Below are 57,671 nucleotides of genomic sequence, written 5' to 3' on the forward strand. Positions count from 1 at the left end.
AAGGGTTCTGCAATTTTCATGGCAGACCTTGTTCAGAGAATAGACCATCCTGTAAAGATGGATTTCATGAGTGTTTCTAGCTATGGAAGCAGCATGGAAACCTCTGGTGTGGTAAAGATCATAAAAGATGTAGATGAAGATGTGGAAGGAAAAGATATTGTTATTATTGAGGACATTATCGATTCTGGACTTACTTTAAATTACGTAAAGAAATTTCTTTTATCCAAAGGAGCTGCTTCGGTGAAAATATGCACTCTTTTAGATAAACCATACAGAAGAAAAGCAGAGGTTTTTGTTGATTACGTAGGATTTGAAATCCCAAATGAGTTTGTAGTAGGTTACGGGATTGATTATGCAGAGTTCTACAGAAATCTTCCGTATATTGGTAAGGTAACCCTGTTAGATTAGGACGGAGGAGATATGTCTTTTAAGCATAAGAAAAAATTTGGTCAGAATTTCCTCACTAATCAAGGTGAGGTCTTAAAACAGATAATGGAAGTATCAGGTGTAGAAGAAACAGATGTGATCTTAGAAATAGGTCCAGGTGAAGGAGCTCTTACTGAGCTGCTCTTAGAAGCATCTAGCAAGGTGAACTGTGTAGAGATAGACAGGGATCTAGAAAAAATACTAATTAAAAAATTTGATGAAAATCCAAAATTCAACCTTATTATGCAGGATGTCTTAACTGTAGACTTTGATAAGCAGATAGGGGAAAAGGTAAAAGTTGTGGCAAATATACCATATTACATTACCTCTCCTATTATAAATAAACTTATTGAAAACAGGAAATATGTAGATGAAATCTATATCATGGTACAAAAAGAGGTGGCAGAGAGAATCTGTGCCAAGTCAGGTAAGGAAAGAAGCACTCTCACCCTCGCGGTGGAATATTTCGGAGATGCAGAATATCTTTTCACAATTCCAAAGGAGTTCTTTCAACCGGTTCCAAAGGTGGACTCGGCATTTATGTCTATAAAGCTTAGAAAGGACAACTCTCGTATAGAGGAGATTCCAGAAGACACTTTCTTTAAATATGTAAAGGCGTCTTTTTCAAACAAGAGGAAGAACCTGATAAACAACATCTCTACTCTGGGTATTCCCAAGGATATAGTTAGAGAAAAACTAGAACAAGCTGAGATCGACGGTAAAAGAAGAGCTGAAACCCTTTCCATCGATGAGTTTATGAATTTGATCAAAGTATTTGAAAAATAAGCAAGTGGTCCCCTTAGGGATCGCTTGTTATTTTAGGTATAAAAAGGAGTGTCTCTATGCAGAGTTATGAGTTTTTTGTAGACAGCGAAAAAAAACACATTGATTTTATAAATAAGATTATTGAAGCCTACGAGGGTATAGGGGTTGTAAGAACTCTAGATGCTTCCCTAGGGCTTATAAAAATAATTTGTACAGACGATTTTAAAGAGTTTGTGAGACAAGTTTTAGAAGACTTAAACAGCCGTGGGATAACTGCTAAAATAACTGAAGAGGGCCCTTGGAAAGGTGAACTCTAAGCTGAATCAGGCAGCGACTCTCCACAGAGTATACTACAACGAAACAGACCAGATGGGCAGAGTGTACCACGGAAATTTTGTCAACTGGATGGAAAAAGGCAGGACAGAGTGGCTTAGAAGCAAAGGAATATCATATAAAGAACTTGAAAATATAGGGGTGTTTCTACCTGTTAAGGATATAGGTATTGAATATTTTTTGCCTGTAGAGTATGATGATGTGGTGAAGATAAGTGCCGTGGCAGACTGTATTACAAAAATAAAAGTAGAGTTTAATTATGTAATAACTGATGAATCTGGAGAAAAGCTTTATGCCAGAGGTAAATCTACAAATATATTCACAGGAAAAGACGGAAAACCAAAAAGAATAGATAACGAGTTTCTAAGTATAATTTGGGAGGAAAAATAATGGAAAAATTAGAAAAGCTTCTTTATTACGTGGTATCACAGATGGTAAAAACTGAAACTGATATAAGAATTACATATGAACTTCTCGACGATACCGTTACTTTCAGAGTGAGTGTAGCTGACGGAGAGCTTGGAAAAGTAATAGGAAAGAACGGACTTACTGCAAATGCCATAAGAGGTGTAATGCAGGCTGCAGGAGTAAAAGATAAATTAAACGTAAATGTAGAATTTTTAGATTAAATTATCAGGGGGATATAGATGTCAGATCTTTTGAATGTTGCTAAAATTTCTGGAACTCACCATCTAAAAGGAGCTGTAAAAGTAGTTTCTCACATGGATGATATCGAGCTTCTCACAGGAAATAAAGTAATTGTCGAAAGTCCAGCTGGATTAAAAAAGGTGCTTACAGTGACCTCTGCTGGATTTATGATGGGAAACAAAGCGGTTTTAGAGTTTGAAGAGATAACAAATAAAGTAGATGCTGCAGCTCTTGCAGGATCAATGGTTTTAATAAAAAGAGACCTTATCGGTATAGGAGAAGATGAATATTTAGCCAGTGACGTTATCGGCATGGAAGTTATGGAATTAGGTGGAGAAAGCCTAGGGAAGGTAACTGATATTTTTGAAACTCCTGCTCACGAAATATATGTGGTAAATGAGGGGTCAGAAGAGATAATGATACCTGGTATAGAGGAATTTATAGAAAATATTGATTTTGAAAACAGAAAAATAACGGTAAAACTTATTGAGGGAATGAAACCAGAAAAGGAGTAAAATCATTGAAAATTAATATACTGACCCTTTTTCCTGAGATGTTTAATGGCTTCAAAAGTGAAAGTATCATAAGAAGAGCTATCGAGGGTGAATTTCTGAAAATAAATGTTATAGATATAAGGTCTTTCTGTCATGATAAGCATAAACAGGCTGATGACCTTCCATTTGGCGGCGGGGCAGGAATGGTTTTAAAACCTGAGCCTCTTTTTAGAGCCCTTGAAAATACAACTGGAAAAGTAATATATACGTCTCCTCAGGGAAAACAATTTGACCAGAAGATGGCAATAAACCTTTCTGAAGAAGAAGAGATCACAATAATTGCAGGGCATTATGAGGGAATAGATGAAAGAGTTGTAGAGGAAAAGGTAGACTTTGAAATTTCCATAGGAGACTTTGTCTTAACAGGGGGAGAACTTCCTGCAATGGTTATAGCTGATGCCATAGCAAGGCTTATTCCAGGGGTCATAAAAAAAGACTCCTATGAGAATGACTCTTTTTATAACGGACTGCTAGACCATCCTCATTATACAAGGCCTGCAGAGTATATGGGAAAAGCTGTACCTGAGGTACTCCTTTCTGGACATCATAAAAATATTGACGAGTGGAGACTAAAACAAAGCCTCAAAAGAACTTTACAGAGAAGACCGGATATTTTAGAAAGCAGAGAGTTTACAAAACTTGAAAAAAAACTAATGAAAGAGATAAAAGAGGAACTTTGTAAAAAATAAAAGTTTTATTCACTTTTAAATGTTGAAATATTTTAGGAGGAAAGTTATGATTTATAAATTAGGAGATCTTTCGCCATCAATTGGAGAAAATAACTTTATTGCTGAGAACGCCACAGTTATAGCTGATGTCAGAACAGGTAACAATGTGAGCATTTGGTTTAATGCAGTTTTAAGGGGAGATCTAGCCCCTATAATCATCGGTGACGACAGCAATGTCCAGGATAATGTTACCCTTCACGTAGATCATGATACTCCTGTAGAAATTGGAAACGGAGTTACAATAGGGCACAACGCCATTATTCACGGGTGTAAGATAGAAGACAACTGTGTTATCGGTATGGGAGCTACTCTTTTAAATAAAGTTGTTATTCCGAAAAACTGCCTTGTAGCAGCAGGATCCGTTGTTGGTCCTAAGCTAAAGATAGAGGAAGGGGACCTTGTAGTGGGTAATCCAGCAAGAATAGCTAGAAAACTTTCCAAGGAGAATATAGCTTATCTTTCAAAAACTAAAAATATATACATTGAAGATATCGAGGTTTACCTAACACAGCTTGAAAAAATCAAGTAAGGAGAGAAAATGAGAGAGAATATATATTTAGGACTGGTTCACTATCCAGTTTACAATAAAAAATCAGACGTTGTATGCACTTCTGTTACAAATTTTGATATACATGATATCTCAAGGACGTGCAAGACTTATGATGTAAAAGGTTATCATATAATTGTTCCTTTAGATGCTCAAAAAGAACTTACAAACAGAATATTAGGATACTGGCAGGAAGGCTTTGGTGCCAATCACAACAAGGACAGAGAAGAAGCTTTTTCCTCTACATGCGTAAGTGAATCTATAGAAAAGACCATTGAACTAATAGAAAAAGAAGAGGGTAAAAAACCTCTGATAATAACAACATCTGCTAAAATTTATCCAAACTCCATCTCATACAAAGATCTTTCTGAAAAGATCATGGATGATGACAATGTGTACCTTCTGCTTTTTGGTACAGGATGGGGTCTGACCGAAGAAGTTATGAATTCGTCTAAATATATTTTAGAACCCATCAGAGGAAATACAAAATATAACCATCTTTCAGTAAGATCGGCTGTTTCAATTATTTTAGACAGGCTGCTGGGAGAAAATTAAAACACAGGAGCCCTATATGGCTCCTTTTTTCTAATGAAAGGGTATGATGTAATGTGTATAAAAATAAAGTCAAAATAAAGCCCCGTAGAAATATTTTTGAATCTATCGGAGTAAAAAATATTGATATAACAGAGATAGTGGTATATGAAAGAGAAAAAAAAATTGAGTTAAACTGCCTGGTGTCAACTACTGCAAGTTTAAGAGAACTAGATATTCTTGAGAATTCTTTAGCTGACAAATTCGGTCAGGAAGCAGACTTTCACTTTGAACTAGAATTTTTAAATAAAGAGATCACCAGGGATGACTTAAAAGAGATCATAGAGAGAATCATACGTGAGATAAAAAGAAAAAATGCAATATCCAGATCTTTTTTATATCTTTACAGAATAAGCATACAAAATGAGCATATCGACATTGAGCTCAAGAATGAAACTGCTGTGGACATTCTTCTAGAGTCTAGCATTCATGAAAAACTAAATCACAGACTGAAGAGATACGGCATTAGAAATTTTGAGGTAAGACTTGTATCGGGAGATTTTACCAAAGAACTAAAGGAAGTAGACAATTCCATAATAAATATTGAAAAAGAACTTGAGAAAAAAATATCGTCTGAAGAAGCTAAAGTAACCTCTGTCAAAAAAGCTGCACCTGTAACTACATCAAAAAGTGGTGACGTGGTTATAGGTAAAATTATAAAGGGAAAAACCATATCCTTTGAAGCCTTTTCAGAGATATATGATGGTGAAAGCTGTGTTCTTGAAGGACAGTTATTTTCAATTGAAAAAAGAGACCTTAAAAGTGGAAAAGTTCTTGTGACATTCAATATTACAAACCTTGAAAACTCAGTCTCATGTAAAAAATTCATGGAGAAAGCAGAGTCTGAAAAACTTTCTATTAAAGAAAATATCTGGGTAAAGTTAAACGGGAAAAAGCAGCGGGATAAATATTCAAACGATGAAGAAATACTAATGGTTGGTTCTATAAACATTATCGATTCAAAAACAACTGAAAGAGAGGACAGAGCAGCAGAAAAAATGGTAGAACTGCATACTCACACAAAAATGAGTGATATGGTAGGTTCTATAGATGCTAAAAATCTTGTAAAAAGAGCCTTAAAATATGGCCATAAAGCGTTGGCAGTAACAGATTATGGAGGTGTTCATTCCTTTCCTTTTGTATATAAGGCGGCCAAAGGCAGTGACCTTAAGGTTATCTTTGGATGTGATGCCTATATGGTGGACGACTCTCGTCCAATGGTTGAAAATCCTAAGGATGTTCTCATACAAGATGAAACATATGTTGTATATGACCTTGAAACTATGGGGCTTAACTCCCATGAAAATGAGATAATAGAAATCGGTGCCATAAAATTAAAGGGTACAAGAATAGTTGATAAATACTCTCAGCTTATAAATCCTGGAAAAAGTATCCCGAGTAAGATACAGGAACTTACGGGAATAACAGATGATATGGTAAAAGATGAACCCTCTATAGAGGAAGTTTTACCTGGGTTTTTGGAATTTGCAGGGGATGCGACTTTAGTCGCACATAATGCAAGGTTTGACATAGGTTTTTTAACAAGAGATGTAAAAAAATATACCAATATCAAAGATTACAAACCATCTGTCATAGATACCCTTCAGTGGGCCAGAGACCTTTTACCTGACCTCAGAGGGTATGGACTGAAGTCTGTCACAAAGAAGTTGGGAGTAGCCCTTGAAAACCATCATAGAGCCGTTGACGACTCTCAGGCTACTGCACATATGTTTGCTATTTTTCTTGAAAAGTTTATAGAAGAAGGAGCAGTCAAACTAAATGAACTAGACAAAGTCTTTCCTGTAAACATAAAAAAACAAGATACCAGCAATGTTATGCTTTTAGTAAAAAATAATACAGGACTTAAAAACTTATATAAGCTGGTATCAGAGGCTCATATTAATTACTATGGAAGTAAAAAGCCCAGAATCCCAAGATCCATCATAGAGGAAAATCGTGAAGGGATAATTATAGGGGCGGCTATGAGTATGCATTTTGGAAATGAGGGAGAATTGGCCTCAGCATATTTCAGATATAATTTAGATTGTATTGACGAAAAAATAAATTTTTATGATTATATCGAGCTTCAGCCTAGGGAAACCTACACCGAACTTTATGAAAAAGAAGGTACTGGGACTATAAGTTCCTTTGACAATATAGAAAAAGCAAATAAGTCTTTATATAAACTTGCAAAATCAAAGGGGAAAAAAGTAATAGCAACATCAAATGTTCATTACTTAGATGAAGAAGATCACAGAGTCAGAAGTATACTCCTCTATGGAAGCGGTAGTGTTTTCCGTGAAAAGCAATATAACTCAGACAATAAATTTTATTTTAGGAGCACCAACGAGATGCTTAGAGAATTTTCTTATCTCGGTGAAGATGTTGCAAGGGAGATAGTTATAGAATCTACCAATGCTATTGCAGATGAGGTAGAAAAAATTCAACCTGTGCCAAGTGGTTTTTTCCCTCCAAAGATAGATAACGCAGAAGAGATAGTAAAAGAGATGACTTATAATAAGGCATATAAAATATACGGAAATCCTCTTCCTGAAATAGTTGCTCAGAGATTAGAAAGGGAACTTAAGGCTATTGTAGGAAACGGCTTCTCTGTACTATATTTGTCTGCCCAGAAACTTGTAAAGGAATCTCTAGATAACGGTTATCTGGTGGGTTCAAGAGGATCTGTAGGTTCTTCTCTTGTAGCTTTCATGATGGATATAACTGAAGTTAATGCTCTATACCCGCACTATATCTGTGTCGACGAAAACTGCAGATACTCTGAATTTATGGACAAAGAGGGAGCCGGGGTGGATCTTCCTGATAAAATCTGTCCTAAATGTGGAAAAGAACTCAAAAAAGAAGGCCATGCTATACCTTTCGAGGTATTTATGGGATTCAACGGAGATAAAGTCCCTGATATAGACTTAAATTTCTCAGGTGAATACCAGTCAGAAATTCACAGGTACTGTGAAAGACTTTTTGGTAAGGAAAATGTATTCAAGGCAGGAACGATTTCAACTCTTGCTGAAAAAAATGCCTATGGTTATGTAAAAAAATATTTTGAAGAACACAATATATCGGTTAGAAATGCTGAGATAATAAGACTTGCAAAAAAATGTGAAGGAGCAAAAAAAACCACCGGACAACATCCGGGGGGGATGATAGTAGTTCCTCAGGGACATTCTATATATGAGTTCTGCCCGGTACAAAAACCCGCTAACGATGCGAAAAATGAATCTATAACAACTCATTTTGATTATCACGTAATGGATGAACAGCTTGTTAAACTAGATATACTAGGTCATGATGATCCCACCACGATAAAACTTTTACAGGAATATACAGGGGTAGATATTTATGACGTTCCATTGGCAGATCCAGAAACATTAAAAATATTTTCAGGAACTGAATCTCTTGGGGTTACCCCAGATCAGATCAACTCAGTTATCGGTACATATGGAGTTCCAGAATTTGGTACTCAGTTTGTAAGACAGATGCTTGTAGACACAATGCCTACTACATTTGCCGAGCTTGTAAGAATATCAGGACTTTCTCACGGTACAGATGTTTGGCTTAACAATGCCCAGGAATTTGTACGTAAGGGAGAAGCTACTCTTTCTGAAATTATATCAGTTAGAGACGATATTATGAATTACCTTATAGATTCAGGTATAGAAAAAGGAACGGCTTTTAAAATAATGGAGTTTGTACGTAAAGGTCGTCCAAGTAAAGAAGCTGATGCCTGGAAGGATTACTCAAAACTTATGAAGGAGCATAACGTTCCTGACTGGTATATAGAATCCTGCAGAAGAATTAAGTACATGTTCCCTAAGGGACATGCCGTTGCTTATGTTACAATGGCAATGAGGATTGCATACTTCAAGGTTCATCATCCTCTAGCATTTTATGCAGCTTACCTTTCTAGAAAAGCAGATGATTTTGACTCAGAATTTATGCTTTCATTGAACAGTGTCAAAGAAAAAATAGACGAGCTTTCAAAGGAAATGAAGTTAGATGTAAGGCAAAAATCACAACTTGCTGTAAGTGAAATAATCCTTGAGATGCATGCCAGAGGATTTGAATTTTTAGGAATTGACATTTATAAGTCAGATGGATTTAAGTTCACTATAGAGGATGACAAAATAAGAATTCCTTTAGTGGCTCTAAATGGTTTAGGTGGAGCTGTGGTGGAAAATGTCATAAAAGAAAGAGAGATAGGAAAATTCCTTTCCTATGAAGATCTTAAGAGAAGGACAAAAGCTTCGCAGACAGTTATAGAAAAATTAAAAATTGTTAATGCTATCGACGGTTTAAGCGACACAAATCAAAAATCTCTTTTCTAAAAAATAATACGAGGCTCTCTGAATTTTTTCAGGGGGCTTTTTTTATATAGCTCATTAAATTCACTAAGCTAATGATTAAAATTAATGCTCTCAATTAATTTTTATAAAATTATTTATTTTTGACACAACCAAAGCAAATTATAGTAAAATATATATTAACAACTTAAAATTTTGTTTAACTTTCCAAAGTAATGAAAAAATTATTACTCTGGATTTATTACATGATTTTAAACTTCTAATACAGTTTTCATAACTATACATCAAATTAAAAGTTATTTTACTTGGAATTTAAAAGGAGTGATCATCTTTGAGAAAAAAAATAATAGTTTCCATCACCTTAAGCAGTTTCATTGTTTTTTTCTTACTTTTTTTGTTTATCAGTGAAAATATAAAAAAAGATTACAATAAGTTCGAACAGAAACGTTCTAAAGAACGTTATATGATTATTAAAAATGAGTTTAAAAGCTTATCGAATAATTTGAAAATTTTAAGTTCAGACTGGGGAGAATGGGACGACACATTCGAATTTGTAAAAAATAAAAATGAAGATTATATAAAATCTAATCTAAGTCCATTAAGTATTTCAACATTGGGAATAAACTACTTGTACATAACCGATATAACTGGAAAAAATGTTTATAGTGTGGGATCTGACAATGAAATCCAGAGAAAAATAATACCATCAGAAAAATTGAGAATTCAGTAAATGAAATAATAGAAAATAAAGACTTAAGCAAAAGGCTTGAAATTACAGGAAAAGATGAAATTTCATTACTTAAAAAGAATATAAATATTTTTTTAGATACCATTGAGAATATGAATAATAAATTGGTGGGCAAGGCTAGTTACGATATAATGACAGGAATCTTCAACAGGCATACTGGTATGGAGAAATTAGAGTTAATAACTGAAAAATCAAAATTTGAAAATAAATCTCTCACAGGTTGCTTTATAGATGTAGATGGGTTGAAATTTGTAAACGGTAATTTTTCTCACAATGACGGAGATGATCTTATCAAAAAGATAGCCTCTGTTCTAAAAAACTTCTCAAGAGATGAAGACCTTTTATTTCGCTTAGGTGGAGATGAATTTTTTATGGCTTTTTTAGGAATTGATCATTCAGATGTAGAGAAAATATTTTTAAGAATAACCAACTATTTAGAAGAATACAATAAAAAAAGTAAAAAGCCTTATGATCTTAAAATAAGTTATGGAATCATAGACTATGACTCTAACAAAACTGTAGATGAGTTTATTTTTTCGGCTGATGAAAAAATGTATCGGCACAAGTCAGGAAAAAAAGCTTTTAGAAATTAACTCTCTTTAAAGTATAGTTTTTATAGACATCCCATATAACTTTTGGAGAAGACGTGTTTAAATATTATTTTTATAGAGGATATTTACCTTTAGAAACGTATTAGAATAATAGTTGCTTTTCATAAAACTTTTTAAGGAGGTTTGAAATGGAGAAATGGAGATGTGTGCCTTGTGGTTATATTTATGACCCTGAAATTGGTGATGAGGCTGGTGGAATTAAACCAGGTGTAAAATTTGAAGACCTTCCTGAAGATTGGGTTTGTCCTCTATGCGGGGCACCAAAGGAAGATTTTGAGTCTGCTCAATAATTTTTAAACTAAATTAAAAAAATGCGGGACAGTTGTCCCGCATAAATTATTTTCTTATTCCTAATTTTGCAATAAGAGCTCTGTAACCGTCAAGATCTTTCTTCATCATGTAGTTAAGAAGTCTTCTTCTTTTTCCTACCATTTTTAGAAGACCTAATCTTGAATGGTGGTCTTTCTTGTGTGTTTTTAAGTGATCAGTTAAGTGGTTGATTCTCTCAGTTAAGATAGCTACTTGAACCTCTGTAGATCCTGTGTCCCCTTCGAATTTTCCAAACTCTTTTACTAATTCTGCTTTACTTTTCATTGCCATTTGTAATTTCCTCCTAAATCTTTATTATCTAAGCCAAGTGAAGCGTTGGCAAACGCATAACCTAGCTCAAATTAAGATTATTCTATCACATTATTCACTTTTTGTAAAATCCTTTCTACTTACATAGCTATAAAAATAATGCTAATTTATGTATAAAGAATTTTAATTAAACATTTATTTTTGATAATTATATTTTCAAAATAACAATATGGGTATTTTTTTAATCAAGTCGAAAATAAAACTAGGAGCTTAGGCTCCTAGTTTTATTTTCTCTATGAGTTATCTGATTCAGAATTTTTATTTTCTTCATTATCTTCTGTTATATGCTCATTAGTTGCATCCTCTTGAGTTTTAATTTCCTCTTGAGGTTCTTCTTCTTTTGGAAGTTCTGACTTTAAAGGTTCTAACTCTCCACCTTTCATAAGAATATCCAGCTCTATACCTGATATTGTTTCCCTGTCTAAGAGAGCTCTAGTAACTTTTTCAAGTTTCTCATAGTTATCTCTTAGTATTTTCTTTGAATCCTCATAAGCTTCTGTTATAAGAGTTCTGACCTCATCGTCTACCTCTTTTCCAGTAGTCTCACTATAGTGCTTTTGCATGAAGAGATCCCCGTCATTGGTATTGTCTAGTAATATCGGTCCAAATTTTTCACTCATTCCGAATTTGGTTACCATAGCATGGGCTATCGCTGTAGCTCTTTCTATGTCGTTACTAGCTCCCGTAGTTATATCTCCAAAAACGACTTCTTCTGAAGCTCTTCCTCCTAAAAGGGTTCTAATTTCAGAAAGGTATTCATTTTTAGATTTTAGATATCTGTCCTCTGTTGGAAGGGTCATAGTATAACCCAGTGCAGCCATCCCTCTAGGTATTGTTGTTACTTTATGTACAGGCTCTGTATATGGAAGAACCCACTGAACCAAAGCATGGCCTATTTCATGATAAGCTACAATAAGCTTCTCTTTTTCAACTATTACCCTAGATTTTCTCTCTGGACCTATAGAAACTTTTTCTGCAGCTTCTTCTAAATCTTCCATAGTAATTGTTTCCCTACCAGAACGAGCCGCCAATATAGCTGCCTCATTCAGCATATTTGCCAAATCAGCTCCTACAAAACCTGGAGTCTTTCTAGCTATAGTATGAAGGTCCACATCTTCCGAGAGTTTTTTACCTTTTACATGTACTTTTAATATAGCCTCTCTACCTGTTATATCTGGTCTATCAACTACAACTTGTCTATCAAATCTTCCCGGTCTCATAAGAGCTTTATCTAATATCTCCGGTCTGTTTGTCGCAGCTAAGACAATGATTGTTTCTTCACTGTTAAATCCGTCCATTTCCACAAGAAGTTGATTTAGAGTCTGTTCTCTCTCGTCATTTCCTCCACCTTGGCCGGCTCCTCTTTTTCTTCCCACAGCGTCAATCTCATCTATGAATATTATACAAGGAGCATTTTTTCTAGCTTTATTGAATAGGTCCCTTACTCTAGAAGCACCTACCCCTACAAACATCTCCACAAACTCTGATCCTGATATGCTGAAAAATGGTACTCCCGCTTCCCCAGCTACTGCTTTTGCAAGAAGGGTTTTTCCCGTTCCAGGAGCTCCTAATAAAAGGACTCCTTTTGGAATCTTGGCACCCATTCTTTTGAATGTCTCAGGTTCTTTTAAAAAGTGAACAACCTCTTCTAGTTCTACCTTAGCTTCCTCTATACCTGCCACATCCTTAAATGTGATATTAGAGATCTGTTCTCCGTTTTCCTTTGCCTTGGATTTCCCCATATTAAATATCTGAGGTCCTCCTCCGCTACCTTTATTCATCTTATTAAGCATAAATATCCATATACCTATAAGAAGAAGCATAGGGAACCATGATATAAATACATTTACAAGAAAAGGTACTCCTTCAGGCTCTACTGACTTTATAGTTGTAGTCCCCTCTTCAAGAGCTTTTACAAGATTTTCATCCTGAACAAGTCTGTCAGATATCATTCTGGCATTTACCTTTTCATCGCTGTCTTTTTTTACAGCATAAACATATCCCTCTTTCTCCTCGACAGATTGAAAAGCTCCACTTCTAGACAAATCTAGAAATTCTGTATAAGTAACTTCTTCGCTTCCAGTCTGTGATGTATCTGTCATAAGTGAAGGTATCGACATAAAAATTGTCACTATAAATAAAAGCATAACTATGCTTTTGAAATTGAACTTACCAGGCTTGGGATTTTTTCCATTGCCTCCCTCGGGATTTTGATTATCATCATTCCCTCGAGATCCTCTTCCTCTCATCCCATATTTAAGTTTTGCCTTTAGTTCTTTCTTTCTTTCTTCTAGCTCATTATAGACACCGTCGTCCTCTTTTTCCTCTTGTTTTCCTTTGTTTTCTTCTTCTTTTCCATTTTTTAATTTTTCATTGTCTAAATTATCTTGGTTTTCTTCAAAACCATTTTTCTTTTCCATATCATCACCTTGATTTCTGTTCTCACTCACTAAAGTTGTCCTCCTCTACAGATAATTTTACAATTATTTTCTCTGATTTAACTGATTTGAATTTTTCATTTCCCCTTACAGATGCTATCCATACTATTTCATCATTTAATACTAAAATTGGAATAACTTCTCTTGCTTCCTTGGGGATTTTCTCATTAATAAAAATATCCTTTATTTTTTTTGAAGAATTCATTCCCACTGGTTGTATTCTGTCTCCGGATTTTCTTTTTCGGATCAACAGTTCCATACCCTCTTGAAGATTCGTACAAAATTCATTTTTTCCAACAGAATTATTTATATCTCTGAAGGCTTTTATCCTGTAATTTCCATATTTTACTTCTCCGGGTATTTTCAAGAGTACATCTTTTAAAACATTTGAATCAGTTTCTTTTGATTTTACTGAAATTTTATCATATTCCTTTTTAAGTACTATATTTTTACCTAAGGACAACTTTTTACTTCCGCCCTTTTTCAATATATCTAGTATATTTTCCAGTTTTTCTCTTGTGATCTCTATTTTATATTTTTTTAAAAACTCATTTATTACTTTTCTTTTTTGGTATTCATGAAGTTCTTCTAGCTTTTTCAAATCCAATTTTTCATTTTCTATATAATCTGAAATATTTACTTTCAATAATTTATTGGCCTCTTTTATCTCCTCTATAAGTGAAAAAATTTTCTCCTTAAAATTGGCATTATATTTATCTTCTATAAAGGGTATGAGATCAAGTCGTATGCTGTTTCTGGTATAGGTATTTTCAAGATTACTTGAATCGATTCTATACTCTATTTTATTACTGTCCAAATATCCCAAAATATCCTTTTTATACACTTCGGATAAGGGACGTATAAAAATATCACGTCTCACAGGAATCCCTTCTAAACCTTCAAGGGAGGTTCCCCTCATCATTCTAAAAAGAAAAGTCTCTACCTGGTCATCTTTGTTATGTGCAAGGGCAACTTTATCAGCACCCCACTCTTTTGAAATTTTATAAAAAAAATCATATCGTATAGACCTTCCAGCCTCTTCCTCTCCAATACCATGCTGACGTGAATATTTTTTTATGTCCGCCTTTTTTACATAATATTTAATCCCATTCTTTTCAGCCAGTTGTCTACAAAATTCCTCATCACCATCTGACTCATCACCCCTTAAAAGGTGATTTATATGAGCTATGGCAATCTCTAACTTGAATTCCTCTTTAAGATCAAGCAAAGCCTCAAAAAGGAATACAGAATCTGGACCTCCTGAAAATCCAAGTAGAATCTTTTCTCCACTTCCAACAAGGTCGTTTCTGAGGACAAATTCTCGGACTCTTTCTATAACTTCCATATTTCTCTCCACGATTCAGATTTTAAAATAATTATAGCATATTTTAACCATTTTTCAACGTTTTTATTTCCACTCCGGTGTAATAGTAAAATATTATTTCTCTATATTTTTTGCCCTTTACAGCAAGACCGTAAGCTCCGTACTGACTCATACCTACACCGTGCCCAGAGCCTTTTCCAAAAAAGACAAAATTTTCTCCGGCATCTTTTATCTTAAACTGTGTACTGTATATTTTATTATAGCCTACCATTCTCCTGAATTCATTACCAGTGACAGTTTTTTTGTCTTTTCCTATAAGTCTCAATGTTATTACCCTTCCATTATTCATGGAAAGAACTTTTATTTTTTTCACAGCAAATCCTGCACTTTTAGAAAGTTCAGCTTTAGTTATTGATGTGGTCCATTTTTTCCTAGGGGATTTCTCCTCGTTATTTCTGTCATCTCTGCTTCTCAGATAAGGCACTGGATTTCCACCCCAGACATCCTCATTATTAGCAGTAATTCCACCACTGGTAGAATGATACAATGCATTTATAGGTTTACCCCCAAACACTATTATCTCTCCTACGGTGTTATCTACCAGTTTATTTATTTTAGAATTTTCCCTTTCCATACCCAGATACATCTGAGAATTAACATTGTCCATTAGGTCAAATTCTTTATATTTGTAATTTTGAATATTGTGATAAAGATAAGTTCTAGCAGCCAAAATCTGTGCTTTTATAGCTTCCTCCGGGAAATAACTTCCTATTTCAGAAGGTACAACAGAATAAAGATATTCCTCTGACTGTACACTGTTTACAGGCATTATCTGTTTTTCATAAATTATAAGTTCTAAATCTCCCCTATAAGGACTAAAGTTTTCTCCATTTCTGCTTATTGAAAAAACAGAGTCAAACTCTCCCTGATAAACCCTTATAATATTTGATTTTTCTCCTTCAAAAGAGAGATAACTATTATTCATGGTCACAGTCTTTACCTGATCCTCAGGAACTTCAATAGTAACCTTTTCTAAACCATCACCGATCTCTACAAAAAGGGAACCTTTCTGGGCCTTAAAAAAAACCTTTTTTCCGGAAAATTTGTTGAGAGCTACCCTCAGATCCTCTTGTACAAAACTTCCAAAAGAAAAACTAACAGTTTTTAAAAATACGATTGTAAACAACATGATTATTTTTCTCATCATTAGTACTCCTGGATTTTTGTCTCTTTTCTGTTATAGATAAAAAGTATTTCTACCTCTCCAGACTTGTCAGATACGACATTATATTCAAACTTTTCAAATTCTGTTTTATTATGCCCCTCACGAATTGATTTGAAGTTCATACTTTTGAGTATTTCGTTGTATTTCTCCTTGTCTTTTATAGACTTTATCCAGTAAGGATAACTACCTGGTTTTTTAAGGGTCAAGTAATCATATTTCAGATATTCTTTGAATATTTCTATATCTGAAAAGCCTTTATAAAGATAAAATTCATAAAGGTGATTAAAAATAGAAACCTGCTTATGAGAAACTTTGAAATATCCACGACTGTCATAATATCTTGCTATATCTTCATAAAAGTCAAAAGGTCTTTTATAGTGATGTTTCAAAATATATTCTATAGTTTTAGGATAATTTTCTGAATTATAATAATAATCCAAAACTGTTTCTATTTTCTTTAAATCTGTCAATTCTTTATAACTTATAAATTCATTTGAAAGAACCTCATAGGTAGGAAAATTTAAAAATTTATAATTGTATTTTTCAACTTGACCAAATATAAGAGTTCCCTTGAGTACTTTTAGAAATCCTAGCTGAATCATCTCAGGCTTAAGTGAATAAACGTAATCAAAGGAGTTTTTAAATGTATCATAATCTTCATAGGGCAGACCTGCTATCAGGTCTAGATGAAGGTGGATGTTTTCTTTTATTCTTAGGACATTATTTTTTAATCTTTCCAAATCATTTTCTCTTTTTATAGCCTTCATGGTTTTTTCATTTATTGTCTGAACCCCTATTTCAAACTGGAAAAACCCTTGGGGTATTTTTTCTAAAAAGGCAATAGTCTCTTCATCAAATAAATCTCCGCTTATTTCAAAATGAAAAGTCACTTCTTCTCGATAATTTTCCAATAAAAACTTCCATAAATCCATATACCTTCTTTTGTCTATGTTAAAGGTTCTGTCAACAAACTTTATCAGAGTGATTCCTTCTTGAAGAAACTTCTTTAAATCTTCTTTCACCCTTTCTAAAGAAAAGTAACGTACACTTTTATCTAAAGATGACATGCAGTAAGAGCATTCAAATGGACATCCCCTTGAGGATTCATAATATAATATCTTATTTTTAGAATTTTTCAGTTCTTCTTCAGAATAAGGGAAAGGTATCTCATCTAAATTACTGATAGGAGGCTTATAGCCGTTAAATTTTATTTGCCCTTCTTTTCTATAATAGACACCTTTTACATCCTCTATAGATTCACTGAGAAGGTCAAGAGTGCTTTTTTCCCCTTCACCAGTTATTATAAAATCTATCTCTGGGTTTTCATGCATTATCTTGTCAGTGAGGTAACTCACTTCGGGACCACCTAGTATTACAGAAGTATTTGGCATAATTTTTTTTATCTCTTTTACCAGCTTAAATACATACTCCTTGTTCCATATGTATGTTGAAAATATTATTTTTTCTGGACTTTTTTCAAAAATATCCGTCAGAATAGCAGAAAGCTGATTATTTATGCTGCTCTCGTAAATTTCTAATTTCATGGAACTATAATTTTCTACATAATTTTTTATATATCTTATAGCCAAATTAGTATGTACATACTGACTGTTTATACCTACCAAAAGTATTTTACTCATAATTTACCTCTTCTTTTCGTTATCTTTTTGAAATTTCATATGCTCATCATAAGTTTTACTAAAATAATGACTTCCGTCTCCCTTTGCAACAAAAAATAGATAATCTGTCTCAAGGGGTTTAAAAGCAGCCTCTACAGACAGGTAATCGGGATTACATATAGGGGCTGGTGGCAGTCCTTTGTACATGTACGTATTATAAGGGGAATCTATTTCTAAATCCTTGTAATACATCCTTCTTTTGGCGTATCCATATAGATAATTTACTGTCGCATCTGAAGCAAGTTTCATTCCTATCTTGAGTCTATTATGGAACACTGAAGATATCAACTTTTTTTCAGCTGTCAACTGAGCTTCCCTCTCTATTATAGATGCCAAAATAAGCATTTTATAAAATTCTTCTCTATCTGGATATTTTTCTTTAGGAAATTTTTTTAAAAATTCTCCTAAGAAAATATCAGCTATTTCATTTTCACTAGAGCCTTCAGGAATAAAATAAGTTTCAGGGTATAAATACCCTTCGAAATTTCCATTAGGCGTAGGATAATAAAAATCTTTTTCAGATAAAACCCTCTGAAAAGTTTCTTTTTCCACAAGTTTATTTTTTTCAAGAGAATCTAATATTTCACTATAGGAATATCCCTCTGGAATTGTAAATTTAATCATTTTGTATCTTCCCTCTTCTAAGAGGTCTACTATATCCTTTATACTATAATCTCCATTGAGTTCATAATAACCCGCTTTTATATCTCTTCCGCCTTTTCTTATCTTTACATATATTTTAAATAAGATACTCTCAGATATTGGAAGAGACTTAAGGGATGTTTTCAATGGAAGCTTTTTATCAATCTCTAAAATTTGGCTATAATGTCTTTTGTTGATATTAATTCCCCAAAATAAAAAAGCAGTCATAATGAGAAAAATCAATAATACAAAGTTTAACCACATTTTTTTCATAAAAACTCCTTTATATAGCAAAGGGAGTATCTCTACTCCCTTCAATTGTTTATCTTCTTGCTTTTGCCTTTTCAACTAATGGTTTTCTTCCTTTTCTTTCTTTTTTGAAAGTTTCAAGAATCTCTTCAGCCTCTATAAAAGGAACTGTCATAAATGAGAAGTTTTCATAAACCTCTACTTTCTTTATCTTATGCTCAGAAATTGTAGTTTTTTTCTTTATCATATCAACTATTTTTTTAGGAGTTATTTTATCTTTTTTACCAAGAGCTATAAATAATCTTGATTTACCAGTTTTATCAACCTGTACATTATCTATATCTCTGTAATTATTCTCATCTAGAAGATCTTGGTAAGAATGAGTCAAAAGAGCTGCAACTACATCTGCAGGGCTTTCTCCCTCTAATAGCTCTTCGGCCATTTCTTGGAATCCTTCATATTTTCTTTCATCTAAAATTTCATTAAGTTCTTCACGCATTCTGTTTTTCTTAGCCTGAATTACTTCTTTTACTCCAGGAACCTTTTCTTTTCTTATTTCTGTCTTTACAATTCTTTGGATCTGAAGTATTTTTCTGTATTCAGATGGAGTGATAAAGGTAATTGCAGTTCCCTCTTTTCCTGCACGTCCTGTTCTTCCAATTCTGTGAACATAACTTTCAGGATCTTGTGGTATTGCGTAGTTTATTACATGGCTAAGATCATTTACATCTATTCCTCTAGCAGCTACGTCTGTAGCTATTAGAACATTTATCTTTTTCTCTTTAAATCTTTTAAGAGTGATCTCTCTGTGGTTTTGAGATATATCCCCGTGAAGTCCTTCAGAGTCATATCCTCTGTCCTGTAGTTTACCCACAAGAACATTAACGTCATTTTTTGTTCTACAGAAAACTATTCCGTAAAAATCAAGTTCTAAATCCATAATTCTGCATAGGGCTTCGAACTTGTCCTTTTCTTTAACTTCAAAATATATCTGGTCTGTGAGGTTTGTAGTAAGTTCAGTTTTCTTTACTGCAAGTACTTCGTGTTCTCCCATATGTTTTTTAGCAACTCTTAATATCTCTTTTGGCATAGTTGCAGAGAAAAACAACATTCTCTTATCTTTGCTGGTATTTTGAAGAATCATCTCTACGTCTTCTAAGAATCCCATGTTCAGCATCTCATCAGCTTCATCTAGTATAAAGTAGTCTATCTTGTCTAGTTTTAAGATCTTTCTGTTCATTAGATCTATTACTCTTCCTGGAGTACCTACTACTACGTCGATTCCTCTTCTTAGCTGTTTAATTTGAAACTCTATAGACTGTCCTCCGTAAACTGGAGCTATTCTCAAGTTTCTTCCGTGAGACAGTGAGTTCATCTCTTCAGCTACCTGAACGGCAAGTTCTCTTGTAGGAGCTAAAACTATTGCTTGTATGGATCCTGTACTTTTCTCTATTTTTTCAAGAATCGGCAGGGAGAACGCAGCTGTTTTACCGGTTCCTGTTTGAGCCTGACCGATAACATCTTTATCTCCATTTAATAATACTGGTATTGTCAAAGCCTGAATTGGACTCGGCTTTTCAAACCCCTTTTCTAGCAATGGTCTTAGAGTTTTTTCACTCAAACCAAGTGCTTTAAATTCTTTTAATTTTTCCATTATTCACTTCCTTTTCATTTAAATAATTTATTTAGCATTTCATTATAACATATTTTCGAAAAAAATACACTACCCTGAATAAATAGAAAGAGGGGGATCCCCCCCTCTATACCGACATAGCTTCCATAATATTTAATATATGGTCCCTCATTCTTCTATAGTGATTAAGTATATCCATGTAACCTGTACTTAGCATAGCAGGCATTTTATTTTCGCCTACTCTTTCCATATGATCGTTTCTGGCTTTTTTATATTCATTTTTTATATCAGTTGCTTTTCTCATAGCCTCTATTAGTCTATCTTTATCATTGGTTTTATATGCCTCATTTACAAATAAAAAGAAATCAGACACTTTTTCATGAACTTTTCTAAGATCATTTATTTTTGTTTCATTTAGTAATATATCGTTTTCACTGAGTTTTTTTAGAGTTTTGGATATTCTCAAAGAATAATCACTTATTGTCTCGTACTCATCACATACTTCTAGATTGACACGTGTTTCGTCTACATATTTTCTCTCTAATTCCCGATTCAGGATTATGAAGTTCACATCTGAAACTTCTTTCTGTACCATATCCAACTTATCCTCTAAATATTCCTGTTCTTCCACTATTTTTTTTATTTGAGTGCTGTCTTGCAATGCCAAGTTTAGACCAGTGAACATATTTTTTATATCTTCTCCCATATCAAGGACCTCTTTTTTAGTCTGGTCTATTACAAGAGTTGGAGTTTCTGCCATACGTATATCCAGATGTGTTACAGATTTTACCTTCTCCTCATCATCTTTTACCACTCTCATAAGGAAATTAGCTACAAATCCTATTATAGGAGTAAACAACAGCACGTTAGAGATGTTAAACATAGTATGTGCCGTAGCTATAAATCTGGTAATGTTCATCTCAGGATTTGCAAAATTATGAAGAAACTTTATATATACTCGAAACAATGATGTGGCCCATAGCACTCCTGCTATATTTATAATAGTATGTGCATACGCCGCTCTCTTTGCATTTGCCCTTGCTCCTATTGATGCTAGGCATGCAGTTATAGTCGTTCCTACATTTTCTCCTAGAACAAGTGCTACAGCAGTCTGATAATCAATAAGACCTTGTACCGCAAGAGTGATTGTTATACCTAGTGTGGCTGATGAAGATTGAACTATGGCAGTCATAAGGGCTCCTACGCAAGCTGCTAATAGAACACCAGTATATGTATCTGCATTAAATCTATGGAACATCTCTATAAACTCAGGCATAGTTCTTAGAGGTTTAAATCCTTGACTCATCAATTCAAGTCCAAAGAATATCATTCCAAGTCCCATTACTGTGAGGGCTCTTGTCTTGGCTCTGTCAGTTTTTACAAACATATTAGTTATAGCCGCAATACCAGCCATTGGAAGTCCGTATTTACCTATTTTAAGTACGAGTATCCATCCAGTTATAGTTGTACCTATATTGGCACCTAGGATTACTCCAAGGGCTTGCTTTAGTGTCATCAACTGTGCATTTACAAATCCGATGGTCATAACAGTACTTACAGATGATGACTGCACCATTCCTGTTACGAAGATACCCATTATTATAGCCATAAGTCTGTTTTTTGTAAGCACTGCCAAGGTTTTTTTTAGTTTGTCCCCTGCAAGCTTTTGCATTCCGCCAGACATATGTTCCATACCATAAAGGAAAATACCTAATCCTCCTAAAACCTTAAATAAAATATCAATTGCCATATTTCCTCCTAGTTCTTTTGTTAAAGCTATTTTAAAATACTGTTAAAGTATATCCTGCCTATGTTAAAAAAATATAAATTCAATGTAAAAATTGTGTAAAAATTTTTACATTGAAATTTTTTAATAAGAACCTTATCCCTTAACAGCCTTCAAATTATATACTATTCACTTAAAAAAATACACTCTTTTTATTAAAAGTTTTCTGTTTACACTTTTTACAAAAAATAAAAAAACCCGGTATAAAACCGAGTTAATTTTTTGTTATATGTTTTTTGGTAAGATTTTATTTAACAAAACACCTGTGAAGGCCGCTATTGCAAGTCCTGAAAGTGAAACTGTCTTCCATACAACTACATTATCTATGGCTATTCCCAAGACAAATATAAGAGATGCTATTATTAGGTTTCTTGAGTGTCCAAAATCCAAATCCGCTTCTATAAGAGTTCTCACTCCTACAGAGGCTATCATTCCAAATAATATAAGAGATACTCCTCCCATAACAGGTGTTGGAATAGTCTGAAGTATAGCTCCGAACTTACCTATAAAACTAAGTACTATTGCATAACCAGCAGCTATTCTAAGTACTGAGGGATCATATACCTTCGTCACAGCAAGTACACCTGTATTCTCACCATAGGTTGTATTTGCAGGACCGCCTAAAAACCCTGCAAACAAAGTTGCAACTCCGTCTCCTAGCATTGTCCTGTGAATTCCAGGCTCCTTAAAGAAATCTTTTCCTACAACTGCTCCGTTTGTTGTGATATCCCCAATATGCTCGATAAATACAACCATTGCTATAGGTGCTATAGCAAGAAGACCAGTTACTGAAAACTCTGGAATAGCAGTAAGGTCGTGTAAAGCTTCAGGAGAAAACCCTATCCAGCCTGCATTCTTTATAGGCTCAAAGTTGACAAGTCCTGCAGGTATAGAGGCCAAGTAGCCTAAAGTAACAGATATAAGTATAGGTACCAGTCTAAAGAATGACTTTTCCAAAACAGATATTGCAATCATAGATGTAACAACTATTAAAGCAATTATAAGTCCTTTTATATCAAAATGACCATTTGAATAACCTATCATTCCAAGGGCCACAGGACTAAGCCTTAGACCGATTACCATTATTGTAGGTCCTGTTACAATTGCAGGGAAAAATGAACTTACCCTTTCAACTCCATAGGTTTTTATTATATAAGCCATTGCTATATAGACCAGCCCGGCACCTATTACCCCGGCTTTTACAACCCCTATACCCTCTTCTTTTAAAACAAGGGATATCGCCCCGATAAATGCAAATGAAGAACCTAAGAATACAGGTACTATCTTTTTAGTACAGTAGTGAAATAATAAAGTCCCGGCTCCTGCTGTTAAGAGTGCAATTGAAGGATTTAGTCCTGTTAAAAAAGGTACCAATACAGTTGCTCCAAACATGGCAAGTACATGTTGCAGTCCCAAGATATATTTTGTTTTTGTTCCCAGTGTAGTCATCTTACCCTCCTTAAAATTTTCATTTTTTTTATTATATATAAAGTTTTTAGTAATTTTTTCAAAAAAAAAGAGACAACTGCCTCTTTCAAAAAGGCATCTATCCCCTTATTTTTTCAATAAACTTCTTTTCATTGACGATATAACGGATATGTTCCCCGTCGCCAACTATTTCATCGTTATATGTAACTTTAACATTGAAAAATAACTTTTTACCGTCTATTTTTGTTAACAGTGCTTCACATTTTAAAAGGTCACCTACAAGGTTAGCTTTCAAATGTTTTATATTTACAGAGATTCCCACTGTAGTATCTCCATCTTCCAGTTCTTTTTGAGCCAAATTAAAAGCCGTATTTTCCATGAATGCAATTAACATAGGTGTTGAAAAAACATCTAATGCTCCCGATGCCACTTTTGCAGCCGTTTCTTCAGCTTTTACAGTTTTCTCAAGAATAAGTTTCATTCCCTCTTTCAATTTAAACCCTCCCATTATTTTCAACTTTCCTATGGAGTCTACTATGTTTTTTCTGATTTTGTCAAGTATTTTTTAACACCTATTGTCTCTAGAGCCTTTAAATGTTATTATTTAAAAAAATAAAAAGGAGTGTGTTTATGAAAATATTTGTTATTTCTGATATTCACGGATCTTTGGAATATCTTGAAAAAGCCTTAGAAGCATATAAAAGTGAAAAAGCAGATATGATTCTCATTTTAGGCGATGTTCTTTATCATGGCCCTAGGAATCCGATTCCAAGATCTTATGACCCTCAGTCTGTTGCAAAACTTTTAAATAATCTGAAAAATAAGATTATTGCAGTAAGAGGCAATTGTGACAGTGAAGTTGATCAAATGCTTTTAGAATTCCCTATCATGTCTGACTTTTCAAATATCTTTTGGAATGATAAGCGTATATTTGCTACTCACGGTCATCTCTACAACATAAAAAAAAATCCTAATATATCCCCTGGAGATATACTAATACATGGGCACACCCATATCCCGCTTGCTGGAATTAACAATGATATATTCATATTAAATCCAGGTTCCATAACTTTCCCTAAAGAAAATTATCCAAATTCATATGGCATTTTTGAAGGAAACTCTTTCAAGGTTATATCATTTGATAGCAAAATTATAAAAGAGATAGAATTTTAAAATAATCCAAAAAAAGTAGAGGAATTTTATCCTCTACTTTTTACGATCAACAAATTTTCTGTCTTTTAATATATTGTAACTTAGAAGTATCATAAATATAGCCATGGATTCTTCCACACTTTTGAATATTCCCTGTTTTTCCACTGCACGGTCGTGAAATCTAAATCCAAATTCCATTATTTTTAAAAGATACTTATCATCATCTTCATAAGGTGTAAAGATCAACAAAGCAGCAATATAAAGCACGATAATAAATAGGGAAACCACCAGTAAAATAATAATTGTAGCCATATCAACCCCCCCTTTATTTTAGAGACACTAGTTAATATATTATACGGTATAAAGTTTATTTTCCTTTATTTTTGAAGTATACAGAGGAGAGTTCCATTTTCAAAATTTATTTCTGCTGTATTTTCTATTATGATGTTACTCATACAAATTGATGATCCTCTTTTTAATTTGTATCTGTCTAAGGGAAATTTAAATCCTTTCAATGTAAGTCGGCTTATCTCATCAGAAAAAGGTATAAAAGATACTTCTTTTCCAATTTGATTTTCAAATTTAAAATATCTGTCTACAGCAAAAATTTCTTCTTTTTCAGATATAAATTTAGTTTTTTTGTATTTAAAGATCAGATTCAGATTTGTGAGTGCATGATCAGTTCTGCCTCCCATAGCAGCAAAGACAATCACCTCATCATAATTTTTGGAATCCAAATACTCTAGGATTAACTCTCCGTCTGTAAAATCTTTATCTTTGGAGAACCTTTTTATAATAGTTTTTTTATTTTCATAGTATACCAGGACATCTTTCGAAACAGAATCCATATCCCCTATTATTTCAATAGGTATCTTACCAAGCTTGTATGTATGCATTGCTCCACCGTCGGCACAGTATATGTCATCGTCATCTTTTATAAATTCTTTGTAAAATTTATCCTCTTCTAAAAGTTCTCCGTTTAAAAAAACAATTGCTCTTTTCATAGGAATAGTATCAGTCATCATCTTTTGTTGTATCCACCTCTATAAAAACCGGAAGATGATCAGAAATACTTTTTCTCACCTCGCTATAATTTCCCTGTGTAAAATCTATAACTCCGCTGTTACCTGTAAACTCCTTTGTATATCTATAAGAGTAAAAAATATTATCGTATGAATTTGATAGTCCTTTTTTTCCTATAGTGGTCTTATTTACGGGATCTATTCCGTAGAAGATCTGATCTTCATGGGAAAAAAGACGTCTAAAAGAGTCATCGTAAGCAGGAAGATTAAAATCCCCTCCTATAAGTATATCCTGTTCATTTTCATCGATATCTTGAAAATATGTATATACCTTGTCTAGAAGATAAGCCTCTGCCCTTCTTTCTCTGATGCTGTCCCCGTATACCACGTGACATAAAACATAAGTAAAATCAAACTCTCCTATTTTAAAATCTGCTCCATAGGGCTTTCTCATATATTCTCTTTTGTCTGCAGTCTCATTGTCAGATTTATAAAAACCTCTTCTTTTATTAATAAGTTTTACCTTGTCATCTTTCCAGATATAGGCATAATATTCTCTGTATCTTTTTGTTCCGACACTATAGTCAGATATGAGATACTTCCACTTTTCTCCTGTGGTTCTTTCAAGTTCTGCAGTGAGTTTTTTCACTCCATCTTTTTTCATTACCTCCTGAAGGCCTATGAGATCAAATAAAGACAGAAATTCAGTTATACTCTTATAGTCTTTGTTTTTATCCCATCCTAGATGAAGGGAGTTAAAACTAGCTATGTATGCCTCCTGAGAAAAAACAGAAAATGAGATTAAAAAATATGTTAAAATCTTTTTAAAAAAATTCATATGTTATTCATCCTTTTGGGTTTTAATTAATTATATCAACTTTAAATAAAAATTAACAGTTATTTTAAATGAACTATTTTTATAACTATATTTATGAGTATATAACTGTATCATATATATCTTTTGGCTTATAGGGACTAACCATTTTTTCTAAAATTTTTCCCCATAAAAGTTTTATCTCAGCTTTTTCCAATTTTTCCATAGATATTAAGAGCTGTTCTTTATATATAAGTTCGTCTTTTGAATTTTTTATTCCCTTTATTACAAGCTCTCTGACTTTTTCCTCTTCTCCTTCTGACTCTTCTAGACTATAGTATTTAATCAGGAGAGCATTTTCTAAGTATTTCTCGAGGTAGATAAGTTTCCTTATAGAACTTGCTATAAAATCAATATTTAGATTGTTTGAAAACCGCCCCCTTCTATCTCCTTCAGTAATCAAAAAAGGTAGAAATACATCTTCAAAATGATATTCTTTAACATATTTTTTCAAAATAAAAAAGTTTTTAAAAAAACTTCTTCTCTTTACATCTTTCTTTATAAAATCCTGATCTACTAGGTATACACTCCCTATATGTTTAAAAAGTGAGGTGGTCATATCCTTAGAGTGACAAAAGTTTACAATTACATCTTCATAAGCCTTGTTTTTTTTAATTTTCATGATAAACTCTTTAGCCTCTAAGAGCCATTTTGAAAACTCTGGAATTTGAAAAAGTTTCTTCACAAAATTATGATCTCTAAAAAGATCTCTCCTGGTAGTCATATCAAAACTTATTATATATCTATCGAATTTTATATATTTTATGAAGTCCTCTATAAAAGCATCTGTAATATTAAATTCAATTATTTCATCTTCCTTTAGTTTTACAGTTTCCCTGTCTTTTATGTGACCCATTTTCTTTAGTTCTCTAAACAAAAATCCCATAAACAGATCTTTCATCTGGACTAAATAGCCCATCTCTCTCTCGCTAAAGGGATATATTCCTTTGAGCATATCTTCAAAGTTTATAAAATCATCTATTCCTATAATTCCGTTTTTATTTATTCCCACAGCATTCCAAGTGCAGGTATATGGAACTGTATACCCTTTTTTATCTGCCATCACAGCTACAAACTGGGCTATACCCCCTCCTAGAGAGTGCCCTGTTATAGATATATTCTCGATCTCAACTTCATCTGACCTGGCTATTGTTTCATAAACTTCTAGCCCGTCTTCAAACTGTTTTGGACGCTTTCCCATTCCTATAAGGAGATCAGTCTCTATAAAATCCCTGTAGGCGTCTTCTACCGGATAAGTTTCACTCCCTCTAAAAGATATTACAAATTTATTTTTCTTTTTAAAGGCGACAGCATAAAATCCCGAAGCCTTAGAATAAAAGTTTTTTCCACTTACAGTTCTGTTGTCCACATGAAAAATTTCCCATTCTCTTAAGAATTCCTTGAAATAGTCAAACAAAAGATGGTAGTTATCCTTAGTAAGAAGTATTCCCTCGTTGTTTACTATTCTTTCCCTGGATTTTTCATCTCCAAAAAGAAGTTCTTCTAGGGTTTTCCCATAATCCTCTTCTGAAAAATCACCATATGAAAGCATGCTCAACAATAAAAATTCCATAGCTGTATTCATAGAAACTCCTCCTACATTTTAAGGGTAACCAGTAAAAAATAAGTCAGTCCCCCTCCTAATAGAGCACCATAAAGAGTCTCCAGTGGAGTATGTATTTTACCCTCTATTCTAGACTGCATAACCATAAGGACAAGAAAAAAGCTGAGGAAAAATACTTTTATATTTTCTGTGATAAAAACCACATTGACCCATATAGAGGCTGCTAAAGCACTGTGACCGCTCACCATTCCGCCTTTTAAGGGGGTTCCTTTTTTATAACAGGATTTCATCCATATCACTGCCACAGCAACTACAGTTAAAATTATAGAAAAAACATGTTTATGGGAACTTCTTAAAAATTCGAAAGTCTGTCTGAAAATAATATCAAGTTTTTCGTCAAATATCACATATCCAACTATCAGGGAGTTCACTGCAGCAACTAATACTGCTCCTGCAGCCATATCCTTGGCATTCTTAGCAAGGGGATGATAAGATTTACACACTATATCTATAGAGTTCTCCACAGCTGTATTTATAAGTTCTGTTATCCAAACCAAAGAGATCGTTATGGTAAGAATTATTAGTTCATACTTTGTAACACCATACATAAAAGAAAGGATTATAACCATAAAAGTCGCCCATACATGGAACCTCATATGTTTTTCTGTTTTAATTGCCTCGACTACACCCTCTATAGCAAAATTAAAACTCTCTCTTATATTATGTGTCTCCTTCTTATCAGGCATAAAAACCACTCCTTAATCTCTAGTGTAACCATGTTTTTTAAGGATCTCTTCTTCTTTCTCCCTCATAATACTCTTATCTTCATCCTCTATATGATCATATCCTAAAAGATGAAGAAGTCCGTGAGTCAAAACATAATAAAATTCCCTCTGAAAATTATGCCCATAATCTTCCGCTTGTTCTTCTACCCTCTCTAAAGATATAACTATATCACCTAAAGTATCGTAAGGTCCTATTTCAAACTCTGTCTCATGATAAGCAAATGATATTACATCAGTAGGAGTGTCTTTCCCTCTATAATCCCTATTTACAATTTGTATATTTTCATTATCAGTGAGAAGCATAGATATATACACAGGTTTTTTTGCCTCGGGATATTCCTCTTCTAACACTCCCTTTATGTACTTTTCTACGTTACTTATATCTATCTTTTCTTCATATCCTTCTGTTTCATTTCCAATTTCAAGTACCAATTCCATTTTTTCCTTCCTTTCAGATCCTTTTTTTATATCTGAATTATACCAAATTTTCCAAAAAAAACTTTCAATATCAAAAAAAATTAAGAAAGATGGGACTTAAGCCCATCTTTCTACTTTTGACCCGGATATTTTATCCTAACATGATGAATACCCATAAGCACCTTAGTAAAGGTCTTTATAATAATCTCTATCTCTTTAAATGTAAGATTCGCCTCAGAAAGCTGGTTATCCTCTATCTTACTGCTCAGTATTTTTCTTATCATTTTTTCTATGGTTATAGGAGTTTTCTCATCTAGAGATCTCACTGCAGCCTCTATAGAATCTGCTAACATTATTATGGCTGATTCCTTGGTTCGCGGCTTTGGCCCTGAGTATCTAAAGTCCTCTTCCTGCACAGTTGGATTTCCTTTTTTGGCTTTATTATAAAAATAAGCTAGCAAGGTAGTTCCCTGATGCTCCACCATAATATCCCTTATCTCACGAGGTATCCCATATTCTTTTGCCATCTCTACCCCGTCACGGGTATGAGATGTTATTATAAGGTTACTCATTGATGGAGTAAGTTTTGTATGAGGATTCGTTCCTCCCTGCTGATTTTCCACATAAAAATTAGGTCTCTTCATTTTACCTATATCATGATAATATGATGCCACCCTTGTAAATATAGCATTTGCACCTATGGCCTCTGCTGCATTCTCTGAAAGAGTAGCAACAAGCATAGAGTGATGAAAGGTTCCCGGAGCATTTACAGACAGCTCTCTAAGAAGTGGATGAGAAAGATCTCCCAGTTCTATCAGTTTAAAAGGTGTAAGTATATTAAATGTCCTTTCAAAATAAGGAAGTAATGCTATAGTGAGCATCCCTGAAAAAATACCTGAAAGAAGCATTTCTCCACCTTTAATAATGGTATATACTGCTTCCTCCCTTAAAAACATATTTATCAAAATAACTATCAGCAGTTTCGTCACACCAAGCTGTACCCCTGCATTTATGAGAGTTGTCCTGTTTTTTATATTATTCATTAGATAGGTTGATAAAAGAAATGCCACACTGTACGTCACAAAGAATCCCTGATCAAAATCCACTATAGGCATAGAATACAGTAGTACAAAGGCTCCCATTATAGCTGCAAATTTAGTGTCTATAAGTATTCCTAAAAGGAAAAAAACAGCATCCAGCGGAAGAAAATACAGTAAATTTGACTTTGTAAATCTCAAAGATAAAAATGTGAAAGCCAGTATCAAAAAGGTACTTCTATACTTATTTTTGTTGACAATTTCAGATTTTAAATATCTTCTTGAAACATAATAAAAAACTACAGAAACTATTCCAAGATAGATTATATTTGCCATTATAAAAAATGCATTTCTTTCTCCGCTATAAAGCCCATATTCTCTTAGGGCACTAACTTGTGATTCTGTTAATATCTCACCCTTTTTTGCTATTACACTACCTGCCCTTACCTCTACGATTACATCATCGATCTGGGCTATTTTACCCTCTATAACCTTTTTAGTGGCTTCTGCATCATAGACATAGTTAGGAGATAGAAAATATCTCAAGACTATTTTCTCTTCTATACTTAGTCCCTCTTCAAATTCTTCTAAGGTTGCTGAAGTATTTTTCAGTTTCATATCTCGTGTTATGCCTATTTCATATATTTTTTCCAAAACATTTGTTATATTTCCACGACTTTTTTTGAGAACCTCTATATCTTCCTTTTTCAGCTGATCTAACAGACTTTTAGAAATAGCAGTATCTGTTCGACGTTTAAACTCCTCTAAATCAATATCCCTTCTGTTTGGTTCTTTAAGACTTATCAAAAGGCTGTAAAATTTATCTGCCTTTTGAACGGACAGTTTTTCTGATTCCGGTATATAGATATATTCTCTTTCAGATGAGTTTATAACATCATCTACCAGCCTTTCCTTTGCTGCTCGGTCATTATAACGGATTGATCTTGGTGCAATTATATCCTTTGTTACTACATCCCCCACATTTAAGGTACTAGTAAACAAAAAAGCTTTAGAACTTATGACTATTGCCGATATTAGAATTATAAGATATATTAACTTTTCACCTACGATTTCATCGTAATTTACATTATATTCTCTTTCCTCTTCTTTTTTCTTTTCCAGCTTGAAAACAAGTCTTCTGCCAAAAATTTCAATTTTTTTCATGAGACACACACTCCTAATTTTCACAACCAGATAAATGGCTTTTTAATAAATTAATTGAGAATCTCTCTTCTGGTTTTTATGCATATATTTTTTGTCGGTATAGCATTTAAAAACAGTTTACCGTATCTCTTTTTTATAATTCTCGTATCTAAAATAGTAATTATTCCCCTGTCATCCCGACTTCTTATTAGTCGTCCTATTCCCTGCTTAAATTTTATTATGGACTCTGGAATTTGATACTCCAAAAATGCATTTTTTCCTTCATTATCATAATTTTCTATGATCGCTTCTACTACAGGATCACTAGGAACTTTAAATGGCAGTTTTACTATAATTACAGAGCTAAGTTTCTCTCCCTTTACATCTACACCTTCCCAGAAGGAATCTGTTCCAAAGAGAACAGGTTTTCTGCTCATTTTATACATCTTGACCAGCTTGTTTCTAGGGGCCATCCCCTGGATAAACAGATCAAAGCCCTCTTCTTCTAATTCATCTTTTAACATATAATACATATAGTTCAAGGTTGAATAGGAGGTAAACAGTATAAAGGTGTTTCCTTTTGCACGTCTTACCAGCTCTTTCAGAAAATCCTTTATCTCAAAGGTAAAGCTCTTTTCCGAAGGAAGTGGAATATCTTTTGGTATATAAACTTTCATCTGCCTGTTATAGTCAAAAGGCGAATGAATAACAGCCTCTAAGGTCTCTTCATGAAGTCCTATAGAATTTTTAAAATAATCAAAATCATTTCCTATTGCTATAGTCGCAGATGTAAAGACTATATGTTCTAGATTGAGATAAAGACTTTTATCTAGTTCATCGTTTATTTTTAAAGGCGTTGCCACGAGTTTGGCATTACTCTTCTTTCCATTTACAGATACCCAGTATATAAAGTTACTGTCATCCATCTCATTTATAAACTTAAAATTCGTAAAAAAAGCTTCTAATCTGTCGATATATTTTATAAAGTCATTGATTACCCCTGTTTCATCTTCAGCTTCTTTTATGACTCTTATCAGACTTCTCAGTCTTTTCATATAAGAATTATACTCTATCACAAGGTCTTCTTCAGACTCTTTAAGCTCTTTCCAAAGCGTGCTGTGTTCTAATTCTTCGTGTCTTAGTCTAAGGTTTACAGTTCCCTGCTGACCTCTAGAAAAAACATTTATCATTCTCAGAAAATAATCATTTCCTCTTTTAAAAAGATTTATATGTCTTTCTATGAGTTCTTCTACTACAAGTCTTTCTACATCTTTATAGCTTTCATATTTTATATTTTTTAGATAATTTATAAGCTGATTATAACTACCGGCCTTTTTCTTTTTTTTCTTTCCTGTATTATATATCTGATTCATTGTTTTGGTAAAAGAATATTTAGAAGCCTCATAGGAAAAATAATCTCTGGCTACTTTTTCTATATTGTGAGCCTCATCAAAAACAACCATATCATAATCTGGAAGAATTGCATAATCAGTATTAAAACCTATCTCTTTTCTTATGGAAAGGTCTGCAAAATACATATGGTGATTTGTTATCAATAGATCTGCCTTTTTCTTTTGTTCTCTGGATTTCAGGAAAAAACAGTCTCCTTTATAAGGACACTTATTTCCCGAACAAACGTCTGCCTCACTCTGAAAAAATTCCCATACATAGGAATCTGCCTCAAAATGAAGTTCTCCTCTGTCACCTTCTTTGGTGCTAGAAGCCCATTTTAAGATAGCCTGAAATTGTTCTTTCTGAGATTGAGTAAAATCCTCAAAATCCACACTTTCCCCAGTGGCCATATTCATAAGCTTTCTGTTACAAAGATAATTTCCACGCCCTTTTACAAGAAGATAATTAAAATCACTTTCTATTACTTTTTTGGCAATGGGGATATCTTTATTTAAAAGCTGCTCTTGTAGATTAATTGTATTTGTAGATATTATGACTTTTTTTTCATTTTTTAAGGCCCACTCTATACTAGGTATCAGATATGCCAAAGTTTTTCCGGTACCTGTACCTGCCTCAACTATGACTTTTTTGTGGGAATTAAGTCCTTTTTCTATGTGTTTTGCCATATGCAGCTGTTCTTCACGGTACTCAAATTCTGGGAAAACCTGTGAAAGAAGGCCTTTTTTTTCAAAATAAGGTCCCACATCTATAGAAACTTCTGCATCTTTTTTTAATTCAACCATTACATATATATCATCAGCTTTATTATTTACTATATAAGAAGCCCCTTCCTTTTTATCAGAGTAAATCGCAGCTATCTGAACATCTGCATCTGACGGATAAAGATATCCCGAAGGGTGATTGTGAATAATAACTTCTCTTTTTTTCATCTGCTTCATTATTGCCGGAACAGAATTTTTATTTCCTCTTGCCAAAATTTCCACATGATCAACAATACCATTTTCGTCAGGTATGCCACGGAAAAAAACCTCATTTCCCCCTGCTTCGTCTATTGCAACTCTTATATTTTTTTGAGCTTCCGAGGAGATTTTTTCATTTATATCCATTTGATTTCCTTTCACAAACAGTCTCTGATATAATGTATATATTATCACAAATTACACTATACCACAAGTTGGTCAAAACTTAAGTAAAAAGGTATTTTGATATTTATATAAAATATTTTCTTTTATTTTATTAAACTTTATGATAAAATTTATTAGTCCATTGTACTAAATATTCGGTGTCTCTTTTGATGCTTACCTGTCAAATTAAAAGGCCTATGTCAATATACTTTTATTGACATTTTATGTTATTTATGATACTATTTTTTCAATTGAAAAGATTACCTTAGGAGGTTTTTAATTTGGCACACTCAAAATCAGCTAAAAAGAGAATATCAATCGCAGAAAGAAACAGAAAGAGAAATCAGGATGTTAAGTCTAGAGTAAAAACTATGGCGAAAAAAGTTTTAACAGATGTTGAAACTAAAAACGCTGAAGCTGCACAAGCTTCTTTATCTCTAATCTACAAAGAGCTTGACAAAGCGGTTTCAAAAGGAATTCTTAAGAAGAATACTGTTTCTAGAAAAAAAGCTAGACTTGCAGCTAGAGTAAACGCACTATAATTAGCTTTAATGTGATTTAAAGGATGTTGATTTTTCAACATCCTTTTTTCTTTTTTGTAGAAAAAAAAGCCGGACATCGTCGGCTCTTATCTTTTACTGTCTACTATTTTAATATGGTTTTCTATTAGTCCAACTACTTCTTTATTTCCTGCAATTATAGAGTATTCTCTGTCGTCTCTAAAATGTGATATCTTACCTCCAGCCTCTTCTACCAAAAGTATCCCTGCAGCTACATCCCAGTGCCTTAGATTCATCTCCCAGTATCCATCCAATACCCCTGAAGCTACACAAGCCAGGTCATAAGCCGCCGCCCCCATTCTTCTCACTCCTCTTAACCTTGGTACAAGTTCCCCAAAATAATCTATGTTGTTTAAAGGATTCGTCAGCTTGTCATAGGGAAAACCTGTTGCTAGTACACACCGGTTCAGTTCTTTTTCCGATCCCACCTTCAACTTTTTCCCGTTGCAAAAGGTACCTCCGTCTTTTATTGCAGTGTACATCTCATCTAGATATGGTGCGTATACAACACCTAAAACAGCTTTACCCCTATACTCTAGTCCTATTGAAACACAATATATTGGCAGTCCCTGAGCATAGTTATTTGTCCCATCCAGTGGATCTAACACCCAGAGGTACTCTGATTCTTTATGGTGAGCACCAGTTTCCTCTCCCAATATAGCGTGATCCGGATAATTTTTTTCTATTTTATCGATTAAATATTTCTCACTTTTTTTATCTATCTCAGTTACAAGATCTGTCACTGTTGATTTTGTATCTATCTCTAGGTCATCTTTCCTAAAGTTTTCCCTTTGAATCTCACCTACTTCCCTTGCCCATCCTTCTACTTCTGTCAAAACTTTTTTTACATCAATCACTATAATTCACATCCTTTTATTTAAAATACAGATTCATCCCTTACACTTTAAAATAAAATTTAATAATTAATACTGAGTTCTTTTAAAAATTGAACCACAGACTCACTTCTAGAAATTATATCATTTTTTCTTTTTTTTTGAGATCAAATTATCCCTTTGCTGTTTACTTTTTTGGATTTTTAAAGATATTTAAAAAATCGGCTAACTCTCTAGTAAATTATACCACTGGATATATTCTCATCCCGCAGTTAATCTAAAGAGAGTAAACCGACCTTATATTGTTTCTTCCTCTAAAGCCTTTCTGTTTTGCAAAGCCTTGAGGTACCTGTCATGACATATCTTCATCCCTGTAACCAGGGCTTTTTTTGCAGATCCCTGATAACCCTTTCTGAATTTTTCCTCAAGGGCTGCAATATCATTAATATTTTCACCTTTAAGAAGGCCTATGACATAATTTTTAGATAACTCTGTAACCAGAGTACAGTCTGCCTCTAAAATATATCCACTTTCAACATCAATCTCCATACATATCCCCATAACCGAATATATGTCCGCTGCTGATGTTTTTGCAGGTACTTTAGAGTATCCTGTGACCAATACGCTTTTTCCCACGATAACACCTCTCTTCAAAAAATAACCTTTGATAACACTTCTCTTCTTGAAGTATATCCTTAGTAAAGAAAAAAATCAATTTTTTCTTTTGTTGATTCCTAATTGAAACTTTAATTACTCTTATTAAATTAAAAGAGGAAAAATAGATTTTAATATCGTATAACTAAAATAATATTGACAAATAAAATATAAGAATATACAATACGTATGAACATATATTCATATATTAGGGGTGGTTAGATGATTTACATAAAAAAAGAGTATCTCATAAAAAATCTTCATTGTGGAGGATGTGCAGCCAAGATAGAAGAAGCAGTCTCCTCTTTAAAAGGAACAAAAGAAGTTCATCTTAATTTCATGAAGAAAAAAATCACCTTAAAAATTTCAGGTGAAGACGATAAGTCTTTTTTAGAGAAGATAAATAAATTGGCAGACAGCATAGAACCGGGAACTTATTTTGAGGATATAAATGATAAGTCGAAAGACCTTAAAATAAAACTCTCTGGGTTAAACTGTGCAGGGTGTGCAGTAAAAATAGAAGATAAAGTTTCAAAACTTGACTTTGTAGATACTGTTAGCCTAAACTTTTCAAAACAAATTTTAGACTTGAATATTTCAGAAAAAAATATGGAAAGTGAAATATTCAAAAAGGTAGAAAAAATTGTGAAATCTTTAGAGCCTCATGTAAATGTAACATATGAACATTCTGAAATAGTATACCACGATCACGGACACGATCATTTTCATGGTTCTATGGCAAGAAAAGAGCTTTTATTCCTCTTTATAGGAGGGGCTCTCTTTATAGCCGGGCTGTTTATGGAAAATATTCCAAATTTAAAAATTTTTTTAATGGTTATTGCCTATATCCTTGTAGGAGGAGATATAGTAATAAATTCATTTAAAAACATTAAAAGAGGAAACTTTATGGATGAAAACTTCCTCATGACAATAGCAACCTTCGGTGCTTTTTCCATCGGTGAAACTTCTGAAGCTGTGGGAGTTATGTTGTTTTACAAGGTTGGTGAATACTTTCAGGACAGGGCAGTTGAAAATTCCAGAAAATCAATAGAAAGTCTTATGGATATAAGACCTGATTACGCCAACTTAAAAAATAATAACGGAAAATTTGAAAAAGTTTCCCCTGATAAAGTTAATATAGGGGATATTATTCTTGTTAAACCAGGTGAAAAAGTTCCTCTCGACGGAGAAATATCAAAGGGTAACTCCACAGTTGATGTCTCTGCCCTCACTGGAGAGTCCCTTCCTAAGGATGTTTCCTTAGGAGACGAAATTTTAAGCGGAAGTGTCAATAAAAACGGAACTCTTGAAATAAAGGTTTCAAAGGATTTTTCCCACTCTACAGTATCAAAGATACTAGAAATGGTTGAAAACGCAAGTTCTAAAAAAGCACCTTCGGAAAAGTTCATCACAAAATTCGCAAAATTTTATACACCTATAGTGGTTTTTTCAGCATTAGCTATTGCCTTTATACCACCTATATTTGTAGGGGAATTCTCATCATGGTTTTACAGAGCCCTTATATTTCTTGTAGTTTCCTGCCCTTGTGCCCTTGTGGTGTCTATACCACTTAGTTTTTTCAGCGGTATAGGATCCGCCTCTAAGAAAGGAATTCTTGTTAAGGGAGGAAATTATTTAGAGGAACTAAACAACGTCAAGGCTGTAGTCTTTGACAAAACAGGTACCCTTACCATGGGTAAATTCAAAGTCACTGATATAATGGCTGTAAACGGAGACAAAGAGGAACTTTTGGAATTGGCTGCTGCTGCAGAATGGTACTCCAATCATCCAATAGGAGAATGTGTGAAAAACTCCTTGGAAAAACCCATAAACGAAGAAAATATAGAAAATCACCATGAGTTAGAAGGCTATGGTATAAAAGCTCATTATAAAAAAGATGAAATTTTGACGGGAAATGCTAAACTTCTTAAAAAACATTCTATAAAATTTGATGAGGCTGACCTTTTAGGAACAATTGTTTATGTGGCTAAAAACGGTGTTTATGCAGGATATATTCTCATATCAGATGAGATAAAAAAAGATTCTCATGAGGCTGTGAAAAGGTTAAAAGAGATAGGAATAAAATCCTTTATGCTCACTGGAGACAGAAAAAAAGTAGCAGAAAAGATCGGAAAAGAGATAGGGATAAAAGAGATCCATTCAGAACTCCTTCCAGATGAAAAGGTAGATCATTTCCAAAAGATAAAAGAACAGATAAAAGGTTCTGTTATCTTTGTAGGAGACGGCATAAATGACGCTCCTGTTTTGGCTCTGTCAGATATAGGGGTAGCCATGGGAGGAATAGGTAGTGACTCTGCCATCGAGGCGGCAGACGTGATAATAATGAACGATGAACCTATCAAACTCCGTGAGGTTATAGATGTAGCCAAGTTCACCAGAGTAATCGTTTTACAGAATATATCTCTTGCCATAGGCATAAAACTGCTGGTTATGGCGTTAGGTATAGGGGGAATGGCTACAATGTGGGAGGCGATCTTCGCAGATGTGGGAGTGGCTCTCTTGGCCGTACTGAATTCTATGCGTATATTAAAGCATAAATAAAAAATCCGGGACATCCCGGATTTTTTATTTATTAATTTTTAAATGCGGCTATAAAGGATTCTACCATTATATCTTCATCTCCCTGACCGCTTTTAAATTTATACTCTATTTCCAAAAGTTTATTTAGTTTTTCTATTAAAAATTTTTCAGTATAGCTGCTCAGAAGATTAAATTTTAAAAACAACTGATAGGCATGAATACTGCCTCTTCCGTCTCCTTTTAAAAAATACTTTTTTACCCCTTCATAAACCCTGTCCTTAAAAAGATTATAGGATGTATTATAAGAAAGAACTCCCTTTGCCTGAAGCATTTTTAGTTTTAACAAAATATCTAACTCATTTGACAAAATATAGATAAAACTCATATAGTTTTTCTCATGTTTCAGATGATACAGTAAATTTTCTTTATTCCCTGCAAGAAATTCATCCACAAGATTTTTCATATGATATTCTCTAGAAAGGCTTATTATTCCCTTTATTTTTTCAAAAGTAAATTTTTCTCCACCTAAAAATAATTTTATCTTTTCCACTTCCTGCCGAACCTGCATAGAGTCCCGGCCTATCATCTGAAGAAGCTTATCTGCATCATTCTCTTTTATTTCTAGTTCACTGCTCACATAAAAAACAAGAGACTTCCCATTTTTTCCCTGTCTTGCCTCTATAACTTTAAAATTTTTAGAAATCCTGTCTAGTAACTTTTTTACAACTGGATTTTCAGGCTTCCCGAAGGCATTTAGAGACTCCTCATAGAGAATTATCACATCTTTGTTCACAATATTATAGTTTTCCATCGCTTTCACAAAATTCTCAGGTTTTTTAAGTAGTTGAAATCTTTTAAGGACTAAAAGTTCACTCCCTCCAAACATTGAGTTTATTGATATCGCCTGGAGAAAATCTTCCTCCTCCTTTTGTGAGACATCAAAATACCTGGGCACAATCCCAGGATCTTTTTTTATTATCTCTTTTTTCATATCTTCATATTTTAATTCCAAGGGATTATCCCCATATATAAAATAGAGCAAACCTCTCACCTTACCTCACTCTTATTTTTTAAAAAATCTATAAAACATTATACTATAATCCTTATATTTTATAAAGAAAAGGCTTATATTTTATAGTAAAACCTCTGTATCAGCTATTCTTCCACTCTCGGTCTCTCAAATACTGTGACAAAATAAATAAACTTATTATTATTATAAGGTTAAGAGCACTTAAAGCAGAACTCTCTAGAAATCTCTTATCAGACGCTATAGAATAGTTTACAAGGGACACAACGGGAAAAATATCCCCCACCTGCATCGTATAAGTTATGGTAAATTCTCCGAAAACAATGGCAAATATCTGTAAAAATATAGATATAAATATATTTTTTAGGATGGGAAATTCTATAAGGAAAAATATATCCCTTTTCCCTGCTCCGTCTATTTTTGCTGCTTCCAAAATATCTTTTGGAAACTCTCTTATATACTGATACATAAAAGAGTAGGCAACAGGTATAGAGGTTAGAAAATAGCCTATAACAAGAAGAATCCAAAGAGGTATATTCCAGATTATATTCATGTAAACAAGGGTTATTGCCAAAAATGCGCTGGAAAATCCAAAAGTTGAAAAGATAATGTAATTTGTGAATTTTGTATAATTTTTAAGAATGAGATATGTGAATATAAGAGTCAGAGCCGACACTATCCCAGATAAAAACAAAGAGTTTATCAGACCTTTTACCACAGGATAATATTCGTTTAATTCAACCGAAAAAAGTGTTGAAAAAGCTTTAAAAGAAATCTTACCTGTATAAAAATTGAAAAAAGCAAAGACAAGTCCTGTGAAAACAACTGCGTATTCACAAATTAGGTAGATTATACTGTAAGCCTTCGTAAAAAAACTGACTTTTTTTACATCTCCCTCACCTTTGAGCTCATACCCCTCTATACGTTGTCCCAGGGAATTTACTATAGTCAGAATTCCAAACTGAACCATTCCCAAGGCAAAAGCCTTAGAGAAATCAAAACTTCCCATGAGAGTCGTAGCTATCTCCACCTCAAGTGTAGAGTAGTTGATTCCTCCTAGAGACAGTATTATGGCAAAAGAAGTAAAACAATATACAAAAACCATGAAAAATGCCCTGAAAATCTGAGGCATTATAAGAGGCAACTTAATTTTAAAAAAAAGATCCTTTTCACTTATACCTTCTAGTCTTGCAGCTTCTAATATCTCTTTTGGAATAGATTTCATCCCCTCCCCGAGATACTTTAAGAATATAGGGGCATTATAGAATACATTGGCTATTATTATAGCCTTGAGAGAATAAAGAACCTGGAATTCCTTAAAGAATCCCAGGTTAAATATTATTGAAAATGCCACTATAGTAGATATCACAGGAAAAAAGAAAGGAATGAATATAAGACTTTCCAAAAGTCTGCTTATTCGGTCTCTTCTATAGGCTATATAATAGGAGGGAACTATAGAAAGAATAAATGACAGAATCACAGATATAGAGGCCTGCTTAAATGAGAAGGCCACCGTCTTATACGTAGATGCATTAAAAATCTCTGTTAAGTCCTCTAGTCTAAAGAAGTCCCTGGCAAATATAAATATAGGTATTCCCCAGAGAGTCATATAAAATAAATTGAGACTCAGCTTCCCCTTCTTCATAAGTACTCCTTTAGTCTTTTAAAATATCTATAAGTTCTTTTTTCCAAGTTTCAAGATTAGCCACAGCATCTTTTCCACTTATTGTAACTACCTTTTTAGGTACTGGTACATATTTATATTCCTCAGGAAGTTTTACATTAGTCACTGGGAACATATAGTTTTTCTTTGCTGTAAGTTCCTGGAAATCTTTTTCCAAGATATAGTCCATAAACTTTTTTGATCCTTTTTTTATTTTTTTCTTACTTACAAGGGCTGCCCCTTCTAGATATACATAGCCTCCCTCTTCAGGGATAAAGCTCTTATATTTATTCTGATTTCCGTCCTGATAAAAATAAACACTGCTTGAAGCATATCCGGCCATCATAGGAGCCTCTTTAGCAGTAAATTTTGCAAAGGCCTCATCCCAGCTTGGTGTTACAGTAAGTATCGATGGTTTTAGATTTTTCCAAAACTCTTTCCACTGATCTCCGTAAACCGCAATAGTCCAGAGCATAAACTCCTGTCCAGTGAAAGACCTCGGATCCTCTACTAAAAACTGTTTTTCCATTTTAGATATCTCCTCAAATGACTTGGGAGGATTTTTAAGCATCTGAGCATCATAGTTTATCGCAAGGGCACCATAATCAAATGGTGTCACATACCATTCTTCATCCATGATAAACTCTTCTTTGGATATGTTTTTATAACTTTTTGGACGGTATTTTGCTGTCAGTCCCTCATTTTTTGCCATCTCAGCACTACTAGGAGTAAGTCCTAAGACTACGTCAGCCCTTGGATTATTTTTCTCTAGTTTCATCCTAGGTACCAGACCGTTAATGCTGACAAATTTAATTTCAACTCCGGTTTCTTCTTTAAATTTTGATGCGATATCTCGCTGAATCCACTTCATAGATTCTGGCCCGTAGACTGTTACAACTTCATTTCCGTATGCTGTCATAGCAACCAATACAAAAATAAATGCAAATATTTTTTTCATAATAACCTCCAATTTTTTTATTCAATTTATAAGTTTTCATAAAAAAACAGACTGCCTCTGGCAGTCCGTCAAATTTACTAATAAAATTTGCTTCCTACGCTGGCATTATCCAGATCAGGTTTATCGGTCGAGATATCATATCTCCTCTCAGCCTTTTCAGCTCCCGAATTATTTATTGTATATAATGGAGTATAGCAAGATAAGGATAATAATGTCAATATATTAACTACATGGGAAAATTATAATAAATTAAAACGAGGCTTTTAAAAGCCTCGTTTTCTCAAAGAGATTTAATTTTTGTTCCGATAACTGCTATTTCAATATCACTTTCTAATTCCTCGTCTATAATAACTCCTAAAATTATATTTTCAGGTTCTATTATTAAGAGCTTGTTGATGGCCATCTGGACTTCAGCAAGTTTGTCTAGAGGAAGGTTATCTCCACTGGCAATATTTATTAGGAGTTGCTGAGCTCCTTTTATCTCTCCCTCTATAAGAGGGCTGGCAAGAGCAGCTTCTAGTATAGGGGCTATACTCCCCTTTCCTCTTCCAAAGCCTATCATTGCCTCTCCTGCATTTTTCAAAACAGCTTTTATATCTGCAAAATCAAGATTTATAAGTCCGTTTTTAAAAATTATATCTTTTATATTTTTGACAGAATTTTTCAGTATTTTATCAGCCTCTTTAAAAGCATTTTGAAGAGTTATGTTTACATTAGGAAGCCTGAGAAGATTGTCATTTGAAATAACAATATAAGAATCAACATAAGGCTTTAAATGCTCTAGAGTATCCTGAGCAGTAAGTTTTTTCATACGCCCTTCAAAAGAAAAAGGTTTAGTCACAATTGCCACTGTCAGTATATCGAGCTTATGTGCAAGCTCGGCTATCCTAAGCACAGCACCACTTCCAGTTCCTCCACCCATTCCAGATACTATAAAAAGCATATCTGTATCCTTTAAAAGCTCCTTTATGGTTCCATCTTCTTCCTTTGCACAAAGATAACCCTTTTGGTAATCTCCTCCTGTACCTAGTCCAAAAGTTATCTTGCTTCCGAGCTGTATCTTCACAGGAGAAAGAGATGTATTCAATTTTCCTATATTTGTATCTGCAGCTATATATTCTACTCCTTCTACTCCACTTTCAATCATGTCGTTTAAGGCATTTATCCCTGCACCTCCGACTCCAAAAACCTTCATAGAAAATTTAAAATCCCCCATAATTTTCACTCCCCGCATAAATAACTTTCATTATTAAGCTATATTAGATGAAATTTTATCTTTCCTTGTCTGAGTCTGTATTTTATTATAATATTTTTATGATTTTTTATTATGGAAAAGTTTTTTAGCTTATAACTTTCGTTAAAAGTTAATGTTTAAGGTGATTTATTCCCTGGGCCAATATTGTTCGCACATGATCATCGTCTAAAGAATAATAAACAGTCTTTCCGTCTTTTCTATTCTTTACAACTCTCAGCTGTCTCAAGACTCTCAACTGATGGGACACAGATGAATGAGTCATATTGAGAACATTTGCGATATCACACACGCACATCTCCTCTTCTAAAAGCATTGATACTATTTTCAGTCTTGTACTATCTGAAAAAGCTTTAAAGAAATCTGCTACATTTTGTATTAACTCATCACTTTTAAGATTCTTTTTTACTTTTTCAACTACGTCTTTATGTATAGTTATACAATCACATGTTTCTATGTTTCTACCCATTTTACCCCCTTAATCTCTTATGATCTCAAATTTATTTCCCAGTTTTTTTCTCAAAAGAGCTGCAAAATTTATCTTATTTTTCATTATAAGAGGTATTATAACCTTTACTTTATCCTTTGTTATTATCTCTACACAAGTTTGGAGCTTTTTACCTCCAGGGGCTACCATTTTAGACATTATACAACTTTCTATCTCATCCAAAGATATATTCGTCTTTTTATTTTTTAAACTATTTTTTTGAAAATCCAAAGAAATTTTATAAGAAAAAGCCAGCCATAGATGCCCCAGACCCAAAATTAGAAGTACAATACCAAATATAATATATCCGATTTTCATTCCTTGGGTATAGCCTAGAGCAAATTGATAAGCCCCTAAAAGCACCAAAGGGATTCCTGTCCCTAACCAAACAACTATTTTTTTCATTTCCAATCCAAAACTGTATTTACCATCTAATGGCAGATCTTTTTTTTCAACTTTTTTTATAAAATCATCAAAAAATATCATAATATTCCCCCATTTTTTTATTATTTCGAAATAGTTTCAAGATTTCTTATTTATAAAAGAAAAACAGCAAGGAAACCTTGCTGCTATCTGATTAATCCCTTTATGTCCTCATCTTTGTAGTCTAAGTTATGTACAGAATTGATATATCTGATAGTTTTAGTTTTTCCTCTTACAAGAAGAGTCTGAGTTCTAGCTATAGGACCTTTTTTCTTAACACCTTCTAAAAGATCTCCTCCTGTTATACCTGTAGCAGAAAAAATAACTTCATCATCTTTTACTAGGTCGTTTATTCTCATGACCTTAGTTATATCTATTCCCATATCTTGACATCTGGTTTTTTCATAATTAGATATTTTATCATTTTCAAGAGATATTCCTTTAACCTCACTTCTAAGCTTTAGTTTGGCATTCATATCTCCGCCTAAAGCTTTTATAACAGCTGCAGAGATTACTCCTTCAGGAGCTCCCCCTATACCATAGAGCATATCCACGTCAGAATCAACTACAGCCGAGAGAATTGATCCAGCAACGTCTCCATCAGGAAGAGCATAGATTCTCAATCCCATATCCTGAAGATCTTTTATTACCTGGCTGTGCCTAGGTTTATCAAGAACAACCATTGTCATATCATTCAATTCTTTTTTTAAGGCTTTTGCAACATTTTTTACATTTTCAACTAAAGGCTTCTCTAGATCGATTACCCCTTTTGCTTCAGGACCAACTATAAGTTTTTCCATATACATGTCAGGAGCTTTTAAAAAACTTCCCTTGTTTCCTACAGCGAGTACTGCTATGGCATTTGGCTGTCCCTGAGCAGTCATTCTAGTCCCTTCTACAGGGTCTACCGCTATATCTACTTCAGTTAAATAACACAGTTCTTCTTCTGACAGCGTCTCTGAGTTATTAAGTTTCCCGACTTTTTCTCCTATATAAAGCATAGGAGCTTCATCAATTTCTCCTTCACCAATAACTATCTCACCTTTTATAGATAGCTTATTTAGCATGCTTCTCATAGCATCTACAGCTGCCTGATCGGCTCCTTCTTTATCTCCTTTACCTACCCATTTATAGGCTGCGAGAGCGGCTGCCTCTGTTACTCTGGCAAATTCTAATGCTAATTCTCTTTTCATTCTATCCTCCTAGTCGGTCAATCTATAAATGACCTCACCTTTTTTTCTCATTTGAAGCTTCTCTCTTGATATTTTTTCTATATAATAAGGATCATCTAGTTTTTCTATATCCTGATCCAGCTCCATTATGTTTATTTTAACATTTTCATGAATTAAATTTAAGTCTTTTTTTTCTTTAATAAGCTTATTGAGTTTTACATGGCTTCTATATATTTTCGGAAGAAAGTATTGTAAAAAAACTAAAAATACAAGAGTAACAAATAACTCCCTTTTGTTTTTAATATTTATTTTCATAAATTACCTCTTTATTTTTATATTTCTTACTCGAGTCACAATAAAAATACCCGTACAAAAGACAACCATATCCAAAACTATATTCGATATATTTAAAGTCACTCCAGGCCACATTTCTAAAAGAGACAAAGTGACAATACCAAGAATAAAATACAGAGTCTCATCCTTATGTCTTTTTAAGAATTTATCCATCACCTTTGCAAAAATAAATATACCAACAGCTGCTCCTACAGCAAACATACCCATAGGAAAAATTTTAAAATTATTTATAAATCCAAGGACATTATAATATTCCCCTAATATCATAAGTATAAGAGAACCTGATATACCAGGAATTACCATAGTTCCCCCGGCTATTATCCCACATAAAAACAATTTAATAATATAGAAACTAGATATAGTCCCGTCTATTCCGTCAACAGCCGAAACTTTAATAAAACTTTGATAAAAAAACAGTACCAGGGGAATAAGTCCTCCAATTAAAAATAGTATAACCTCATTTTTCTTAGGATGTATTTTATCCTTATGATGCATAATAGCAGGCAAAGATGCTATTATTACCCCTAGGAAAAAAAAGCTCGTTCCTTCATAATGATTTTTAAACAGAAATTCTATCAGTTTAGCGAAAATAAGTATTCCTACCCCTGCACCAATCATTATTTGAGAAAGAAATATTATATATTCCACTTTTTTCTTACGGGTAACATTAAAAAATTCGCCTATAGATTCTGTTAATTTTTCGTATATACCTAAAATAAGTGCCAATGTTCCCCCTGATATTCCGGGAATAACATTGGCAACTCCTATCACTGCACCTTTTATTACATTTTTAAACATATTATTTCACACAACTTTCTTTTATGTAGTCCAAAGCCATTATATAGCCATAGTATGAAAATCCAGCTATCTGTCCAACAGCAATATCAGCTATTACAGACTTCCTTCTAAATTCTTCCCTGCTGTGGACATTAGAAAGATGAACCTCTATAGTTTTTATTCCAGTAGCCAAAATAGCATCCCTTATAGCGATGCTGTAATGTGTAAAGGCAGCTGGATTGATGACAAGATAGTCGCTATTTTGAAAGTGGCTCTGTATTTTATCCACTATCTCACCTTCATGGTTTGATTGAAATATCTCTATTTCAAAGTCGTGCTCAGAAGCTCTATCTTTAATTTTTTTATTTATATCTTCTAGGGTCAGACTTCCGTATATTTTAGGCTCTCTAGTCCCCAAAAAATTCAAATTTACCCCGTGAATCACCAATATCTTAAGCATTTAAAAACCTACTTTCTTTTTATATCTTCTACAATCTCAATAAAAGACTTTATATCGTCAAACTCCATATACACAGAAGCAAATCTTACATATGCCACTTCATCAAAGTGTTTTAATTTTTCCATTATTAATTCGCCCAATTCCTGAGTAGTTATCTCATTCTTAAGAGAATTATGGATAGTTTTTTCAACATCCATCAAAAAAACCTCCAGCTCCTCTCTGCTTATATTTCTCTTAACTGTGGCTCTCATGAGTCCTCTCATTAGTTTTTCACTGTCAAACTTTTCTCGGCTTTTATCCTTTTTCACCACATAAAAAGGTGTCTCCTCCACCTTCTCATAAGTTGTAAATCTTTTTCCACAAGAATTACATTCACGCCTTCTCTTTATAGAGTAACCTTCTGAGTAGGATCTACTGTCTGCAACTCTTGTATTCTCCGAATCACAAAATGGACATTTCATATGAAATCACCTAAATATTCTCTTCTTCTTCAATGCACTCTAGTACCTCTTCTGGAGTTTTTACTGCCAAGAGTTTATTTCTAAATTCTTCGTTTCTGATAAGTCTAGAAATTCTAGCTAATACTTTCAAATATATTTGACTGTCTCTGAGAGGAGAAGCAAAAACAAAAAACATTTTTACATTTTCTTCATCTAGAGAAGCAAAATCAACACCTTTTTTGCTTATTCCAAAGGCAATTGTCAGTCTTTCTGCTGCATCTGTTTTTGCATGGGGAATAGCCACTTTTTTACCTATTCCTGTACTTCCTAACTCCTCCCTTTCTACCAGTGCCTTATGAGTTACTCCATTATCAGTTATTGTGTCTGATTGACCTATCAAAGCCGATAACTCTTTTAGTACTTCTGTTTTATTTCCAGCCTTAAGGTCTAGGTTTATTAGGTCATTTGACATGTAATCTGTTATCTTAACTATATTCACCATTTTTTAAATCCTCCCCTAAAAAATGTTTGAAATTTAGACTAGTGTGGAGATGATAATTTATATATCTTTCCAATATATTTATTACTTTTTTTACAACTGTAATATCTCTTATCTCTTTCAAAACACCATCTGATTTCTCACCTGATATATTTTCCAATATTTTTTTTTCCATTTTAGATAATTTTAAAAAATAACTTCCAGAATTTTTTCTGAATTTTGAGTTTTCTATGTCAAAATATTCACCTTCTGATAATTCAAAAGCAATTCCTTCCTCTTGTATCATTTTACTTAAAAAATGACAAACAAGTAAATGATTTTTTATTTGATTTTCACTTTTATCTAAATAATTTATAACCTTTAAAAAATAATCATAAAGAACACTTTTCCTCTGGTTTTCTACCAAGATATTGTTCAACACAGATAAAATGTACATTATTATCTCAATATTTTTTATATTGCTTCTTATACCCCAAAATGAATCAAGTAATTCGAAATTTGTAGTTATAAGGCGTTCACCTTTTCTATAAAAAACAAACTTAGAAAAAGCTAGAAGTTCTACAGCATTTTTGTCCCTTCTTTTGGATTTTCGTATTCCTTTTATATTAAGTTGTATTTTACCATATCTCCGACTGAAAATTGTTATCAGTCTATCTGCTTCTCCATAATCTAATTTTTTTATGATTACTCCGTCACTACTTAAAAATTTCATCTATATTTCAAACTCACTACTTAAAAATTCAGGGTTGATAACTATTTTTTTTAGCATAACTTCAGATAATTTTGAATCTCCATCATAAACAGTTATCTGTACCGGAAAATAATAGCCCTTTACTTTTTCTAATTTCTCAAAAACTATTCTCAAACCACTTTCATATTCTAACTCTTTTATTTTACCGCTATAAAAATTACTCTTGAATTTGGCATCTTTCTGTTCCTTGGTTTTTATATCTTTTATAACTTTGATAATATAATTTTCCTCATCATCAAGTTCTTCCTCATAACTCTGCTGAAAAAGTGGGAGATATACAATCTTTTTATTCTTATTATAAATATAAATTTCTCCCTTATTTTCTTCTGGAAAAATAATTTCTTTTTTTATAAGGTCAGGAAGTACTGCCTTTATATTATAATCTTTAACCCGATTTTTTCCATTTATCAAGGTTACCTCTCTTGCATCAAATTGAAAACTTTTTATATCTGACAGAGTCTTCTCAGCACCAAAGGAAAGAATATTTATAAGTACAAAAAACAATATTAAACATATTTTTTTCATTCTATTACTCCTCTTCAAATATTATGACTTCATTGATATCAAAAATATTAAAATCTTGAACTATTTTTATATCTTTAAAAAGTTGGTTTTTACTCTCCCCTATACTTTCAACTCTTCCTACATAAATTCCCTTAGGATAAATATCACTTATTCCAGAAGTGTATATTTCCTCTCCCACCTCTATGTTTTTATCTACAGAAACACTCTCCATAGTCATTAATTCTGAGTTTTCACCTTTTAATACACCTAAAACCTCATTTTTATAACTTAAAACACTTGTATACACGTCACCTTTTGTAACAAGCTCAACCAGAGAATAATCTTTATAAATTTTTGATACCCTACCCAAAAGGTCTTTCCCCGCCATTACCACCATATCTTTTTTTATTCCGTCTGTTTCTCCTAGATCTATAAATACACTTTCATGGTAGGTCAGACTGTCTTTAAAATTAATTCTTGCAACTTTAAAAACTGTTTTGCTCTTTTGTTTCATATCTAGTAGCTCATGCAGTCTCTTATTTTCCTCTATAAGAGTCTCTGATTGTTTTTCTAGGATTGCAAGTTTTGCCACCTCATGTTTGAACTCTTTATTCTCTTGCATTATCCTATTGTAATTCTTGAGAGTTGACAGCCCCTCTTTCATTTTATTGGTAGACTGATAAACCCATACCTTTACTGGAAAAAATAAATTTCCCACAGGACCTTCCATTGAATTAAGAGGCCCCCTTAAAACCAAGAGGACCAGAATCAGGCTTACTATATAGTAGGCGAGTCTTTTTTTAGGCCCACCCATTTTTTTAAACTTCATATTTGTATAGCTCCTTACTGTCCCTGCATTTTAATTCTTGTTATTAACCATTTACTTTAACGCCTCTTTCATTCATTCATATTAATAATGTGATTTATACTAACATTTTTTGATCTTTTATTTTGATACTGCGTAAGTCAATTATATAATATGAAAATGTATTTGTAAAGACAACAATGTATTAAGATTTAAGTATTCTAGTTATTTAGTCCGGATTTTCTAGAATTAAAATATATTTTTCAATATATTAGTTTACAATAGTAAAAAACAGGGCCTACGCCCTGTTTTTTACATCATACCAGGCATCATACCTGGATTTTGCATATCTTCCTTAGCTTCTTTTTTTTCTACTACCACTACTTCAGTTGTTAGGATTAGCGATGATACAGAACCTGCGTTTTGTATGGCTGATCTAGTTACTTTAGCTGGGTCTATTATTCCTGCCTCTAGCATGTTTGTATACTCTTCTTTTGCGGCATTGAATCCGTGTCCCTCTGGAAGAGATTTAACTTTTTCTAGTACCACTCCTGCATCAAGACCTGCATTTTCAGCGATCTGTCTGAGAGGAGCCATAAGGGCTTTCTTTACTATCTCTACACCTATACCCTCTTCTCCTTCTAAAGTAAAATCTTTCATTGCTTTTACTACCTCTATCATGATAGTCCCTCCACCTGGAACTATTCCTTCCTCTACAGCTGCTCTTGTTGCATTTAGGGCATCTTCTATTCTGAGTTTTTTCTCCTTCATCTCAGTCTCTGTCACTGCCCCTACCTTTATTACTGCTACCCCTCCAGAAAGTTTTGCCAGTCTTTCTTGAAGTTTCTCTTTATCGTAATCAGATGTAGATTCCTCTATTTGTGCTTTTATCTGATTTACCTTAGAATCTATATCATTTTGTGCTCCAAGTCCGTCTACTATGACTGTATTATCCTTTGTTACCTTTACTTTTTTTGCTCTTCCGAGATTATACAGCTGCACATCTTCTAGTTTCATTGCTTTCTCATCAGAGATTACTTCTCCACCTGTAAGCACCGCTATATCTTCTAACATCGCTTTTCTTCTGTCTCCAAAAGCAGGAGCTTTTACGGCGATTACATTTAAAGTTCCTCTGAGCTTATTTACCACAAGGGTAGCCAATGCCTCTCCCTCTAAATCTCCTGCTATTATAAGAAGAGGTTTAGATTCTTGCATTGTTGCTTCTAATATAGGTAGTATTTCTTTCATATTTGAGATTTTCTTGTCTGTGATTAGAATATATGGGTTTTCAAGATTACCCTCCATTCTTTCTGGATCAGTTGCCATATAAGGAGATACATAGCCCTTATCAAATTGCATCCCTTCTACAACTTCAAGAGTTGTTTCAAAAGACTTGGCCTCTTCCACTGTTATAACCCCAGTCTCTCCAACCTTTTGCATAGCCTCTGCTATAAGAGCTCCGATCTCTTCGTCTGAAGCCGATATAGATGCCACCTGAGCAATCTCATCGTTGTCCTGTATCTTCTTAGCTCTTTCTTTCAGATGTCTTACAGCTTCTTTTACGGCTTTTTCCATCCCCTTTTTGATGAACATAGGATTAGCTCCTGCACTGACCATTTTAAGGCCTTCTTTTACCATTGCCTGAGCAAGTACCGTTGCCGTAGTTGTACCATCCCCAGCTACGTCATTAGCCTTTGTTGCCACTTCTTTTACCAGTTGTGCTCCTACATTTTCAAAAGGGTCTTCTAGTTCTATCTCCTTGGCAATTGATACTCCGTCATTTGTTATAAGAGGAGCTCCAAAAGCCTTTTCAAGTACAACGTTTCTTCCTCTAGGACCCAATGTTATCTTCACTGCATCTGCAAGAGTATTTACACCTGCCTCAAGTTTTTTTCTTCCTTCTTCATTAAATTTAAGTATCTTAGCCATCTTAAAATTACCTCCAAATTTTATTCTTACTCCACAACTGCAAGAACATCTTCTATATTAAGGATAAGGTACTTTTCTGACCCGTCCTTTATCTCTGTCCCGGCGAACCTAGCATATACTATTTTATCCCCATTTTTAAGATCTTGAAGTTTTTCTCCAGATCCAACTGCTTCTATTACTCCAAGATTAGGTTTTTCCTTATCTGCGGCTCCGGGAATAATAAGCCCGCTTGCTGTTTTTTCTTCCATTTTTATGGATTTTACAAGTACTCTTTCCCCTATAGGTCTTATTTTCATCATATCCCTCCCTTCAACTTTGTTAGCACTCTCTTTCGTAGGTTGCTAATCACTACAAAGATATAATATATCAATTTTATTTTTGCGTCAAGTTTTTTTTATAAAAAAAAACACACGAAATTAATCGTGTGTTATAAATACTTATTTTTTCTTTGCTTCTTCAAATTTAGCCCATACTCCTGCTTTTACAAGTATGCTTTTTACTGTTCTTGTTGGCTGAGCACCATTTGTAAGATACTTGATTATCTCTTCTTCTTTTAGTACCACTTTAGAATCTTCTAGTGGAAAGTAGTTACCAAGGTAAGCAACTGCTTTACCGTCTCTTTTTGATAGAGCTTCCATTGCTGCTATTCTGTAAGTAGGTCTTTTTGTTCTTCCCATTCTAGTCAATCTTAATTTTAACATATCTTCTTCACTTCTCCTTCTTATCTAATTTTTATTTTTTTAGACATCAATTTATTTTTTTAAAAAGGAAACTTCTTTTTCCCTCTTCCGCCCATCATTCCAGGCATCTGTGGAAAGTTTCCGTTACTAAACATCTTCATAACCTGCTTCATCTGATCAAACTGCTTTAAAAGTTTATTTACATCTGAAACTTCTACGCCACTTCCTTTTGCTATTCTCTTTTTCCTGCTGGCTTTAAGGATTTCAGGTTTCTTTCTCTCTTCTCTGGTCATAGACTGTATCACAGCCTCTACTTTTTTCATCTCTTTTTCTGCTGGAGCAAGATCTCCTAGCTGACCAGCACCTGGAAGCATTTTTAATATACCGCCTAAAGGTCCTAGTTTTTTTATATTTTGAAGTTGTTTCAAAAAGTCTTCTAAATCGAAGCTCTGATTTTTAATTTTTTCTTCTAGAGACTTAGCATCATCCTCATCGATAGCTTCCTGAGCTTTTTCAACAAGAGAAACTACATCTCCCATTCCTAATATTCTTGATACAAGTCTTTCAGGATGGAATAACTCTATGTCATCTATCTTTTCACCAATTCCTATAAACTTAATAGGCTTACCTACAACTGCTTTTATAGAAAGGGCTGCTCCACCTCTTGTGTCTCCATCTAATTTAGTCAGTACAACACCGTCTATATTTAAAGAATTGTTAAATGACTCTGCCAGATTTACTGCATCCTGACCTATCATTGCATCCACTACCAAAAGTATCTCTTGAGGTCTGGTAGCTTTTTTTATATCCTTTAATTCTTCCATTAGTGATTCGTCTACATGAAGTCTTCCTGCCGTATCCAAAATAACATAAGTTGCATTATTTTCTTTAGCAACATTTAATCCATCACTACATATCCCTCTGGCATCTTTGCTTCCTTCTTGTATATGTACAGGGACATCTATCTGCTCTCCCAAAACCTGAAGTTGTTTCATTGCAGCCGGTCTATATACATCGGCTCCCACCAAATAAGGTCTCTCACCTTTTTTCTTGAGAAATTTTGCAAGTTTTGCAGCAAAGGTGGTCTTACCTGCCCCTTGAAGTCCTGCTAGCATTATGACTGTAGGATTTTTTGCCGACTTTGTAAGTCTAGCATTTGTTCCTCCTAGGAGTTCTACAAGTTCATCATTTACTATTTTTACAAACTGCTGTCCTGGATTTATCCCGGTTATTACCTCTTCCCCTACAGCTTTTTCTTTTATTTTATTTACAAATTCTTTAACGACTTTATAGTTTACATCTGCTTCTAAAAGGGATAATCTTACCTCTTTTAAGGCTGATTTTATATTGTCTTCACTTAGCTTTCCATGCCCCTTGACTTTTTTAAATATTTCTTGGAATCTTGTACCTAAATTATCTAACATCAGGTCACCTCTTATAAGTCAATACTTTCAATTATTTCTTCTAATTTTTCAGGAGTAAATTCTTCTCTCAGTTTCAGAAGATTTTTCTTTATTTCTTGTTCTCTTTTATAAAAACCTATCTTTTTTTCGTAATCTTTCAGTATTTTTATTCCTCTTCTAATATTGTCGTAAACAGCCTGTCTACTTACATCATGCTCTTTTGCAATTTCAGATAAGGAAAGATCTTGCTCAAAATGTTCAATCATATATTCTTTTTGCTTATCACTGAGAAGATTTTTATAGTAATCCATCAGCAGTGAAACTTCTAAAAAATCACTCAACTCCATAGTTTACTCCCATATTATATATGATTAGCCTCTTAGTGTCAAGGCTTTTTTCTTTACAAAATGCCATTTTTTTTATACAATTTTATACAAATGACAAGGGTCTCCCCTTGCCATCTTTTTTTATATCTCTCTTAAAAAAATATTTTGTGTTCTGTCTGGTCCAACTGAAACCATTGAGATCTGACATCCGATAATTTCTTCAACTCTTTTAAGATAATTTTTACAGTTTTCAGGAAGCTCATCGTACTCTCTCATTCCTGTTATATCCTCTTCCCATCCTGGGAGTTCTTCATATACAGCTTTAGCTTTCGCCAATCTCTCGATAGAAGATGGTACTGTAGTGTAGACTTCTCCGTCTATTTCATATCCTACACAGATATTTATTTTTTCAAGTCCACTTAGTACATCTATCTTTGTGATAACAACATCTGTCAGACCGTTGATATCTACAGCAAATTTACCTACTACAAGGTCAACCCATCCACATCTTCTTGGTCTTCCTGTAGTAGCACCGTATTCTCTTCCTACTTCCCTAAGTCTTTCACCTATTTCTTCTTCAAGTTCAGTTACAAATGGGCCCTCTCCAACTCTTGTGGTGTAAGCCTTCATTACCCCTATAGCCTTGTCGATTTTCTTAGGTGCTATCCCTACTCCTGTAGTTACTCCTGCAGTTGTAGGAGAAGACGATGTAACATATGGATAAGTTCCGTAGTTGATATCGAGCATCATTGCCTGAGCTCCTTCAAAAAGGACAAATTTATCCTGGTCTAAAGCTTCATTTACCTCAGGTACAGAATCTATTATTCTGTGAGCTATTTTCTTAGAGTATTCTTTAAATTCAGCAAGCATTTGATCAAAATCCATTTTTTCTACACCATAGATTTTTTCAAATACTTCATTTTTCTCTTCTAGATTAGTTCTTAGTTTACCTTCAAAAGATTCCATATCAAGAAGATCTACCATTCTAAGACCGCATCTAGTTATTTTATCAGCATAACAAGGTCCTATTCCTCTCTTTGTAGTTCCTATCTTTTGATCCCCTCTAGCTTCTTCTCTGAGTTCATCTAGTCTTACGTGATAAGGAGTAATTATATGCGCCCTGTCACTTACATAAAGATGATCTACTTTTGCTCCTCTTTTTTCAAGAACTTCCAATTCACCTAGAAGAACTTTGATGTCCACTACAACTCCCGGACCTATTATACATTTACCGTTTCCGTGAAGCATTCCTGAAGGAAGAAGATGAAGTACAAATTTCTCACCGTTTACAACTACTGTATGACCAGCATTGTTTCCCCCTTGAAACCTTACAACATAATCAGCTTTATGAGCTAATACGTCTATAATCTTACCTTTACCTTCATCTCCCCACTGAGTTCCAACTACTACGTAACCTGCCATTGAATATACACCTCTTTCTGACTTGGATTAGATATATTTAAACAACCAAATATTGTTAATACCTATTTTGTTTTTTTGATCTCTATATAATTAATATTTTTATTGTGCTTGTATATAAACAGACTTTCAAATTCCGTCTGAATATTCTCTTCTATCAATGGACTGTTATGGAGATCAGACGTATGATAAACCACCTTGTAGCCATCCATTTTTTCCATAAATTTAAGTACATCAGAATAGTATCCGTCATGATCTGTTTTAAAGAAAAGGGTTCCCTCTTTTTTCAAAATCACATCTAAAAGTTTAAAAAGGCTAGGCTGTAGAATTCTGTTCTTCTCTTTTCCATCCCATGGGTCTGGAAAATTGATATACATTCCCTCTATCTCCTCTTCCCCTATGAAGTTAACTATTTCTTCACCTCTTCTTTTAATGAAGAGTATATTTTCAAGTTTGAGGGCTTCAGATTTCTTAGCTGACATAACCAGCCTTTTGAATCTTATTTCAAGAGCCATATGATTTCTTTCAGGGTGCTTTTCACACATGGAATTGGCAAAATTTCCGCTCCCTGATCCTATTTCTAGATAAATGGGATTTTTGTTCCCAAAGTATTCATTCCATTTCCCTTTATAGGAATCCATGATCTCTTTATCATACATTATATACTTAGGATAGTCATTGAGTTTCACCATATAGGGGTTATAATTTCTTCTGGGACGATCAAAGAAATGCTTCCAGATATCTCCCACTTCTGTATTAGACATACTTCCCTCCGTGTAAAAGGATTCTTTTGTTGTTAAGTGATCTTTAACAGTGTTTTCGTACAAAAAACAAAACACCAAGTAATTGTATAAAAATATTTAAATTATGTCAATAATTCTTTTGAATGTCTTGCTTGCTACATCTGTATTCTCAAGAAAAAACCTGTCAATATCATCTAAATTCACCTGTTTTTTCTCTACCATCTGTACTGCAGCAACAAACTCCTGGGTATTTTCCACCTTATATCCTATTTTTCTATGGATTATCTCTTTGGAAATTTCCTTTACATTTTGCAGATATTTACCAAAAATAGGTGGCTTTCTGTAGTAAAGAGGCTCTATCAAACTGTGGCCGCCTATATTCACAAGAGTTCCTCCCACAAAGGCCACATCACACAGGGCATAGAGTTTTCTCAAAACTCCCATTTCATCTACTAAAAGCACCTGGGTATCTTTTTTTACACCTTCTTCCATGGTACTCCATTTTTCATATCTATATTTTTTTTTTAGTAATCTTCCCTCTATATCTGTTGTTCTTTCTATGTGACGGGGAACCAGGATCAAAAAATAGTCCTTTAGTTTATCATAAGCATCTAGTATAAACTCCTCTTCATCGTTTCTTGTACTTCCTGCCACAAATATTTTCCTGTTTTCAAGTCCCAGTTCTTTTCTTATTTGATAAAGCTGTTCTTCCGTAAAATCATTGAGCTTGACGTCAAACTTCAGATTCCCAAAGTTCTCTACTTTTTCAGCTAGAGCCCCTATATCAATTATTCTATTTTTGTCCTCCTCTGTCTGCATGAGAAAAAAGTCCACATTTAAAAATAGCTTTTTCAGATAAAAGGATATTTTTTTATAAGATTTAAAGGATTTATCAGATATTCTACCGTTTGCAAAAACCACCTTGGATTTTTTAGAACTCATCCTTATGAGATTGGGCCATATTTCAGTCTCTATAATTACTAGAGCTTTTAGATTTATCTTAGCCAAAATCTCCCTTATCTTAAAAAAATCATCTATAGGAAAATAAAGAAGGTCTATATTTTTATCATTCTTGTATTTTGCCTCTGCAGTGGCTCTTCCAGTATCTGTAATCATGGTTATCAAAATTTTGAAGTCAGTATTTTCAAGAAACTCTCTCACAAG

At 33.6% G+C, this 57,671-nt stretch carries 59 protein-coding genes and 1 riboswitch (2 of these 60 only partly in view); of the genes, 16 read left to right on the top strand and 43 right to left on the bottom strand.

All coding sequences use genetic code 11. The annotated features are described in order from the left end of the window. From hpt to rd, 13 genes are all read left to right on the top strand, one after another. Positions 1 to 408, top strand: the 3' portion of a protein-coding gene (hpt, locus tag ILYOP_RS06645) for a hypoxanthine phosphoribosyltransferase (protein WP_013387768.1). It extends 129 nt beyond the left edge of the window; only the last 408 of its 537 coding nucleotides appear in the window; its start codon lies beyond the left edge, outside the window; its stop codon occupies positions 406 to 408. A gap of 12 nt (positions 409 to 420) precedes the next feature. After that, positions 421 to 1,212 (top strand): 16S rRNA (adenine(1518)-N(6)/adenine(1519)-N(6))-dimethyltransferase RsmA, encoded by a 792-nt coding sequence (gene rsmA, locus ILYOP_RS06650; RefSeq protein ID WP_013387769.1) that lies wholly within the window; start codon positions 421 to 423, stop codon positions 1,210 to 1,212. Between the two features lie 56 nt (positions 1,213 to 1,268). Next, positions 1,269 to 1,508, top strand: coding sequence for a DUF4911 domain-containing protein (locus tag ILYOP_RS06655; protein ID WP_013387770.1), 240 nt, complete (start codon positions 1,269 to 1,271; stop codon positions 1,506 to 1,508). Further along, positions 1,498 to 1,914, top strand: a complete 417-nt coding sequence (locus ILYOP_RS06660; protein ID WP_013387771.1) for an acyl-CoA thioesterase — start codon at positions 1,498 to 1,500, stop codon at positions 1,912 to 1,914. Before ILYOP_RS06655 ends, ILYOP_RS06660 begins: the two co-directional genes overlap by 11 nt. Then, on the top strand, positions 1,914 to 2,153 hold the full coding sequence (locus ILYOP_RS06665; RefSeq protein WP_013387772.1) for a KH domain-containing protein: 240 nt from the start codon (positions 1,914 to 1,916) through the stop codon (positions 2,151 to 2,153). Before ILYOP_RS06660 ends, ILYOP_RS06665 begins: the two co-directional genes overlap by 1 nt. An 18-nt stretch (positions 2,154 to 2,171) precedes the next feature. Then, a complete protein-coding gene (gene rimM, locus ILYOP_RS06670; RefSeq protein ID WP_013387773.1) occupies positions 2,172 to 2,687 on the top strand; it encodes a ribosome maturation factor RimM in 516 nt (171 codons plus the stop codon). A gap of 5 nt (positions 2,688 to 2,692) precedes the next feature. Continuing rightward, complete coding sequence (trmD, locus tag ILYOP_RS06675; RefSeq protein WP_013387774.1) at positions 2,693 to 3,415, top strand: tRNA (guanosine(37)-N1)-methyltransferase TrmD; 723 nt, start codon at positions 2,693 to 2,695, stop codon at positions 3,413 to 3,415. A 46-nt stretch (positions 3,416 to 3,461) separates the two neighbouring features. After that, positions 3,462 to 3,983, top strand: coding sequence for a gamma carbonic anhydrase family protein (locus ILYOP_RS06680; protein WP_013387775.1), 522 nt, complete (start codon positions 3,462 to 3,464; stop codon positions 3,981 to 3,983). Positions 3,984 to 3,992: 9 nt separating this feature from the next. Beyond that, a complete protein-coding gene (locus ILYOP_RS06685; RefSeq protein ID WP_013387776.1) occupies positions 3,993 to 4,556 on the top strand; it encodes an RNA methyltransferase in 564 nt (187 codons plus the stop codon). A 53-nt stretch (positions 4,557 to 4,609) separates the two neighbouring features. Next, positions 4,610 to 8,938 carry a PolC-type DNA polymerase III gene (locus ILYOP_RS06690; protein ID WP_013387777.1) on the top strand — a complete coding sequence of 1,443 codons (4,329 nt, stop codon included), beginning with the start codon at positions 4,610 to 4,612 and terminating at the stop codon, positions 8,936 to 8,938. A gap of 307 nt (positions 8,939 to 9,245) precedes the next feature. Next, positions 9,246 to 9,644, top strand: coding sequence for a CHASE4 domain-containing protein (locus tag ILYOP_RS06695; RefSeq protein ID WP_041921024.1), 399 nt, complete (start codon positions 9,246 to 9,248; stop codon positions 9,642 to 9,644). A 110-nt stretch (positions 9,645 to 9,754) separates the two neighbouring features. Next, a complete protein-coding gene (locus tag ILYOP_RS06700; protein WP_083789108.1) occupies positions 9,755 to 10,255 on the top strand; it encodes a GGDEF domain-containing protein in 501 nt (166 codons plus the stop codon). 146 nt (positions 10,256 to 10,401) lie between these two features. Continuing rightward, positions 10,402 to 10,563, top strand: a complete 162-nt coding sequence (gene rd, locus ILYOP_RS06705; RefSeq protein ID WP_013387778.1) for a rubredoxin — start codon at positions 10,402 to 10,404, stop codon at positions 10,561 to 10,563. A 46-nt stretch (positions 10,564 to 10,609) separates the two neighbouring features. On the opposite strand, the gene rpsO is transcribed toward rd, so the two are convergent. The 10 genes from rpsO to ILYOP_RS06755 form a co-directional block, all read right to left on the bottom strand. Beyond that, a complete protein-coding gene (rpsO, locus tag ILYOP_RS06710) occupies positions 10,610 to 10,867 on the bottom strand; it encodes a 30S ribosomal protein S15 (RefSeq protein ID WP_187288115.1) in 258 nt (85 codons plus the stop codon). Between the two features lie 278 nt (positions 10,868 to 11,145). Further along, a complete protein-coding gene (gene ftsH / locus ILYOP_RS06715) occupies positions 11,146 to 13,362 on the bottom strand; it encodes an ATP-dependent zinc metalloprotease FtsH (RefSeq protein ID WP_013387780.1) in 2,217 nt (738 codons plus the stop codon). After that, the gene (gene tilS, locus ILYOP_RS06720) at positions 13,355 to 14,695 is read right to left on the bottom strand and encodes a tRNA lysidine(34) synthetase TilS (protein ID WP_013387781.1); all 1,341 of its coding nucleotides are present in this window, start codon (positions 14,693 to 14,695) and stop codon (positions 13,355 to 13,357) included. The genes ftsH and tilS overlap by 8 nt, the downstream gene beginning before the upstream one ends. 43 nt (positions 14,696 to 14,738) lie before the next feature. Further along, positions 14,739 to 15,881 carry a SpoIID/LytB domain-containing protein gene (locus tag ILYOP_RS06725; protein WP_013387782.1) on the bottom strand — a complete coding sequence of 381 codons (1,143 nt, stop codon included), beginning with the start codon at positions 15,879 to 15,881 and terminating at the stop codon, positions 14,739 to 14,741. Further along, complete coding sequence (locus ILYOP_RS06730) at positions 15,881 to 17,539, bottom strand: B12-binding domain-containing radical SAM protein (RefSeq protein WP_013387783.1); 1,659 nt, start codon at positions 17,537 to 17,539, stop codon at positions 15,881 to 15,883. Before ILYOP_RS06730 ends, ILYOP_RS06725 begins: the two co-directional genes overlap by 1 nt. Positions 17,540 to 17,542: 3 nt before the next feature. Further along, complete coding sequence (gene mltG, locus ILYOP_RS06735) at positions 17,543 to 18,493, bottom strand: endolytic transglycosylase MltG (protein ID WP_013387784.1); 951 nt, start codon at positions 18,491 to 18,493, stop codon at positions 17,543 to 17,545. Positions 18,494 to 18,542: 49 nt separating this feature from the next. Further along, entirely contained in the window at positions 18,543 to 20,123 is a 1,581-nt protein-coding gene (locus ILYOP_RS06740; RefSeq protein WP_013387785.1) for a DEAD/DEAH box helicase, read from the bottom strand. A gap of 106 nt (positions 20,124 to 20,229) precedes the next feature. Further along, positions 20,230 to 21,852 carry a Na/Pi cotransporter family protein gene (locus tag ILYOP_RS06745; protein WP_013387786.1) on the bottom strand — a complete coding sequence of 541 codons (1,623 nt, stop codon included), beginning with the start codon at positions 21,850 to 21,852 and terminating at the stop codon, positions 20,230 to 20,232. A gap of 261 nt (positions 21,853 to 22,113) precedes the next feature. Continuing rightward, positions 22,114 to 23,337, bottom strand: coding sequence for a uracil-xanthine permease family protein (locus ILYOP_RS06750; protein ID WP_013387787.1), 1,224 nt, complete (start codon positions 23,335 to 23,337; stop codon positions 22,114 to 22,116). A 97-nt stretch (positions 23,338 to 23,434) separates the two neighbouring features. Continuing rightward, positions 23,435 to 23,797 (bottom strand): thioesterase family protein, encoded by a 363-nt coding sequence (locus tag ILYOP_RS06755; RefSeq protein ID WP_187288116.1) that lies wholly within the window; start codon positions 23,795 to 23,797, stop codon positions 23,435 to 23,437. Positions 23,798 to 23,946: 149 nt separating this feature from the next. Between ILYOP_RS06755 and yfcE the strand changes: the two genes are divergently transcribed. After that, a complete protein-coding gene (yfcE, locus tag ILYOP_RS06760) occupies positions 23,947 to 24,489 on the top strand; it encodes a phosphodiesterase (RefSeq protein WP_013387789.1) in 543 nt (180 codons plus the stop codon). A 33-nt stretch (positions 24,490 to 24,522) separates the two neighbouring features. Here the strand turns inward: yfcE and ILYOP_RS06765 are convergent, their stop codons facing one another. From ILYOP_RS06765 to ILYOP_RS06800, 8 genes are all read right to left on the bottom strand, one after another. Continuing rightward, positions 24,523 to 24,780 carry a hypothetical protein gene (locus tag ILYOP_RS06765; protein ID WP_013387790.1) on the bottom strand — a complete coding sequence of 86 codons (258 nt, stop codon included), beginning with the start codon at positions 24,778 to 24,780 and terminating at the stop codon, positions 24,523 to 24,525. Positions 24,781 to 24,845: 65 nt separating this feature from the next. Next, positions 24,846 to 25,472, bottom strand: coding sequence for a thiamine diphosphokinase (locus ILYOP_RS06770; protein WP_041921202.1), 627 nt, complete (start codon positions 25,470 to 25,472; stop codon positions 24,846 to 24,848). A gap of 10 nt (positions 25,473 to 25,482) precedes the next feature. Continuing rightward, positions 25,483 to 26,328 (bottom strand): endonuclease/exonuclease/phosphatase family protein, encoded by an 846-nt coding sequence (locus ILYOP_RS06775; protein ID WP_013387792.1) that lies wholly within the window; start codon positions 26,326 to 26,328, stop codon positions 25,483 to 25,485. Positions 26,329 to 26,419: 91 nt separating this feature from the next. Further along, a complete protein-coding gene (locus tag ILYOP_RS06780) occupies positions 26,420 to 27,949 on the bottom strand; it encodes a Tle-like phospholipase domain-containing protein (protein WP_013387793.1) in 1,530 nt (509 codons plus the stop codon). Positions 27,950 to 27,960: 11 nt separating this feature from the next. Then, positions 27,961 to 28,674 (bottom strand): diacylglycerol kinase, encoded by a 714-nt coding sequence (locus ILYOP_RS06785; RefSeq protein WP_013387794.1) that lies wholly within the window; start codon positions 28,672 to 28,674, stop codon positions 27,961 to 27,963. A 12-nt stretch (positions 28,675 to 28,686) separates the two neighbouring features. After that, on the bottom strand, positions 28,687 to 29,151 hold the full coding sequence (gene ybeY / locus ILYOP_RS06790; protein WP_013387795.1) for an rRNA maturation RNase YbeY: 465 nt from the start codon (positions 29,149 to 29,151) through the stop codon (positions 28,687 to 28,689). A 110-nt stretch (positions 29,152 to 29,261) separates the two neighbouring features. Continuing rightward, positions 29,262 to 31,331, bottom strand: a complete 2,070-nt coding sequence (locus tag ILYOP_RS06795; RefSeq protein ID WP_013387796.1) for an HD family phosphohydrolase — start codon at positions 31,329 to 31,331, stop codon at positions 29,262 to 29,264. Positions 31,332 to 31,381: 50 nt separating this feature from the next. Then, positions 31,382 to 33,844, bottom strand: coding sequence for a helicase C-terminal domain-containing protein (locus ILYOP_RS06800; RefSeq protein WP_245546497.1), 2,463 nt, complete (start codon positions 33,842 to 33,844; stop codon positions 31,382 to 31,384). A gap of 284 nt (positions 33,845 to 34,128) precedes the next feature. On the opposite strand from ILYOP_RS06800, the gene rpsT reads away from it, so the two are divergent. Further along, positions 34,129 to 34,389 carry a 30S ribosomal protein S20 gene (gene rpsT, locus ILYOP_RS06805; RefSeq protein ID WP_013387798.1) on the top strand — a complete coding sequence of 87 codons (261 nt, stop codon included), beginning with the start codon at positions 34,129 to 34,131 and terminating at the stop codon, positions 34,387 to 34,389. 86 nt (positions 34,390 to 34,475) lie between these two features. On the opposite strand, the gene ILYOP_RS06810 is transcribed toward rpsT, so the two are convergent. Further along, the gene (locus ILYOP_RS06810; RefSeq protein ID WP_013387799.1) at positions 34,476 to 35,264 is read right to left on the bottom strand and encodes an inositol monophosphatase family protein; all 789 of its coding nucleotides are present in this window, start codon (positions 35,262 to 35,264) and stop codon (positions 34,476 to 34,478) included. 273 nt (positions 35,265 to 35,537) lie between these two features. Further along, positions 35,538 to 35,894, bottom strand: a complete 357-nt coding sequence (locus tag ILYOP_RS06815; protein ID WP_245546498.1) for a DUF3870 domain-containing protein — start codon at positions 35,892 to 35,894, stop codon at positions 35,538 to 35,540. A 222-nt stretch (positions 35,895 to 36,116) separates the two neighbouring features. On the opposite strand from ILYOP_RS06815, the gene ILYOP_RS06820 reads away from it, so the two are divergent. Beyond that, positions 36,117 to 38,456, top strand: a complete 2,340-nt coding sequence (locus tag ILYOP_RS06820) for a heavy metal translocating P-type ATPase (RefSeq protein ID WP_013387801.1) — start codon at positions 36,117 to 36,119, stop codon at positions 38,454 to 38,456. A gap of 31 nt (positions 38,457 to 38,487) precedes the next feature. Here ILYOP_RS06820 and ILYOP_RS06825 read toward each other — a convergent pair whose 3' ends face one another. The 23 genes from ILYOP_RS06825 to ILYOP_RS16035 all read right to left on the bottom strand — a co-directional run. Continuing rightward, a complete protein-coding gene (locus ILYOP_RS06825; RefSeq protein ID WP_148223677.1) occupies positions 38,488 to 39,447 on the bottom strand; it encodes a DNA polymerase III subunit delta in 960 nt (319 codons plus the stop codon). A 139-nt stretch (positions 39,448 to 39,586) separates the two neighbouring features. Beyond that, a complete protein-coding gene (locus ILYOP_RS06830) occupies positions 39,587 to 41,107 on the bottom strand; it encodes an ABC transporter permease (protein ID WP_013387803.1) in 1,521 nt (506 codons plus the stop codon). 10 nt (positions 41,108 to 41,117) lie between these two features. Continuing rightward, positions 41,118 to 42,083 carry a thiamine ABC transporter substrate-binding protein gene (locus ILYOP_RS06835; RefSeq protein WP_013387804.1) on the bottom strand — a complete coding sequence of 322 codons (966 nt, stop codon included), beginning with the start codon at positions 42,081 to 42,083 and terminating at the stop codon, positions 41,118 to 41,120. Positions 42,084 to 42,157: 74 nt separating this feature from the next. Next, positions 42,158 to 42,260: riboswitch (TPP riboswitch) on the bottom strand. A 103-nt stretch (positions 42,261 to 42,363) separates the two neighbouring features. Then, complete coding sequence (locus tag ILYOP_RS06840) at positions 42,364 to 43,299, bottom strand: cell division protein FtsZ (protein WP_013387805.1); 936 nt, start codon at positions 43,297 to 43,299, stop codon at positions 42,364 to 42,366. A 148-nt stretch (positions 43,300 to 43,447) separates the two neighbouring features. Beyond that, entirely contained in the window at positions 43,448 to 43,804 is a 357-nt protein-coding gene (locus ILYOP_RS06845; protein WP_013387806.1) for an ArsR/SmtB family transcription factor, read from the bottom strand. Between the two features lie 9 nt (positions 43,805 to 43,813). Next, positions 43,814 to 44,308: a hypothetical protein gene (locus ILYOP_RS06850; protein ID WP_013387807.1), complete on the bottom strand. Its 495-nt coding sequence runs from the start codon at positions 44,306 to 44,308 to the stop codon at positions 43,814 to 43,816. An 83-nt stretch (positions 44,309 to 44,391) separates the two neighbouring features. Beyond that, positions 44,392 to 45,438, bottom strand: a complete 1,047-nt coding sequence (gene glpX, locus ILYOP_RS06855; RefSeq protein WP_013387808.1) for a class II fructose-bisphosphatase — start codon at positions 45,436 to 45,438, stop codon at positions 44,392 to 44,394. A 9-nt stretch (positions 45,439 to 45,447) separates the two neighbouring features. After that, positions 45,448 to 45,732, bottom strand: coding sequence for an FtsB family cell division protein (locus ILYOP_RS06860; protein WP_013387809.1), 285 nt, complete (start codon positions 45,730 to 45,732; stop codon positions 45,448 to 45,450). Positions 45,733 to 45,735: 3 nt separating this feature from the next. Then, the gene (locus tag ILYOP_RS06865; RefSeq protein WP_013387810.1) at positions 45,736 to 46,569 is read right to left on the bottom strand and encodes a DUF368 domain-containing protein; all 834 of its coding nucleotides are present in this window, start codon (positions 46,567 to 46,569) and stop codon (positions 45,736 to 45,738) included. 1 nt (position 46,570) lies between these two features. Continuing rightward, positions 46,571 to 47,008: a type II 3-dehydroquinate dehydratase gene (gene aroQ, locus ILYOP_RS06870; protein WP_013387811.1), complete on the bottom strand. Its 438-nt coding sequence runs from the start codon at positions 47,006 to 47,008 to the stop codon at positions 46,571 to 46,573. A gap of 8 nt (positions 47,009 to 47,016) precedes the next feature. After that, complete coding sequence (nrdR, locus tag ILYOP_RS06875) at positions 47,017 to 47,469, bottom strand: transcriptional regulator NrdR (protein ID WP_013387812.1); 453 nt, start codon at positions 47,467 to 47,469, stop codon at positions 47,017 to 47,019. Between the two features lie 10 nt (positions 47,470 to 47,479). After that, the gene (locus ILYOP_RS06880; protein WP_013387813.1) at positions 47,480 to 47,950 is read right to left on the bottom strand and encodes a PTS sugar transporter subunit IIA; all 471 of its coding nucleotides are present in this window, start codon (positions 47,948 to 47,950) and stop codon (positions 47,480 to 47,482) included. Then, a complete protein-coding gene (gene recO, locus ILYOP_RS06885) occupies positions 47,934 to 48,659 on the bottom strand; it encodes a DNA repair protein RecO (protein WP_013387814.1) in 726 nt (241 codons plus the stop codon). The genes ILYOP_RS06880 and recO overlap by 17 nt, the downstream gene beginning before the upstream one ends. After that, complete coding sequence (locus ILYOP_RS06890) at positions 48,660 to 49,223, bottom strand: LolA family protein (protein WP_013387815.1); 564 nt, start codon at positions 49,221 to 49,223, stop codon at positions 48,660 to 48,662. Positions 49,224 to 49,227: 4 nt separating this feature from the next. Continuing rightward, positions 49,228 to 50,031 (bottom strand): rod shape-determining protein MreC, encoded by an 804-nt coding sequence (gene mreC, locus ILYOP_RS06895; protein ID WP_013387816.1) that lies wholly within the window; start codon positions 50,029 to 50,031, stop codon positions 49,228 to 49,230. 288 nt (positions 50,032 to 50,319) lie between these two features. Further along, positions 50,320 to 51,936 carry a chaperonin GroEL gene (gene groL / locus ILYOP_RS06900; protein WP_013387817.1) on the bottom strand — a complete coding sequence of 539 codons (1,617 nt, stop codon included), beginning with the start codon at positions 51,934 to 51,936 and terminating at the stop codon, positions 50,320 to 50,322. Between the two features lie 26 nt (positions 51,937 to 51,962). Next, the gene (locus ILYOP_RS06905) at positions 51,963 to 52,232 is read right to left on the bottom strand and encodes a co-chaperone GroES (RefSeq protein WP_013387818.1); all 270 of its coding nucleotides are present in this window, start codon (positions 52,230 to 52,232) and stop codon (positions 51,963 to 51,965) included. Positions 52,233 to 52,373: 141 nt separating this feature from the next. Then, complete coding sequence (rpsP, locus tag ILYOP_RS06910; protein ID WP_013387819.1) at positions 52,374 to 52,637, bottom strand: 30S ribosomal protein S16; 264 nt, start codon at positions 52,635 to 52,637, stop codon at positions 52,374 to 52,376. 59 nt (positions 52,638 to 52,696) lie between these two features. After that, entirely contained in the window at positions 52,697 to 54,040 is a 1,344-nt protein-coding gene (gene ffh / locus ILYOP_RS06915) for a signal recognition particle protein (protein ID WP_013387820.1), read from the bottom strand. An 11-nt stretch (positions 54,041 to 54,051) separates the two neighbouring features. Continuing rightward, on the bottom strand, positions 54,052 to 54,366 hold the full coding sequence (ylxM, locus tag ILYOP_RS06920) for a YlxM family DNA-binding protein (protein ID WP_013387821.1): 315 nt from the start codon (positions 54,364 to 54,366) through the stop codon (positions 54,052 to 54,054). Between the two features lie 120 nt (positions 54,367 to 54,486). After that, positions 54,487 to 55,767 (bottom strand): adenylosuccinate synthase, encoded by a 1,281-nt coding sequence (locus ILYOP_RS06925; protein ID WP_013387822.1) that lies wholly within the window; start codon positions 55,765 to 55,767, stop codon positions 54,487 to 54,489. Between the two features lie 62 nt (positions 55,768 to 55,829). After that, on the bottom strand, positions 55,830 to 56,528 hold the full coding sequence (gene trmB / locus ILYOP_RS16030; RefSeq protein WP_013387823.1) for a tRNA (guanosine(46)-N7)-methyltransferase TrmB: 699 nt from the start codon (positions 56,526 to 56,528) through the stop codon (positions 55,830 to 55,832). A gap of 96 nt (positions 56,529 to 56,624) precedes the next feature. Then, positions 56,625 to 57,671: the 3' portion of a 3-deoxy-D-manno-octulosonic acid transferase gene (locus ILYOP_RS16035; RefSeq protein ID WP_013387824.1), read on the bottom strand. The gene runs 183 nt beyond the window's last position; 1,047 of the gene's 1,230 nt are visible here — the last part of the coding sequence; its start codon lies off the right edge, out of view — the gene reads right to left on this strand; its stop codon occupies positions 56,625 to 56,627.

Origin of the sequence: Ilyobacter polytropus DSM 2926 (genome assembly GCF_000165505.1) — a bacterium.
Taxonomy (GTDB): Bacteria; Fusobacteriota; Fusobacteriia; order Fusobacteriales; family Fusobacteriaceae; genus Ilyobacter; species Ilyobacter polytropus.

Coding starts and splice junctions, on each gene's coding strand:
- ylxM (WP_013387821.1), bottom strand. CDS start 54,366: ATGGAGTTGAGTGATTTTTTAGAAGTTTCACTGCTGATGGATTACTAT.
- ILYOP_RS06820 (WP_013387801.1), top strand. CDS start 36,117: ATGATTTACATAAAAAAAGAGTATCTCATAAAAAATCTTCATTGTGGA.
- tilS (WP_013387781.1), bottom strand. CDS start 14,695: ATGGAAGTTATAGAAAGAGTCCGAGAATTTGTCCTCAGAAACGACCTT.
- ILYOP_RS06745 (WP_013387786.1), bottom strand. CDS start 21,852: ATGGCAATTGATATTTTATTTAAGGTTTTAGGAGGATTAGGTATTTTC.
- ILYOP_RS06890 (WP_013387815.1), bottom strand. CDS start 49,223: ATGAAAAAAATATGTTTAATATTGTTTTTTGTACTTATAAATATTCTT.
- groL (WP_013387817.1), bottom strand. CDS start 51,936: ATGGCTAAGATACTTAAATTTAATGAAGAAGGAAGAAAAAAACTTGAG.
- ybeY (WP_013387795.1), bottom strand. CDS start 29,151: ATGGAATTGGTACTTGAAATTGGAAATGAAACAGAAGGATATGAAGAA.
- aroQ (WP_013387811.1), bottom strand. CDS start 47,008: ATGCTTAAGATATTGGTGATTCACGGGGTAAATTTGAATTTTTTGGGG.
- ILYOP_RS06655 (WP_013387770.1), top strand. CDS start 1,269: ATGCAGAGTTATGAGTTTTTTGTAGACAGCGAAAAAAAACACATTGAT.
- ILYOP_RS06865 (WP_013387810.1), bottom strand. CDS start 46,569: ATGTTTAAAAATGTAATAAAAGGTGCAGTGATAGGAGTTGCCAATGTT.
- ILYOP_RS06840 (WP_013387805.1), bottom strand. CDS start 43,299: ATGGGGGATTTTAAATTTTCTATGAAGGTTTTTGGAGTCGGAGGTGCA.
- ILYOP_RS06740 (WP_013387785.1), bottom strand. CDS start 20,123: ATGGAAAAATTAAAAGAATTTAAAGCACTTGGTTTGAGTGAAAAAACT.
- ILYOP_RS06725 (WP_013387782.1), bottom strand. CDS start 15,881: ATGATGAGAAAAATAATCATGTTGTTTACAATCGTATTTTTAAAAACT.
- ILYOP_RS06730 (WP_013387783.1), bottom strand. CDS start 17,539: ATGAGTAAAATACTTTTGGTAGGTATAAACAGTCAGTATGTACATACT.
- rpsP (WP_013387819.1), bottom strand. CDS start 52,637: ATGTTAAAATTAAGATTGACTAGAATGGGAAGAACAAAAAGACCTACT.
- rsmA (WP_013387769.1), top strand. CDS start 421: ATGTCTTTTAAGCATAAGAAAAAATTTGGTCAGAATTTCCTCACTAAT.
- nrdR (WP_013387812.1), bottom strand. CDS start 47,469: ATGAAATGTCCATTTTGTGATTCGGAGAATACAAGAGTTGCAGACAGT.
- ILYOP_RS06860 (WP_013387809.1), bottom strand. CDS start 45,732: ATGAAAATAAATATTAAAAACAAAAGGGAGTTATTTGTTACTCTTGTA.
- glpX (WP_013387808.1), bottom strand. CDS start 45,438: ATGAAAAGAGAATTAGCATTAGAATTTGCCAGAGTAACAGAGGCAGCC.
- ILYOP_RS06755 (WP_187288116.1), bottom strand. CDS start 23,797: ATGAAACTTATTCTTGAGAAAACTGTAAAAGCTGAAGAAACGGCTGCA.
- ILYOP_RS06845 (WP_013387806.1), bottom strand. CDS start 43,804: ATGGGTAGAAACATAGAAACATGTGATTGTATAACTATACATAAAGAC.
- ILYOP_RS06700 (WP_083789108.1), top strand. CDS start 9,755: ATGAATAATAAATTGGTGGGCAAGGCTAGTTACGATATAATGACAGGA.
- ILYOP_RS06780 (WP_013387793.1), bottom strand. CDS start 27,949: ATGAATACAGCTATGGAATTTTTATTGTTGAGCATGCTTTCATATGGT.
- yfcE (WP_013387789.1), top strand. CDS start 23,947: ATGAAAATATTTGTTATTTCTGATATTCACGGATCTTTGGAATATCTT.
- ILYOP_RS06850 (WP_013387807.1), bottom strand. CDS start 44,308: ATGATATTTTTTGATGATTTTATAAAAAAAGTTGAAAAAAAAGATCTG.
- ILYOP_RS06685 (WP_013387776.1), top strand. CDS start 3,993: ATGAGAGAGAATATATATTTAGGACTGGTTCACTATCCAGTTTACAAT.
- ILYOP_RS06795 (WP_013387796.1), bottom strand. CDS start 31,331: ATGAAAAAAATTGAAATTTTTGGCAGAAGACTTGTTTTCAAGCTGGAA.
- rimM (WP_013387773.1), top strand. CDS start 2,172: ATGTCAGATCTTTTGAATGTTGCTAAAATTTCTGGAACTCACCATCTA.
- ILYOP_RS06785 (WP_013387794.1), bottom strand. CDS start 28,674: ATGCCTGATAAGAAGGAGACACATAATATAAGAGAGAGTTTTAATTTT.
- trmB (WP_013387823.1), bottom strand. CDS start 56,528: ATGTCTAATACAGAAGTGGGAGATATCTGGAAGCATTTCTTTGATCGT.
- ILYOP_RS06775 (WP_013387792.1), bottom strand. CDS start 26,328: ATGAATTTTTTTAAAAAGATTTTAACATATTTTTTAATCTCATTTTCT.
- ILYOP_RS06925 (WP_013387822.1), bottom strand. CDS start 55,767: ATGGCAGGTTACGTAGTAGTTGGAACTCAGTGGGGAGATGAAGGTAAA.
- rpsO (WP_187288115.1), bottom strand. CDS start 10,867: ATGAAAAGTAAAGCAGAATTAGTAAAAGAGTTTGGAAAATTCGAAGGG.
- recO (WP_013387814.1), bottom strand. CDS start 48,659: ATGAAATTTTTAAGTAGTGACGGAGTAATCATAAAAAAATTAGATTAT.
- ILYOP_RS06830 (WP_013387803.1), bottom strand. CDS start 41,107: ATGAAGAAGGGGAAGCTGAGTCTCAATTTATTTTATATGACTCTCTGG.
- ffh (WP_013387820.1), bottom strand. CDS start 54,040: ATGTTAGATAATTTAGGTACAAGATTCCAAGAAATATTTAAAAAAGTC.
- mltG (WP_013387784.1), bottom strand. CDS start 18,493: ATGAAAAAAATGTGGTTAAACTTTGTATTATTGATTTTTCTCATTATG.
- mreC (WP_013387816.1), bottom strand. CDS start 50,031: ATGAAGTTTAAAAAAATGGGTGGGCCTAAAAAAAGACTCGCCTACTAT.
- ILYOP_RS06765 (WP_013387790.1), bottom strand. CDS start 24,780: ATGGCTACAATTATTATTTTACTGGTGGTTTCCCTATTTATTATCGTG.
- ILYOP_RS06905 (WP_013387818.1), bottom strand. CDS start 52,232: ATGAAAATAAGACCTATAGGGGAAAGAGTACTTGTAAAATCCATAAAA.
- ILYOP_RS06750 (WP_013387787.1), bottom strand. CDS start 23,337: ATGACTACACTGGGAACAAAAACAAAATATATCTTGGGACTGCAACAT.
- ILYOP_RS06835 (WP_013387804.1), bottom strand. CDS start 42,083: ATGAAAAAAATATTTGCATTTATTTTTGTATTGGTTGCTATGACAGCA.
- ILYOP_RS06880 (WP_013387813.1), bottom strand. CDS start 47,950: ATGGTGAATATAGTTAAGATAACAGATTACATGTCAAATGACCTAATA.
- ILYOP_RS06770 (WP_041921202.1), bottom strand. CDS start 25,472: ATGAAAAGAGCAATTGTTTTTTTAAACGGAGAACTTTTAGAAGAGGAT.
- ILYOP_RS06680 (WP_013387775.1), top strand. CDS start 3,462: ATGATTTATAAATTAGGAGATCTTTCGCCATCAATTGGAGAAAATAAC.
- rd (WP_013387778.1), top strand. CDS start 10,402: ATGGAGAAATGGAGATGTGTGCCTTGTGGTTATATTTATGACCCTGAA.
- ILYOP_RS06665 (WP_013387772.1), top strand. CDS start 1,914: ATGGAAAAATTAGAAAAGCTTCTTTATTACGTGGTATCACAGATGGTA.